The following is a 57,671-nucleotide window of genomic DNA, read 5'->3' as shown; positions in this document are numbered from 1 at the left end:
ACACTGGCAACAATACCGACAATCGAAAGCCCAATCCCGATGACCGGCATCAACCATTTCGGCATATGCCCATCAGGGTCCAGATAATTGACCGGGTCTCCCAGACAATACGCATAAGGATTCAACCCTCCCCGATCAAACGGGCTAAGGCTATCCGGGCTATGAAACCGCATCAGCACCGGGTTGTAGGCGCGATATCCCTGACCGAGCAGGTACCAGCCCGTGGACGGCTCACGCAGTTCGCCGTTGAAGGCGCAGCGGCTGTCCACTGCCGGTGTGTCGCTGCGATGACCATAAGCGCTGTATTCGGCAGACGTGACGCTGCCTGCATCGGCCTCAGCCATTACCGTCTTTTTTGCATCGGTCGCCAGCAGCAAAGTCGCATCCGTTGCTCCGCCCAGACGTTCGGCCAGCAAGGTATCCCTGTTCCCGATAAAGGTTCGCTGCTGCGCACCCTGCAACTGATTGGCCAGTTGCCCTTCCCGGTAGAAACGCTGTTCATGAGCACCCGCTTCGCTGGAGCGGATCAGGCTATCCTGCGCGTCATGGCCATAATCCACCACAGCAGACCCATCGTTGGCAGAAACGGCCAGTAAACGGCTCAACGCATCGTACTCAAGAGAACGCCCGGCTTCGTCGAGCGTCAGGTTGCCGTTGTCATCGTAATCCAGCTCGATATTGGCAGGATAATCGGCATGGCTGTTACGCACGGCACTGAGCTGGGTCGGGTCCTGCCCGGTATATTCGTACTCGGCCATATTGCTGCCACCTGCGAACACCGTCTCGACGCTCAGGATATTATCGAGCGCATCGAACGTGAACGTCTGGCTCTGGATCTGTTTGCCCTGCGGGTCCACCGGCGCATCAGGTCCGGAAGCGGTGTACCGCTCCAGCCGCCCCCTGGCATCGTAAACGAAGGTTTCATCACGCAGCACCGTGCTGCCCTCTTTCAAGGTGCGCTGTTTCAGGTGATCGGCCGCGTCATAGGCCTGAACCAGTTGCTGTTTTGTTCCTCCCGGCAGAGTAAAACTGCGCAAGACCTCACGACCTGCATCGTCGTACTCCAGGCTGACACTCAAGCTCTGGCCGCTGTCCACCGTTGTGATGCTGTCAAGCAGCCCCTGGGCGTTATAGCCAAAAGCCGAGACCAGCGAGCCAGCATCGAGTTGTTCGAGCCGACCGCTTTCGTCATAGCGATAAGTCTGGGTCTGGCCGAGTACATCGGTATATCCGAGCAACAGCCCCTTGAAGCTGTAGCGATACTGCATGGCATAGGCTTCGCCGCCCTGAACCCTGCGCTCCTCCTTGATCTCGCCATTGCCGTAGTAATCGCGCTCCAGTTCCTGATCCTGTTCCTTGCTGCTCAGCAGACGGGCACTCTGCAGGTCATAGGTGTAATCGGCCGTGCTACTCAGCATCTTGCGCTGGGTCGGCTGCTCACCCAATTGAGGCTGGTAGACATAGTCAATTACCTCGCCGCCTGGCGTATAGACCTTGCCGGGCTGTAGCTGACCGCCTGGATACTCGAACCGGCTGACCCGCCCACCAATGGTGGAGCCGGTCATGCGCTTCAAACCATCGAATGTCTGTTCGCCTACTACCACGCCATCGACAGCAATCGATACAGGCAAGTCCTCGCGGCTGTGCAAGGCGTAGGTCCGCTCTACCTGTGCCCTGTCAGGCAGTTGACTGATGCGCAGGCGGTCAAAGGCGTCATACCTGGACTCCCGGTAATTGCGCAACGCATCGAATTGCCCGAAGGTTCGCCCAAGACCATCGTAAGTCGTGGTTTCGAGGCTGATACGCGACTCATCCAGCGCCAGCCGCTCGATAGAATCAGGCTTGTCGAACAGATTGTTCACGGTGACGGTCTTGCCCATCCCGGCCTGCCACTCGCTGGTGGTGCGCTTGATGGGGTCCTGGACCTTGTGCCGCTCGATCCCGTCCGGGCCGGTGATACTGCGCTGTTCACTCCAGTCATCGTATTGATAGGTGTTGGTCAGGGGCAGTTCACGCAATTGCAGCTCCGGCTCATCCTCGACTTCCACCAGCAGCCAGTCACTCTCGGTGTCTTCGATCAACAGCCCGCGCGTGTCGTACAGCGCGCTGTAGGTCTGGAAGAAATCGGCAGGGTTGTTTTCGTCAGCGCCTTGCCGCAACTCCTTCACCACCCGGTTCATGCCATCGAGCAAGGTGCGGGTTTTGACCCCCTTGACGTTGGTGGCTTCCTGCTCGGCCTGCTGACCCTCCACAGCGCTGAGCACATAGCGGTAATGACGCGAGGCTTCGTAGGGTGTACCGGGCGCTGCGGTTTCCTCGATGACCCGGCCCAGTGCATCGTAGCGGTAGGCGATTTCCACGTCGTTGTCGTCGCGGTTGAGCAGTGGCTGGCCGTTGAGCAGCGAGTGTTGCAGGGTATGGGTCTTGCGCACCGTGTCGAAGCTGGTGCTCAGGCTGATGATGGTGTGTTGTACGGTTTCTCCGGCGCGGGCGTTACGGGTTCTCTGGTAGGTGTAGTCGGTGAAGGTCGAGAGGCCATTGAGGGTCTGGGTGTCCTGCAACTTGCGCCCGTGCTGGTAGCGGTCGGTGGGCTGGTTGATGTACGTGAACGCGGTGTGTTGCAGTTCGGTTTCGTCCAGGCCATCCACTTGCAGCAGGCGCTCCTCGGTCACGGCCAGCCAGCCAGGCGTTACGCCGCCACCGACACCGGTTTGCAGCGCGTAGCGATACGCCGTGCGCAGCACCGGGGCCTCGCCGGGCGCGCCGGGGACCGGCGTGACGGTGGTGTCCTGCACGGTCCTGACAAAACCTTGCGGGTCAGGCGGGCAGCCATCGCCCCCGGCGGCCGGGTAATAGCGCCGGGTTTCCAGGGTGCCGTCGGGGTTTTCCTGGGTCAGCAGGTTACCGAAGGTGTCGAAGGTGGTGCGGGTGATTTCTTCATGGGTCTGGCTGGAGGCGCTGGGGTGATACCAGAGCTTCAGCACTTCACGGGGCAACTGGCACTGGGCCGGTTGCTGGTCGAAGGGCAAGCCCGGCGTGCTGTGATAAGTGGTGCGGGTGCTGAGCACATTGTCGCTTTGGGTAACGGTTTCTTCGGTCAGCAGGTGGAAGTTATTGAAGGCACGTACTGTGGTGCGCAGGGCCTGGCCGTCGACCCAGAGCATTTCCGTGCTGGTGTAGGTGTAGCTCTGGTTGGCCTTGTACAGATTGTCCAGACCGTCATCGTCCCAGACCAGCCCGCTGGCGTTGAAGCCCAGAAAGTTGGTGCTGGAATATTGATAACGCACCTCGACCGGCGGCTGGCCGAAGCCGGGGCGCTGTTCATGCCGTAACACGCGGGGCAGCGACGGGTAGCGGTTCTGCGGAAACTCATGACCCTGGGCGTCATAGGTGATGAGTTCATGGCCACCCAACGGGTTATGCACCTGCGCCATGCACAGGTATTCATGGATCAGTTCGTACTGGAAGCGCCAGGCGGCCTGGTTGTCGGTTGGCAGCACGATGCGGGTGACTTCGCCATTGCTGAGCATCAGGCTGAAACGGACCAGGGGTTCGCCGCCACTGCCTTGTCCGGGATGCAAATCGACATTGATCTGCGCGGAGTTGGGGCGTGTAATCTCGAGCAGCAGGCCATAGTCGTCACTGACACTGCGCAGCACGGTTTCACCGGCATAGCTCTCGTAGGTCAGGCTGACCCGATGGCCTTCGGCGGAGTGGATTTCACTGACCCAGGCCAGGGTGTCACCGCCGCGCAGGGTGAGGATTTCCACCAGGCCAGACTTGTGTGTCACCCGATAGCGGCCGGTGGCCTCGACGGCAAAATGAAAGCTGTCGATCTTGCGCTCGGGGACAGTGGGCTGGGTGGGAGAACCTTCGATGCGGAAGGTTTCCCTGGTGGACAACGAGAGGATGCGCGAGACGGTGTCGAAGTGCGACAGGCGCACGCTCCAGCCTTTGCCGAACCCGGTGTTGCGGGGGCTCATGGGGCTGAAGCCGAGGCTGAGGGGCACCGTAGGCCCGCACAGGTGGTTGGCCTTGAGTTCGGGCAAGGTAATGAGGCAGGTGTACTGCCCGGTGCGCGGGTCGACACCGGCCTGAACCGCGCTGAGAAAGTTGAAGGCATTGGAGTGAACGGTAGGCGTAGGCATGGAGAGATCTCCAACATGCAAATCAGGCGTTGTCAGAAACGACTCTTATGGCGATGGAACGGCGGAACGTTCTATTTTGACGCACGAAAGTTTTCCGCCCACCTGACCACTCGTACTGCTGGACATCAACATCACGCCAGGCAAAACAACCGAACCCACTGGCTTTTTCCCGGCTTCCTCAATATCGAAACCTTGTTCCATATGAGTAGGCTGCTTGATGGTTTTGAATCGATAAGAAAAACCGCCGCTTTCCGTACACTCTGGAGAATCATAGAACGAAAAAAATGTCGCCGAGGGAACATTCTCCAGTTTGAAGGCATACGCATCATCATTCTCACACCCCAGTGAGTTATTCTGAAAGTTGAGGGTGGACGTGACAAAAGGAATACTGCAGTTAATCGGGTAAGTGCCATCTGCATTCTTCTTGTTCAAGATAACCAACTGCCCATCGGCGTCAGCAGCCTGCACCGATGAAACAGGGCCGACCATAGAAGTAAATAGGGCCATGACCGAGATCAATGGCAGAAGTTTTAACACGCGCCGCGTCATGACAATGATTCCTGTTATAAGCATTTTATAAAACTGCCTGCATACTTTAAAACCAGAGAGTATCAGGCAGAAAAAATAATACTGTGACTGATGCTAGCAGCCGTTGAATGGCTGGCAACTGGCATTTCTACCAGTAGACAATTGACAGAAGACGGCGGACATTCCTGCTCATGCGCCTTACATGCATTTACAGCAGATGACACTATGAATGGCTACAACATGAATGAGTCCTCAAATGCATAACCAGGATAAAAGGCGATATCCCTCATGATCGGGAGAACATCATGGCTCTTTCAAATGTCACACAGACAACGTCCATAGGCGGCGATTCGCGAGATACACTGCTGAACTGGTTAAAGGAAAACCCCAAGACCCACGGCTGGGATGCTGTCGTGGTTTATAACCGGGGCCGGGCAAATGCGTTATTGATCCAGCAATATATAAAAAAGCTGACTGCCGAAAACTACCTCGCGCCTATAGACGGCCAGATAGAGGGAGCAGGTGAAAAGCTGAAGTTCTTCGGCATCCAGTTAGGCCTGCCCCGGCTTTCATTCGAAAACGCCGATATCGAGCATTCGACAGCCCGGGTGACTCAAGCGATTACCGCGGGGCTGGCCATTCTGCAAAGCGAACCGGCCGGCGGCTACAAGACAGTCCATTCGATCATGCGGCCCAATGGTGCGACAGGACCAACGTTATGGATGGATGTGGACCTGCTGAGCGCGCCGGGTGACGTCACGAAAGCCGGAGAGGTACAGATTGATCTCACAAAAATGACCAGTCTCGATACCGACCTGTTCTCTGACAAGGCAAGCGCCATCCATGCAAAAGATTTTTTCATCAAGCGTTTCAAGGAAAACCCGGAACTACAGGTTTATACCCTGGGCGCCCTGGACAAGAGCGCAGACTCCACTCTGGCCCCGCAAAACTTTGTCGTCCGCACCCAGCCGGCACCTGGCGCCACCAGCAGGGCAGCTCCCAATTATGGCGACGGCGCCGTGGTATTGCTGGTCACTCTGAAAAACGGGACGGACGGTCGAACGCCCACTGTAAATGGGGACTTCAGGTATCTGATCCCCAATGATGAAAACGGCACCCGGTATTCAAGTGCTGTACTGATCTCAAACAACGTCTTGTTCAGCAAGCTCATCACCAATCACTTGAATTCAGTACTGCCCGGGAAAACCCTCACCCCGAAAACGCCGACCGATGGGCAGGGAAAACCGGGGCACATATACCTGGAGTACACACAAGGAGCGATAACAAAGCCTGACTACACATTTGTATGCAATGGTTATTACAGCAACTACATAGTCACCGCCAGCACTCCCCTGATCACCATTCCTCTGGCGGGTGCAACCTTCAAAGCCGGTCACGATGCCATCGACTTCAGCTGGGTTAATAAAACGTTCCCCATCAGCATGCACTATCACAACACCCGAGGTGAACTGAGCGATACACACTCCGATGAAACAGTGACCATTCAGACAAACCTGAACCTGGCTTCAACACTCAGCATCTACCCTGACACCGGCGTCATACACTTTGAACAGGAAGACGTGGTCGATGAGCAAATCGAAATCGATATGCCAAGGAATCATTACGCACAGAACCTTGATCGTTACATGAATGATTTGCGCAACGTCATCAAGGACAATCTTTTTGAATTCACCAAAAGTCTGACGCTTCCCGATATCAACACATTCCTGTTACGCAACCTGCTATTTCCCGACAATAACCTGATGGTCCTGACAGACGCTCACGTCCCCGGTGATCTGGCTGTCTTCGGCAATGTCAGCCCTTCCCTGACCAGTTTCGTGATAGAACCCGAACAGGCCGTCCTGAATCCCGGGAGCACCCGGACATTCAGAGTCGAGCCCGCTGCCACAGTGACCTGGAGCGTGCAAGGCTTGCCGGGGGACAGCCACCCCGTCGGCTCAATCAACGATCAGGGCGTGTACACCGCCCCCACTGCGCAAGAACTTGAAGGCCGGGAGACTCAGCAAGTCATCATTACCGCCACCGGCACAACAACACGGGGTATGGAAGCGTCCTCTTCGACCCTTGTATCGATTATCACCCAGACCATTACCCTGAACCCGGTCTTTTCGGTAACCGAACCTGAAGGCAGCCTCCAGTTCACCGTCGCAATAGCGGATGAAAGACCGCTGCAATGGGCCATGAAAGACCCAGGCCAAGGCGGCAGGCTGGAACCTGAAACAGGCCTGACTACGACCTATACGGCCTCACCGCTTCAGGTTTCAGGCATGTTCACTCTGGAAACCATTCAGGTGACTGACGATCAGGCCAACATGGGGCAGGCCCACGTGCTGGTCCTCAACAGAGCGCTCGGCGGGCAGGTAGACGTGGATTTTGCCCAGGCTGCGAGTGGCAAGGCACAACTGAGATTCCTGAAACAATACGGTGCCGATCTTACCCCTGTTCCGCCAGAGAAACTGACATGGACATTGCTGGCAGGTACAGGCTCCGTGGATGCCTCAGGCCTCTATACCGAACCGCAATATCAGGTCACGGGATTTGCCTTGATTACCTGCGCATTTGCTCGCGAACCCGACTTCGAAGGCGCGCCCATACCCGTCGACTATGGATACACCGCAATAGCACTCCCCTTGCCGCAATATTCCGGCAAGGCAATGAAATACCCATAAACAAGGGAACTTGAAAGGCCACTGGTATTTCTGCCAGTAGACAACTTTCACAAGACCGTAGAGATTCTTTACCGCACAGCGAAGCTTGCACGAACTTATAACAGGCATCGTTTTGTACGACGACAGCAGTCTTTAGTCATTAAATGCATAACCTCCCCGGAAGGCGACACTCTTTATTACATGGAAACCATCATGACTCTTCCAGACGACACACACATAAAGGCTGTAGGCGGTAAATCACGAGACGCTCTGTTGACCTGGCTACAGCAAAACCCCAAGACCCAGGGCTGGGACGCCATTGTGGTTTATAACCGTGGGCGGGCCAATGCGTTACTGTTGCAACAATATATAAAAAAACTGACCTCCGAAAACTACATGTCTCCCATCGACGGGCATATCGAGGGAGAGGAAGGCTCAAAACTTAACTTCTTCGGCATTCAGTTAGGCCTGCCCAGGATTTCTTTCGAAAATGCCGATATCGAGCACTCCAAAGCCAAGATTACTCAACCCATTACCGCAGGACTGGCCATTCTGAAAAGCGAACCGGTCGGCGGTTACAAAGGCATTCATTCCATCATGCGGCCCAATGGAGCCGCAGGGCCAACGTTATGGATGGATGTGGACCTGATCAATGCACCCGGCAACGTAACAGATGCCGGAGTCGTACAGATTGATCTCTCAAAAATGACCGCATTCGATACCGACCTCTTCTCGGACCAGGTAAGCATCATCAATGCAAAAAACTTCTTCCTTGAACGCTTCAAGGAAAAACCGGAGCTGCAGGTTTATACCCTGGGTGCCCTCAACACAAGCATGGACACCACACTCACCCCGAAAAATTTTATCATACGTACCCAGGCGGCACCTGGGGCCAAAAACCGGGCAGCACCCAACTACAGCGACGGCGCCGTAGTGTTGCTGGTGACATTGAAAGGCGGGACTGACGGTGGCGCCCCTACCGAAAACAGCGACTTCGAGTATCTGATTCCCAATGATGAAAACGGAACCAAGTACTCGAGTGCTGTACTGCTTTCAAATAGAGTCCTGTTCAGCAAGCTGATTCTGCCAGTGCTCAATCAACACCCCAATATGACTTACGAACTGAAATCACCCACGGATGAAGATGGCAAAGCTTTACACTTATATGCACAAGCCTTGAAAGAAAACTATGTAAAACCGGCGGGCACAGTATTTACAAGCTCCTCTGACGGACACCATAGCACCTTGAGATTACTGGAAGACGCTGTTATTAAAGTCACGGAGGAAGCCCCCTACTCCGGTGTAGTATTAAAGGCCCAGAATAACACTCTTCACGTAGAGTGGAATGCCCATAACACAAGCGATTGGAACCAGAAAGTTGATGTCAATAACGGCAACGATACGGATGTCAACGGCCAGTTTGAATTCAATCTATATACCAAGACAGACATGACACCTGAAGTAGATCCGATTACCAGCGCCATCCAGTTTTCGACGACCGTAAGTGCTGAAACCGGGAGCAGTATAGGCGACTATGATTGGCTGAATTTTTTCGGTTTCGATCATCGAGCCGTATTTTTTAGAACATGGTACGAAAAGCTGAACGAGCATTTCTTCAACCATATTGCCAACATCAAGATCCCCGACATCGACACATTCCTGTTACGAAATCTCCTGTTTCCCGACAGTAACTCAATGGTCCTGACAGACGCTCATGTACCCGGAGATCTGGCCATTTTCGGCAATGTCGACCCTTCCCTGACCAGCTTCGTGATAGAACCCGAACAAGTCATTCTGAATCCGGGCAGCACCAAGACATTCAGCGTCGCACCGGCAGCTACCGTGACCTGGAGCGTGCAAGGTTTACCAGGGGACACCAGCCCCTTCGGCTCGATCACCAATGAGGGCGTCTATACCGCACCTACAGTGGCGGAACTTCAAGGCAGCGACTCCCAGCAGGCAATCATTACCGCGACAGGCACAACAGCACGAGGTATTGCGGCCTCGTCTTCAACCCTTGTCTCCATTGTCAGCCAGACCATTTCCCTGAATCCGATCTTCTCGGTAACCAAATCCAATGGCGAACTGAGCTTTACCGCTGGAACTCTTGATGACAGGCCACTGAAATGGGCCATGAAGAACCCGGCCCAAGGTGGTCAGTTGAACCCCACTACGGGCAAGAGCACAACCTATAAAGCCTCTGCCGACAACTCGACAGATATGTTCATCCAGGATGTGATTCAAGTGACTGACGATCAGGGCAACATAGGCCAGGCCGAAGTACTGGTGATCAACAAGGTACTGGGCGGACAGGTAGAAGTTGATCTGGCCCAGGCGGCGCAAGGCAAAGCCCAATTGAACTTCATGAAACAATACGACAGCGGGCCTATACCCGTTCCGCACAACAAACTGGTCTGGGCATTGCTGGGGGGCACAGGCTCGGTGAATGAACTGGGTGTCTACACCGAACCACAGGAAAAACTGCCGGGGTTCGCCATCATTACCTGCACATTTGCTCGCGAGCCGGAATTTGAAGGCGCTCCCATACCCATCGATTACGGATACACCGTCATACCACTGCCCTTGTCGCAGTACCCGGATATAGGCAGGGCCTACCATTAAATCAGGAAGCCTGAATGGCCACTGCATTTGGTAGTGGCCTGGGACAAGGAGTCAATCGAGGTGTGACATGGCAAATTCACTGAATTCACTTTTACAGAAAATTAAAGGCAGAACCAATACCCTGGGCTGGGGGGCGATCGTGTCCTTCAACCGTACCAAGGCCAATCATTTACTGGCGCAGCAGCATATCGCACGGTTCAGCACAGACAGCTTCCTGCCCGCGATCCGCGGTACGGTGCAACTGGAAGGGCCAGAAACACTGGAACTGAGCGGGATCATTCTCAGTGCCCCACGTCTCTCGTTTGAAAATGCATCATTGAAGGACTCCAGGGCACGCCTGAATATGGACATCGTGGGAGGCACCGTCACTCACTACAGCAATGCCCCTGGTTCTCCTACGCGAGCGCTCTCCAGTTTCAATATTTCCGAACAGCATGGCTACCGCTTGAATGCCGATATTGAATTGAGAAAAGTAGTGGGAGGCATCAACAAGAGCTCTCACGTCATTCTGGATATCTCGAAAGCCACAGAGTTCACGTCCAACCTGATTGATCTGGGCGCCAGCCCGACGCTGATAGGCGATTTTTTCAAGGCCCGATTCGATGAGTTGCCCGCCGAACAGCAAATCTATTCACTGGGGTTGCTGGACTTCAATGCCGATGACCTGTTGGCACCCAAGGACTTTTATATCCTGACCCAGGCAGCGCCTGAAGGAAAGAATCTCAAGTCGGACAGTTATGGCGATGGCGCCGTGGTGTTATTTGTTCGCACCAAAAACAATTTTTACGATGGAACGTTACCGACAAGCGAGAGCACGTTTCCTTACCTTATTCCCGATGACAAGGTGACGGGTGAGGAGCGTTCAAAATACTCCGGCTCATTGCTCATTTCTCGCCAGGCTGTCATGTACTGGTTCATTATGCCGTATATAAAACAGCATATCGGCAAGGGGTTGAACTTTGAAGTCAAGGACGATGATCAACAGACAGGTGATTATCAACTGGTTGCGGTCGCGGGAGAGTACCCGGCGGAGCCGATCGACATTCAATATCAGCATGCGAATCATCATCTTCACTTTATAAAAGATGATCTGCGCTTTAAGTTCTCACAAAAACTGTCACTTATCGTCAGGTCGGATTTTCGCCTTGAGTTAAAATGGGTCGGAACCAGCAATGAAGTCTTTCATTTCTGGGACGATATCGCAGGATGGTGGGACGAACACAGAGATGCCTTGGTCGGATTCGAGCATGAAGTCTCTATTATTTTCGATAACCAACTGAACGCGAGCAACAACACCATTACTTTTGTGCAGTCGCCCCTCTCCAGTTATAAAGCGACCGTCACCGCTCCGGACGCACTCCATGAAAAACTGAAGATTAAAGTTCAGGAAGTTCTGGAGGGTATCCTCAAGGAGCTTCTAGACCTTTTCAAATCCATCGACATCCCTGAAATAAATTTCTTCGGCATCAACCACCTGCTGTTCCCGGAACACAACGCCCTGATCCTGAAAGAAGCCTACTTGCCCGGCGACCTGGCCCTGTTCGGGGAAGTCGACCCGGCCCTGACTTCATTCAGCCTCAACCCACTCTATGTCACCGTCAAGACCGGTGACACGCTGCAATTTGAAATCGTCGAACTGCGTTATCGGGCCCGTGCGGCCAATATCACCTGGAGCGTTCGTGACATCGACGGGTCCCGCTCCCAGGGTGTCATCACGACGGGAGGGTTGTTTACCGCACCTTCGGTCGGGCAACTTGAAGACACGACCGCCCGCAACGTCGTGACCGCCACCTACACCGACCCGCAAAGCCAGGAAACACGGACGGCTTCTGCGCTGGTGGTGATCGTATCCAGCTCCATGGCCATGACACCTGCACTGCATGCCATAGACCTGCGAGCGCCGCGCAATGTTACCTTCAAAGTCTCGACACTGACCGGCAACACCGTGACCTGGACTGCCCTTCCCCCTGAGCAAGGAACTATCACCGGCAACGGCAAGGAAGCGACTTATACCCCTCCTGCCACCTTACCCTCTGGCAAATTCATGCCGGTGACGGTTGAAGCGATTGACAGCGTTACCAAGGCACGCTGCCCGGGCACGGTACTGCTCGTCAATGGCGTCATGCCCATGGACGTCAAACCGGCTTTTCACCCGGGACTCGCACCGGACGCATCCCTGCATATGTCCCTGCCTGGACAACTGGCTGACGTACTCGCCGTGCAATGGAGCGTGGCCACGGGTGAAGGCAGCATCGATGCCACCGGCAACTTCAAGGCTCCGGCGACGATCACCCAGCCTTATACCGTTATTCAGGGCAGCTATTTCGATGGCGTGGGTACCCAATCAGGCTACGGGGTCATTCATCTGTCCGAAATAGCCCCCCGCGCTAAGTGGGTGCGCCTTGAGGACTTCACCATCAAGGAACAATCCGGGTCGGTAAAACTGTTCGCCAATGGCCTGGAACAAATCAAGGTGAGAGTGGCCGTCAAGCCGTTCGACGATCAAAACACAGAAGTTACCCTCACGCCTTCCGAGCTGAACAGCATGCGCCTGATCGTTGCTGACACACTGAATGAACTGCCTTATATCGGTGAGGAAGGGGTGCCCGCCGATACACCTGAAGGCAAAGAATGGGGCGTCAATGAGTCCAGAAACGCTTATCTGTATTATCCTCCTGACGCCCCCCTGACCCCTGAACCACAGGCTCTGGATGGCAGTGGAAAATCCCTGTATATCCAGACCCGCAGCCCGATACCGTTAAAAATAGCAGTTGCCTTGACCCGCGCCGATCAGGCCGAATTCAATTCCACTGAACAAAATGGTTCCGAAGAAAAACACAACATCATAGAAATCACCCCCCGAACCGTGCCCACTTATGCCATAGAAAGTTATGAGTTCGAGCACATTCGGGTGGTGGGCGGAGCAGACAATGATTACGAACTCAATACCATCGATTATTACTACCTGAGATTCAAACAATCCACCCAGAATATAAAGTTCGTTACGGTCGCATTTGATGGCCCCGCCAGCATGACTCAGTGGGAAAGCCGTCAATATGCGGAACTCATGGGCAGTTACACCGGCTACGCGCTGCCCGGTAGTCGAACACTCTTGTTCGAGCCTTTGTTGATGCAAAGCATTGCACCTGAGTTACGCCCAAGCCTTGATGTCATTGCTGGCCATGAAGCACCTGAGGGCGCCCTCTTGATCAGCCTGCATCGACGTTCAGACTTTCTATTCGACAACGAAAGTGGTTTCGTTCAACCGATGAAGCTGAAATTGATTGATGAATACGGCAACCAGCACAAGATTACCGTGGGATTCAACTCGCCGACTGACCGTAACACATTGAAGATTACGGCCACCAACTGACGTACTCACTAAACACTATAAGAGCCGATAAACAGACTGTTTAACGGCTCTTGTCTGGGGATTGCTCCATGCCCACACCCACTGTTCACTCCAATGCCTTCAACTTTCTCAGCGCGGTTCAGGCCGGTGTCGACCCGCGCACCGGTCAGTACACCTGCCTCATTACCTTGCCCGAACTCAAGGCCAACCACCTGTGCGGACCTACGGTGCCCCTCAGCCTCGGCTTCAGCCCCATGAGCCCCCGCAACACCGGGTTCGGCAAAGGCTGGAGCGTGCGCCTGTCGCACTTCGACACCGTCTCGCGCATCCTCTCGTTGTCCACCGGGGAAACCTTCCGCATCGAAGGTTCTCCCACCCAGCCCACTGTCCCCGAGCGCAAGATCGACAGCTTTCATTTTGCCGTCGAGGCCACCGGCCGCTATCGGGTGACACACAAGTCTGGCCTGGTGGAAATCCTCACCCTGCGCGGCGGTGACACCCTGGCCTGGGTCAGTGAAATCCACTCCGCCGAAGGCCATCGGGTCAGCCTGACCTACGAGAGCTATGCCGGTGAAACCGTGCTGCGCAGTGTCAGTGACGACTATGGCCTGCTGCTTGACATCACACGCCCCAACTCCGCGCAGATCAATGTCGATTTGCATCCCGGACAAGGCAGTGGCGGCGAACCCCTGGTCCGTTTCAGCCTGATGCTCAGCAATGGCGAAGTCACCCGCATCGTGCTGCCAACCGACAACCAGGCCGCCTGGCGCTTCCAGTACGAACTGATCCATGAATACCTGTGCATGGCGCAGGTGCATAACCCGTTGGGTGGCCATGAACTCATCACCTATGACGCCCAGGGTCATGAGTTTCCGCAGAACCGCTACCCGTCGCTGCCCCGCGTGTTACGGCATGAACAGCGCCCCGGCTTCGGCCAGCCGCCGGTCGAGGTGCGTTATCAATATTCCAACACCAATTTTCTGGGTTTCAACGCCAGCGGGCTGATCTGGGACGACGATGGTCTGGACAATCTCTACAAGGCCAACCAGAGCTACACCTACAACAGTACGGAAATGCTCTGGCTCGATGGCAAGGCCTTGCGCACCACAGTGCGGGCCTTCAATAACTTCCACCTGCTGACCGAGGAAACCGTCACCCAAAGCGACAATGTGCTCAGCACCCGCACCACATATCACAGCACGCCGGGCTTGCCCTTCGACCAGCAACCGGCCCAGTGCCAGTTGCCCCGTGAAGTGCTGAAGATCTGGTATCACCCCAGCGCTTCCAGCCAGACCCATGAAGAAACCACCCGCACCACCTTCGACACCTTCGGCAACCTGCTGACCCAGGAAAACCCCGACGGCACCCTGGAAACCCGGCGCTATTACCCGGCCGCCGGTGGCGATGGCTGCCCGCCCGATCCTCAAGGTTTTGTAAGGACCGTGCAGGACACCACCGTCACGCCGGTCCCCGGCGCGCCCGGCGAGGCCCCGGTGTTGCGCACCGCGTATCGCTACGCGCTGCAAACCGGCGTGGGTGGCGGCGCAGCGCCCGGCTGGCTGGCCGTGACCGATGAGCGCCTGCTGCAAGTGGATGGCCTGGACGAAACCGAGCTTCAGCACACCGCGTTCACCTACATCCACCAGCCCACCGATCGTTATCAGCACGGGCGCAAGTTGCAGGACACCCAGACCCTCAATGGCCTCTCGACGATCACCGACTACACCTACCAGAGAACCCGTAATGCCCGCGCCGGGGAAACCGTGCAGCACACCATCATCAGCCTGAGCACCAGCTTCGATACCGTGCGCAAGACCCATACCCTGCAACACTCGCTGTTCAACGGCCAGCCACTGCTCAATCGCGACGACAACGACGTGGAAATCGCCTACCGCTACGATGCACTGGGCCGGGTCATCGAGGAAACCGCAGCGCCCGGTACACCCTACGAAGCCTCGCGTCATTACCGCTATGTGCTCAGCGCTGTGGAGGGTCAGCAGGCCGAGCAGGAAGCCACCAACGTCAAGGGGGTCAAAACCCGCACCTTGCTCGATGGCATGAACCGGGTGGTGAAGGAGTTGCGGCAAGGCGCTGACGAAAACAACCCTGCCGATTTCTTCCAGACCTACAGCGCGCTGTACGACACGCGCGGGCTGTTGATCGAAGACACCGAGAGTGACTGGCTGCTGGTGGAAGTCGAGGATGAGCCGGAGCTGCAATTGCGTGAACTGCCCCTGACCAACACCTACCAATACGATGACTGGGGTGAACAGCGCAGTGCCACCGACCCGGATGGGATTTCCCGGATTGCCGAAACGGATCCGATACGCAAGACCGTGCGCAACTGGGTGCAGAGCAGCGATACGCCACCACAGATCAGCAACCTGACCGAAACCAAAAGCAACCGGTTCGGCAAACCCGAATGGTCCAGAACACTGGACGCTGCTGACAACCTTATAGGCCAGACGGATTATGCCTATGACGGCCTGGGGCGCTGTATCCAGAAAGTCGATGCGCTCAGGCGCAGCACAAGCTTCGGTTACGACGCCCTGTCACGGGTCATCAGCACCACCCTCCCCGACCTGACCGTGATCGAAAAGGATTATGCGTTACACAGCAGCGATGCCTTGCCGACAAGAATCTGCGCCAGGCCAGACAATGCAACAGAATCCATCCTGCTGGGTGAACAACAGTTCGATGGACTGGATCGCGCGACACACGTCAGCGTCGGCCCTCGCACCACCACCCTGGTCTACAAGGGCGGACAGATGCAGGTGGATGAATGCATCACTCCCGCCAGGCACTCCATTCATTATGAATACAGCCTGGGCCTGAGCGATCAGCCAGTGCGCACCATCGCCGAGAGTGAACAGGCGGACTTTACCTATGACTTCAAGACGGCCGCCTTGATGACCTCGCAAAACAGTCGCAGCCGCACCGAGTTCGATTACAACCTGAACGGTGGATTGAAAGCGGAACGCCGCGTGGAAGACGGAGTGACACGGGAAACCCTGCATACGGCTTCCTTTGGCGGACGGGCGTTGAGCCGCCAGGAGCCAGGCGGGCTGACGTCAGTCTATGAGTACGATCAGCTCGGCCGCGCCCGGTCAGTGAAACAGGGACAGTTGCAGACCGGATTCACCTGGTCCAGCCTGGGTCGGTTGCAGAGTACTCTCACGACGGATACAGGCAGTGGCAACACGTTACAGACCAGCCTGCAATACAACGATCAGGGACAGGAAACCGAGCGTACCCTTGAACTGAGCGGCCACGATACCCGCACGATTACCCAGACATGGCGCAAGGACGGCAGGCTGACGTCCAGGCATCTGAAAACCGCCGACCGCTCATTGCTCGATGAAACCTTCGATTACGACGAACGCGGCCGCCTCGTGCTGCATGCCTGTACCGGAGAAACGCTGCCACAGGATCGTTATGGCAACGGGATCAGCGAACAACATTTCGATTTCGATGCGCTGGACAATATCACTGCAGTACTCAGCACCTTTATCGATGGCAGCACCGATCAGGCATTGTTCGGCTTTGCCATTGATGATCCGACGCAACTGGTCAGCATCACCCACACTCACCCGGACTACCCTGCCAGCATCACGCTGGATTACGACGCCGATGGCAATCTGTTGCACGACGAAAATGCTCAGCTACTGGCTTATGACACTCAGAGCCGCTTGCTGGGTGTAACCGCAACAGATGGCACAGCGGCAGCGCAATACCGCTATGACTCGCACAACCAACTGGTTGGCGTCAGTCAAGGCAGTCAAATCGAGGCGCTGCGTTTCTATCAGGGCGAACGCTTGAGCAGCAGTATTCAGGGCAACGAAACCACCTGTTATCTGTATGGCGACAATCAACCGCTGGGGCAGCAGACCCTCGGCGATGGGGCAAAGACCCTGTTATTCATGACCGACGCCAAGCAAAGCCTGCTCGGCGAAAGCCAGCAGGCCGATCTGCGCACGGCGGTGTACAGCGCCTATGGGGAACGCAGCAGTGACGATGGCATGCGTAACCTGCTGGGCTTCAATGGTGAAGTGCGCGATGAGGTCAGCGGCTGGTATCTGCTGGGCCGTGGCTACCGAGCCTATAACCCGATACTGATGCGTTTCCATAGCCCCGACAGCCTCAGCCCGTTCGGCGCTGGCGGGCTCAACCCTTATGTCTATTGCCTGGGCGACCCGATCGGCTTCGTCGACCCCACCGGGCATATGTCCCGTGGTCTGTTTCTGGGGCTCAATATCGCAGGCCTGGTGCTGGGGATCATTGGCACCGTTGCGACCGGTGGAGTGGCTGCGCCGGCATTGACCATGCAGTTCGGCCTGTTCGCGGTTGCCCAGACGGCGGGGGTTGCGGCGGTGGTGACAGGCGGGATCGGCGCTTATACCCCGGATACACAGGCCAAGAAAGCGCTGGGCATAACAAGCACTGTGCTGGGGATCATATCGACTCTGGCGGGTGCGGCTGCATTTTTTACGGGGAGGTCAAAGTGGGATTTCGCTAAGGCGGCAAGTACCGGAACTGATGATCTACCAAAGACTGCGCCTACCAGCTCAATGGATATAGGAAGAGCAATGCCTGTAGAGAACGTAGCGTCTGTAGACATGGCAACGCAGACAACACATGAATCAGGCCGAATACTTACCTTCGATAAACGAGTATGGAGGATATCTGGTGGCGAACTGAACGAATTGCCCAAACCGGGCATGGGCAGGCCTAACACTATACATGCCTCGACTCAAACACCGCCCCCCCCTCCGCCCCGAGTGGCTTTCAAACCACCGCCGCCCCCATCCCCCCGGGCAAGTACTCCAGAAGTCGAGATAGTGCCGCCCCCGTCTGGATCTGAAGCAGCAGTAAAATTAGTCCGTCCAGCCAAGCCCTCCACTGGACAGGAATCTCCCCGCGCTTCCACGGAGCTTATTGACAAGATCAATAGTGCAAGTGGCCTAGTGACATCTAACGGCAAAACACTTCATCCTGGTGATCTAATAGGAAAACTGAGAAAAATATAATCGTAAGCGTAGCCGGCCTGAAGACATCAAAAAACCGCCTCCCCCCTTGCGCCGAGGCGGTTTCACGATTCAAGCCACCAACGTCAACTCCAGCCGTCTGAACACCCTGTACGACAACCCGCCATCGAAACTCACTTCAATATATACCGAGAAGACCGCATTGAGTTTCAACTGTTCCAGAAACGAACGAACCAGCACGGCGTTGACTCTCTCTGCAACGATCTCACTTGAAGTTACCTCACGCGCCTTGAACATGTCGAAGTACAGATCGCCCCCCGTATTCTTGTCCACTCCCTCTGCCCGCATATTCATCTTTTGCTTCTCGGCCATAAACACCCATGCCCGGGTGAAGAAGTCTGCTCCACCGGCGGGTACTGCAGAAAGACGAAGTGTCTCCGGTGTCCCGCTTGCCTGTTCGCATTGTGGCTGGGGAAACCGGGCATCGGGAATCGGCAGGATGGTCAGCAGATACTTCCCGGACTCTTCAACCTTGCCACCCTGATGGGTCAAGGTGTAATACACGTCGACTTCTCTGCCTGAACCTATATTGCCGGGTACTGCGATAGCCGGTATTCCATACTCAAGACCACCCGCCGCGATGGGGGTAGTTGTGACGTGGCTGGCCTCGGGAGTAATACCGGTCCAGTAGACCGTGAGCAGGTCGGAGGGCTGCAGATCGATTTCCGAGGGGATGACCACCACGGCCCCATCCGTGACGAGCATCGGGTCCAGTGTTCCCTTGCCACCGCCTGCTGGCAGCGATTTCCTGACCGAAGGCATCAGCAACGGAATCGGCTGCGCATCCACGGACAGCAGTGCGGCGCGAGACAATACACTGAGGTTTCCGGCCCGGTCCTGAACTTCATAGGTCGCATACCGCTGGCCATCGCCACCGGCAACAATCACATCGCCATCGATTGCGATGTCCAGGCTCATATCGACCAAGCTCAAGGTCTTCTCACCCGCCAGCAGAGAACCAACCGGTGCTTGCTCCCAATACCAACTGATGGTGTCGCCGGGCCGATGGGGGGAATAGGTGGGGACAGTGGCCGGAAGTGTATTGTTGTGCTCCTCCAGATAACGGGCCGTGACCCTGTTACCGATCAGATCGGGAAGAAAAGCCAGCGGGTCTTTATTGCCGGCAAGCGTGGCAGGAGTTCTGTCAATGGTGATGGCAATAGGGTCAGACTCGTTAGTGTTGCCGGTTGAAAGTGTGACCTTGTAAAACAACTGGTGCGTACCTTCAGTCAGTTCAGCCAGAGGAATCTCCGCAAACAGAGTGTCTGGATCAGTGATGGGCGTCGTGAATGTCTTTACAGCCACTTCCCGCCTGTCCCAGTTCAGCACGACCCTTTCATTGCGGCCCGGTACTGGATCGCTTCCGCCCCATAAGGGAAATGTCACTTTCAGGTTTCTTTGCAATGCCGCCAGAGGCAGAAGATTGGTTTCTCCTCCCGGAATGTCCGGCAAAGCCTCTGGCACTGCTGGCGGGCTCAAGTTCGCTAAAAAATCAGTCGCTTCCATATCGCGTTTCTCCCATATAACCTGCCAGGAATATAACCGGCCACCCCCCTTGCGCGCAGACACGCAAATTGTCGGCCTCACACTTCATGGTTTGGGTTCTGGCGGCGGCACTACGCACGTTAGATTAAGACCCGGGATAATAAGCGAGACATACTGCTTCGCAGGCATTGGATTAGCCGGGACAGGCGCACCACCGCCCACGGGTGTTACGGTGTAAGTAACTTCCGCAAACCCTCTTCTGATCGGCAAGATATGATCAACGTAGGGTTCCACAAGAAACAGGAAACCATCGTCCACCTCTTCCTGCGTCAACGGCGGGTGAGTATGGGTAAATCGGGTCGCAGGAATGGCCGTGGTTCCATCATTCTCATAACCTTGCCATACCGCTATCACCACATCACCAACTTTAAGATCCGGATCCCCGGGAACTTCCACCCTGAAACCATACTTTGCAGTCGGATCGTTATAGTCTTCCGAGTACAGGGAAATGCATGAAAGCGTCGTGTTGCCGTTATCATCCTCGAAGACATCTGGAAAGGTGACAGGCTCGAAGCTGACTCTCAGGACATCTACATTGACTAGCGTATCAATGGAGTACTGGGGATTATTGCCGTCAGCACTGTTGATGCCGTAGTACATCGGCAATGCAGGATTATTGGCCTGGGCTTCAATGGCTACCCAGGGAATAGTGAAATTGATCGGATCCCCTGGCTTTTCACCTACCACAGTGAACTCATCCACCGGGAGTTCCTGAGTTCCCCAATACAGACTCAATACCTCAGTGGACAATGCAGGGTTATACAACGCCACGGTTGCAGTAATGTCCTTTCCATCGTCATTGGGGGTGAGGTGATCCTGCCCACCATCGGCCCCGGTCAGATGCACTTGGGCAAGTGTCGGATTAACGGGGTTGGGCTCATCCGGGTTTACCGGACCGATGACTGAAAAGTCGGCCTGGACTTCCACGGTCAAGGGGGCAGGCGGAAACATCAACGTACCCCGACTGACTTGATAGCTGGCCGTTACGGGCTTCTCGCCCGGCCCCAGATATTCCCCCTTCAGAGCCCCCCAGGGTACAGGGACTTCGACATCGCGAGGATCAGACCCAGGTGCCACAGCAAGCATGGAAGTTGCCCCCCATTTCACGTGAATAAGCGTATCTGCAGGATTATCGAACGCTGGAACAAGCACGGTGACCCCGAAATGTGCATCGGCAAGATCCACCAATGGCCCTAATGGAACCTGCGGGTCTTGCAAGTTCTCGGGCAGCGCGCCCAGTTGCACATCCACTTCAGCAGGTCGGGAAATGGAACTCACGTTTCCGGCCTTGTCTGTCAGCCAGTACACGGAGTACGTAGGGCCATTGATCTTGTCTTCGATGAAAGCTTTCGGGATCGGAATTTTCCGGTCCGCTGGAACCGCTATCGGGCCGAAAGCAGGGTTGGGGGCATCAGGATTCTCAGGCGTTGTCGGCCCCCAATACACCACAATCATGTCGCCCTCGGCATAATCCGGATAATCAGGTAGCGTACAGACAAATTCGGTCACGCCACCGGTAAACGTATCGTCAGTAATAACCTTTTCCGGAACCTCCAGCGCAACCGGGAATGCAAGCAAGGGGTCTGCATTATAATAAGGCGCAGTCCTGTCAATCGTAATCGTTAAAGGAATTGAAGAGTTGGTTACACCCTCGTTCGTTGAAACGGTGTACTCAATCCTGAACTCGCCCTCATGGGGCAGATTACCCTTGGCAATATTTTTTGGCAGTGGGAAGTCAGCAGCAACTAGCGGCCCCTGGAATCGCTGTTTATTGGAATAAACAGGTGGATCACTGCCAGCAACAAGATTTAACGTGATATCCACATAACCCACATCGGAAATATCATCATTCCAATAAGGAATCTGCACATCAAGATCAGCCGCCAATACCCGAACAGGGAGCAAGCCCTGTGGCAAACCAGGAAGAATATCCTTGACCAGAGCGGGCTCAAGCTTATCAACCTGCGAGATACCCCTCCCCTTTACCCTGGCGTGTGAACGCATATACTCACGGCGTTTCTCTACGCCTTCCGCAATTTTATCGGAGTTCGACATGTCACTCTCCTTGAGATTAATAAATGACCTATACCTATAAGCGAGCAGGAGCCTTTCGACAAAACGCCATAAAGCCTTTATCCTTGAACTCTCTACCCCGAACACCATTAAACGCCTCCCCTGACAAACTGGATACTGTCAGAACTGCCAGTGCTTACCCCCTCATTAAAAGCTTCGATTATTCGTTTAAACACAAAAAGGGAGGCTTTCGCCCCCCTCCGATTCTAAATAACAACTACCAGTTATAACGCAGCCCTATAGTGGCACCCCATGGCTGCTCAAGTTTCTTGCCATTGCTGTAGTCGAAATCGGCATGCAGTTGCAGCCGGTCCGACATCGAAACGGCAATACCGGCACCCAGTTCACCTCGCGCCCCGGAAAGATCATTATTGAAGTCGTTGCCATTGATCTTTACGCCATTGTCCTCAGAGAACTCATGCACGTATGCGGCACGGATATAAGGCTGGGCAATCCTGCCCTCGCCCAGATCGAAATCACGACCTGCCGTAGCACCCAGCTTGCCGACCAGTGACCGGGTATCATCACCTTCAGCCCGCATGCCATTGTCCAGAGCATAATCCTTGCCCTGAACCATCAAGCCTGCCAGTTGCGTGTAAGGCTCGACGAAATAGCCATCATCGAGTTTGATATGCTTGCCGAACTCGACGGAAGCACCCACACCACTGTTGTCGTAATCGCCCTTCGACTCAGAGCCATCGCTCAGGCTGACATCGGCTTCATTGCGAAAGCGGTTGAACTTGAGAACACCGTCAAAGTAGTAGCCGCTGTCCTGGTCGAGCCAGGTCGTATAAGCGCCGACATAGTAGCTGTTGACCTGCCCGCTGGTGCCGCGACCAAGGCTCAGGTCAGACTTGCTGTAACCACCCAGCAAACCGACCAGCCACTGCCCGTCACCCACTGGCAATGGAGCATCGGCACCAAAAGAGAGCCCTTGTTGTGTCTGCTGGTAGCCGACACCGGACGCGGCCTTGGCGTCAAACTTGTTGCCATAGGCACGAATCCAGCCGCCTGGCTGTCCGCCCTTGAAACGCAACTCACCCATACGGCTGCGCAGGGTGGACAACTCGCCATACCACACAGTAGGCGCCGTATTGAACAATGCCAGCACCGCGCCAGTGCCGGAACTGACCTTGCCGGTATTGACCAGATACCAGTCATTGCCGCCTTGCTGGCTGAGTTCATAGGTGTAGGTGCCCATATCTACCGGCCCGTTGAGCAACGAGAACTGCGCGTCACCACTGGCGGTATGCACCACATGCATGGAGGAGTCGGCAAGCGGATCGGAACCGGTTGCCCCCACCAGCAAGGAGTGATTGCCGGTTGCCGTACCGGTCACATCGAGAAAGTCGACTTTGCCCTGAGAGAAATCGGCATCCATGATAAAGGTGCCATTACCTGACAGATTGCCCACCGACAACCTGTAGAAAGCATCCGGCTCACCCATCTTGATGAAACCGCCATCCATTGCCAGGTTGCTGACCGTGGAGTCTTCAACCATCACCCACTTCGCGGCACTATTGATCGCCAGGCTGCTGAGGTTTTCAAGACGGCCTGTCAGAACGGAGTTATTGGAAAGTGCAACATTTGCAGTACTGCCCTCTTCAGCGATCACGTCGCCCGTGAGGCTGCTCTGATCCAGGCTCAAATCCAGCTTGCCCCTGTCAGTGAGCTGGACATTCCCTGTAAGCGCACTGCCTGATACATCCATTCTGGTCGTGGCACCATTCACTTCAAGAATGTTCCCGTTGCCCCCCACCAGAGTTGAGCCGTTTTTTAAAACGATAGTTGTCGAGTCAGAAGTACCGAAAGGCCTGGCTACAACGATTGCAGCTCCTGTCTGCCCGATGACATGACTGTTGTCGAGTTCAATGGAAGGATTACCGGGGCCTGCGGTGGGTCTGGCTTGAGTGACGCTGATACCCATCACCGTACCGGAAATAACCGTACCGCTATTGGCCTTCAAATCCCCGTTGTACATATGGATACCAATACCATTGGCACCCGTGCCACTTACCTGGCTCCCCGAGAGCGTCAGGCTGGAGCCCGGGTAAATATCAATGCCTGCCTCTGTTCCCTTCACGACAGAGCCAGTCATCGCGACACTGGAAGCCCCCAGGCGCATACCAAATTCTGTATTTGCCCCTCCGATATTGCCACCTTTGAAACTTGCCACACCACTGAGAAGAGAGACTGCAACACCGGAAAGATTACCCTCCGTCACATCCGTATCCGTAAAGTTCAATGTACCGCCGTGATACACATCTATATAAGTGGTTTGAGCGCCATTGGCGTTAAGCACACCTCCATCCCTGACTATCCAGTCAGTCGTAAGGTAAGAGCCATCTATGTACCTGGGACCTCCAATAACAGTCTCAGTCAAGGGGCCAACAACCGCCTCAGCCGAGACAGGCACATGATAGCCAGCCAGCATCAACGGAGTAATCCATAGCGTCCGCAGCATCCTGCCTGAAGGAGCATCCTTCGATGAATTATAAAAAAACATGACTTATTCCTTCGTTTCACAAAAGCGACAACGACAATACGTGCGTCATCAACAGCGCCGAAGAATAACAATACAAAACCTATAATCATGTAGGACCTTTCCTAGAGGAATGTAGCCTCATTCCTACTAACAAAAGATAAATAAACGATGAAGAGTCAATCAATTCACAATAAAAAAAGCAGGCTTATCCTTTTTAAGAATAACTGAATCATTTCATTAACATTCTCTTCCTAGATTCATACAAACTATTCAAATCAGCGATAAAGCACTTGCACATCACGACCAGGGACAATAGGGAACTCGTTGTAAATCTGCCTTTACAGTCCAATGATTATTTCCATCAAAATACTTCTTCAGAACAAAAATCCAGCCCGTTTCCCAAACAGAGTACTAGGAGATACTGGCACTTGAGCCTTAGAATCACCCACCCGATACTGCCGACCGATTTCTGCGAATGCCGACCTGCACCCTTTACCCCTTGCGCTATTCATCTGACCCTGCTGAATACTTCAAACGGGTCCGTCATGCACCGGGCGCCGTGTTGCTGGACAGTGGTCGTCCTGAGGCGGATCGCGGAAGGTTTGATCTGCTCAGCGCATGGCCGCTGGAGCATCTGGTTGTAGAGCCGGGTGAATCCGGTACGGCGTTTCTGCAACGGTTGCGCAACGGCCTTGAGCGTCTGGGCATTGCACAATTGCCCTCTGACAGCGAGCTGCCCTTTGCGGGTGGGTTGATTGGCTATCTGGGCTATGACTTCGGTCGTCGCCTTGAGCCGTTACCAACCCTGGCTATCGATGACCTGCAACTGCCGGATGCTCGCCTGGGCCTGTATGCCTGGGCGGTGATCAGTGATCATCAGGCAGGCACCACGCAACTGGTCTGCCACCCGGCACTGCCGCAAGCAGAATGTTTGCGGTTACTGGAACTGTTCGAGCAACCAGACGAACCGGCAACGAGCGGGTTCAGATTGACCGGCCCATTCCAGGCCGACCTCAGCGCGCTGGATTACCGCACGGCCATTACCCGTATTCAGGACTACATTCAGGCGGGCGATTGTTATCAGGTCAACTTTGCCCAGCGCTTTCAGACTCGTTGCGAAGGCGACTCATGGGCCGCGTACTGCGCTCTGCGCTCGGCGTGCCCAACGCCGTTTTCCGGCTATCAGTCATTACCCGACGGCGATGCCATCCTGAGCCTGTCGCCGGAGCGCTTCGTCAAAGTCAGCAATCGCGAAGTAGAAACCCGCCCGATCAAAGGCACCCGACCACGGGGTTGCGATGCATCGGAAGATGAGGCTTATGCGCAAGAACTGCTTTCCAGCCTCAAGGACCGCGCCGAAAACCTGATGATCGTTGATCTGTTGCGTAACGACCTGGGCCGCAGTTGCACTATCGGCTCGGTGAAAGTCCCGGAGTTGTTCAGCCTGGAAAGCTACCCGAATGTGCATCATCTGGTCAGCAGCGTGACCGGCGAACTGGCGGCAGACAAGGATGCCCTGGACCTGATCGCAGGCAGCTTCCCCGGCGGCTCGATTACCGGCGCCCCGAAAATCCGCGCCATGCAGATCATCGACGAACTTGAGCCCACACGCCGCGCCCTTTACTGCGGCTCGCTGATGTACATGGATGTACGCGGTGAAATGGACAGCTCCATCGCCATCCGCAGCCTGCTGGTGAAAGACGGCAGTATTTCCTGCTGGGGTGGTGGCGGAATCGTCGCGGACTCCGACTGCGAGTCGGAATATCAGGAGTCGTTTACCAAGGTGCGGGTGCTGCTCAAGACACTGGAGAACTTTATTCGCGACTGAAGCCGCTCCTACGGTATGTGTAAGAGCGAATTTATTCGCGAATGGATTTACAACGACAAATCCCGATTCGAGGCCTTGATGAATTCCTTTTTCAGGTCTTCAAAGGTATGCACCGCCGGGAACTGCGGGAATTCGCGAATGACGTTTTCCGGGGCATGGAACAGGATGCCTGCATCGGCCTCGCCCAGCATGGTGGTATCGTTGTAGGAGTCGCCAGCAGCGATGATGCGGTAGTACAGGCTCTTGAAAGCCAGTACCGACTGACGCTTCGGGTCCTTCTGACGCAACTGGTAGCTGACGACACGGTCCGTCTCGTCGGTGATCAGTCGATGGCACAACAAGGTCGGAAAACCCAGTTGGCGCATCAACGGTTGGGAGAACTCGTAGAAAGTATCCGACAGAATCACCACCTGGAAACGCTCGCGCAGCCAGTTGACGAACTCGACAGCGCCGTCCAGCGGCTTGAGGGTGCCGATCACTTCCTGAATATCCGACAGCTTCAGGCCATGCTCATCAAGAATGCGCAGCCGCTGCTTCATCAGCACGTCATAGTCAGGAATGTCCCGGGTGGTCGCCCGCAGCGATTCGATACCGGTTTTCTCGGCAAAGGCAATCCAGATTTCCGGGACCAGTACACCTTCCAGGTCGAGACAGGCAATTTCCACAGAACACTCCTCCAGGGATTTCGAGATCAAGCGAAGCGGCACTCTAGGGTCTGATGTCGTTTCAACGCAAGGCCACAGGCCGGTGGTTTTTGTTACCATTGCCGCCATCACGAGCGCTTAAGCGCCACTCTTGTACCTAGGAAGCCGCCTGATGAGCCAACCTTTCGACGTCGCTGAACTTGCCGCGACGTATGCCAACAAGTCTGCCCAGGACATTCTGAAACTGGCCTTCGCGCATTTCGGTGACGAGCTGTGGATTTCCTTCAGCGGTGCCGAGGATGTGGTGCTGGTGGACATGGCCTGGAAGCTGAACAAGAACGTCAAGGTATTCAGCCTGGATACCGGCCGCCTGCATCCCGAGACCTATCGTTTCATCGAGCAGGTCCGCGAGCAGTATGGTATCGCCATCGAACTGGTCTCTCCCGATCAGCAAAAGCTTGAGCCTTTCGTCAAGGAAAAGGGCCTGTTCAGTTTCTACAAGGATGGTCATGGCGAGTGCTGCGGTATTCGCAAGATCGAACCCCTGCGCCGCAAGCTGTCAGGCGTCAAGGCCTGGGCAACCGGCCAGCGTCGGGACCAGAGCCCTGGCACCCGTAGCGCGGTAGCCGTCCTGGAAGTGGACAGCGCCTTTTCGACACCCGAGCGCACACTGTACAAGTTCAACCCACTGGCACAGATGAGCAGCGAAGAAATCTGGGGCTATATCCGCATGCTGGAGCTGCCTTACAACAGCCTGCATGAGCGCGGTTTCATCAGCATTGGCTGCGAACCCTGCACACGTCCGGTATTACCGAACCAGCACGAACGCGAAGGCCGCTGGTGGTGGGAAGAAGCAACACAGAAAGAATGCGGGTTGCATGCCGGGAATCTGATCACCAAGGGTTGATGACCGTTTTTCGCGGATGAATCCGCTCCCGGCAGGAGCGAATTCATTCGCGATAGACATCAATGCACAGGCAGTTCCACACCTTCAAACAGCTCTTCAAGCTCCTGCTTGTTATGGCACTGAATCGCTTTGGCCATCACTTCGCGAGTCAGGTGCGGAGCAAACTTCTCGATAAAGTCGCACATGAAGCCACGCAGGAACGTCCCACGACGGAAAGCAATCTTGGTGATGCTGGACTCGAACAGGTCGCTGGCATCAAGGATGACCAGGTCGCTGTCCAGTTCTTCATCTACTGCCATCCTGGCAACGATGCCTACCCCCAGATTCAGGCGCACATACGTCTTGATCACGTCCGCATCCGCAGCAGTGAAGACGACCTTGGGCACCAGCCCCCGATGGCTGAATGCTTCATCAAGCTTGGAGCGTCCCGTGAACCCGAATACATACGTCACGATCGGGTATTCGGCCAACAATTCCAGCGTCAGCTTGGGCACCTTGGTCAGGGGATGGCCCTGAGGCACCACTACACAGCGGTTCCAGCGATAGCACGGCATCATGACCAGGTCACCGAACTGCTCGAGTGCTTCGGTGGCGATGGCGAAGTCCACGGTCCCGTCAGCCGCCATTTCTCCGATCTGTACGGGTGAACCCTGATGCATGTGCAATGCAACGTCCGGGTATTGCCTGATGAAATTACTGATTACAGGCGGCAAGGCATAGCGCGCCTGGGTGTGGGTGGTTGCAATCGACAAGGTGCCCTTTTTCTCGTTGGAGAATTCCTGGGCGATTTGCTTGATACTTTCGACCTTGCGCAAGATCTCGCCGGCGGTGGTGATAATACGCTCACCGGCTGGCGTGACTCGCGTCAGGTGCTTGCCGCTGCGGGCAAAAACTTCGACCCCAAGCTCGTCTTCAAGCAAGCGTATCTGCTTGCTGATGCCGGGCTGCGAGGTATAAAGGCTCTGTGCCGTCGCGGAAACGTTGAGGTCGTGGTGCGCCACTTCCCAAATGTAGCGCAATTGTTGAAGCTTCATATGTATCCCTCAAAGCAGATAAACCCTAGGGGTATCAGCGACGGTATATAACTGGATTAATGGTCGAGTAGAGAACGCTAGAACTTTTTATCACCTTTGAGAGGTAATCGCACGCTCGATTTCACTTAAACCATCATTTACACCATCACTCCTGCCCCCGTCCTCTGTTCTGCATCATGGGCACCATGTAAACAGGTACAGCAGAAAGCTGTAAAACCCTGGCGGCCGTACGACCTATCGACGCGCCCTCTCTCGCCATATGGCTATGACTACCTAGCACCAGCAAGTCCACTGCCAGCTCGCGTGTCTGTTCAAGGATCATATTGCAAGGTTCCCCCTGGACAACCCTCACTGCGCGGATGAAAGACAGGTCTTTATGCCCTTCACCTAGTTCTTCACGAAACCCGTCGAGCATCCGTTGCTCTATTCCATCCATGAATGTTCTCACGCCCTTGCCGTGGAGATCCTTCAGCTCATCCTCGCCCAGATAACTCTGCAGCACCGATTCGGCGAACAGCCCCATGGGTTCGACAACATGGATGACATAAAGACCGGCATTGAAAGTTCGAGCCATCGCCAGCGCATGCTGCACTACATAGGGCGCATACAGACCGAGGTCTGTGGCACACAGGATCGAACGAATCATATAACCTCCCAAACAACTGGAATGGCGGAGATTGATTCAGCTTAGCAGCGCACCAAAGACTACGAAGGCGGCTTATTGCGTCTTGTACCTTCAGAGCTTGACTTCATTGCTGATGCCGTGCGGGACATGGCCGGTAGCTACAACCTCACGGGCCTTCTCGCAGTGTCCGGGCTGATCATCGAAGAACACGTCTGCAGCGAACGCCTCAAGAAAGGCAGACTTCTGCAAACCGCCCAGAAACAGCGACTCATCAAGCCGGATGTCCCACTCGCGCAAGGTGCGAATCACTCGCTCATGGGCGGGCGCAGAACGGGCAGTGACCAGGGCCGTGCGAATCGGGCAGCTTTCTTCGGGAAACTCCCGCTGCAACAGGTTGAGGGCCGCCAGAAACGGCTTGAAAGGTCCACCTCGCAGAGGTTCACGGGCCGATTCGCGTTCACTGGCCTGAAAGGCAGCCAGCCCGCCGGTCTGGTAGATGCGCTCGGATTCGTCGGAAAACAGCACCGCATCACCGTCAAACGCGATTCGCAACTCGGCACTGGCCGCCCGACGTGCGCCCCCCGAGAGGATGGTTGCTGCGGCAAATCCGGCGTCCAGAGCGCTGCGCACGTCTTCGGCATGGGTGGAAAGAAACAGGTGGCAGCCAAACGCCGCCAGATAAGGATAAGGACTGCGCCCGCCGACAAACGCCGCACGGGTGATGTCCAGCCCGTAATGCTGGATGGAATTGAAAACCCGCAACCCGGTGTCGGCACTGTTGCGCGAAACCAGGATGACTTCGACCCGCGCCTTGCTGAGGCTGGCGTTGAGGCTCAGCAGCTTCTCCACCAGCAGATAGGCGTCGCCCGGTTCCAGAACCTCGTCTTCATGGTCGATCTGATACTGGCGATAGGCTTCAACCCCATCCGCCATATACACCGCATGGCTTTCGCGCAGATCGAACAATGCCCGCGACGAAATCGCCAGCACCAGTTTTTGCTCATCACGCTCTGCCATGATCGCCTCCTCGCTTGACCACTATTTATTGCGCCGCTCAATGAACGCCAGAGCCTGATAAAGCACCCGGACCCGCGCCATGTCATAGCCTGCGGCCAGCGCTGCAGCCAGTGGCCTGGCGTAGATGGCTTCCAGCTCCAGCGGCCGCCCTTCGATGAAGTCGTGGTGCATGCTGGGTTTGTAATCGGGCATCTTGCCGGTTATCTCGAACAGGTGATGAGCATACCCTTCAGGCAGGATATAGCCACACGCCTCGGCGCCCTGCACCACTTCATCCATCAATCCCTTGATCAGCTCACGACTGCAAGGGTCGACCATCAGCGGCGTGGTGCTGGTCTGCAACAGCGCGGACAACCCGTTATAGGGCACATTCCACACCAGTTTCTGCCAGCGCGCCTGCTGCAGGTCCGCCATCGCATGGGATTCGACGCCTGCCACCTGGAACAGGGTCGAGCATTCTTCGATGGCAGCCTGACGACTTTCCTGATCGCCAGCCGGGCCGCTGTGATAGCCGATACTCACGGCGCCAAAAGCCTGATGAGCCACAACGCCGGGCTCGACACGGTGTACGCAAATGAAACACAAACCGCCCAGAAGATGCAGGCTATCGGGCAACAGGAGCCGCAACTGATCTTCGACTCCCAGGCCATTCTGCAAGAGCAGGACTTTTGCTCCCGGCGCAGCAGCACGTGCAATGACAGGTGCCAGTCCGGCATTGCCGGTGCTTTTGGTACCTACCAGCAACACGTCACAAGGCGGCATATCGGCAACGGAGCAATAGGCCTGAACTGAATCGAGCTTCAGGTTGCCATGCACGGCACTGTTCACCTGCAGGCCATGAGTAACCACTGCATTGAATTCACTGCGCAACAGGAAGTGCACGTCAAAACCGGCACGCGCCAGCATCAGCCCATAAAAACCACCGATAGCACCGGTACCGATAATACCGATCCTCGGTTTGCTCGTATCACGGGTCATCATCTTCCCTCTCAAGATCGTCTGCCTCATGGCAATTCTGGTTGTCCGCACACACTATCCGACGCATGCAGCCAGGTTGCAAATTCGCCGCGGAACCGGGCGGCTATCCTTGCTTGAGGTACTGCATTTATTACAGCACGGACAGCTCAAAGCCACGTTTACCCATTGTCGAGGGACGGGGTAACGCGCTAAGGTTCGGCTCCCCGATACGCTCAACCATGCTGGACACCGTCGCAAGAAACACAGCAGGCGGCCAGCACCCGTGACCTGATGAGTAACACGATGGCTGATTTACCGATTGACGACCTCAACGTTGCATCCAACGAGACTCTGATCACGCCGGATCAACTCAAGCGCGATATCCCTCTTACCGGCACTGCCCTGCACACGGTAAGCCAGGGCCGCGAAGTGATCCGCAACATTCTCGACGGCAAGGATCATCGCCTGTTCATCGTGATCGGGCCATGCTCGATCCACGACCTGAAGGCAGCAAAGGAATACGCCGAACGTCTCAAGACCCTGGCAGCCGAACTGTCGGACACCCTGTACCTGGTCATGCGCGTGTACTTCGAGAAGCCACGCACCACGGTCGGCTGGAAAGGCCTGATCAACGACCCGTACCTGGATGACTCCTTCAAGATCCAGGATGGCCTGCACATTGGTCGCCAGTTGCTGCTGGATCTCGCGGAAATGGGCCTGCCGACCGCTACCGAAGCGCTGGACCCGATCTCCCCGCAATACCTGCAGGATCTGATCAGTTGGTCGGCCATCGGCGCGCGCACCACCGAATCCCAGACACACCGTGAAATGGCTTCCGGCCTGTCCTCGGCCGTAGGCTTCAAGAACGGCACCGATGGCGGCCTGACCGTTGCCATCAACGCCCTGCAATCGGTTTCCAGCCCGCACCGCTTCCTGGGTATCAACCAGGAAGGTGGCGTGTCCATCGTGACCACCAAGGGCAATGCCTACGGCCACGTGGTACTGCGCGGCGGCAACGGCAAGCCGAACTATGATTCGGTCAGCGTCGCGCTCTGCGAACAGGCCCTGAACAAGGCCGGTATCCGCCCGAACATCATGGTCGACTGCAGCCATGCCAACTCCAACAAGGACCCTGCCCTGCAGCCACTGGTCATGGAGAACGTCGCCAACCAGATCCTGGAAGGCAACGAGTCGATCATCGGCCTGATGGTTGAGAGCCACCTGAACTGGGGTTGTCAGGCCATTCCCAAAGACCTGTCGGAACTGCAATACGGCGTATCGATCACCGATGCCTGTATCGACTGGGAAAGCACCGAAAAAACCCTGCGCAGCATGCACGCCAAACTCAAGGACGTGTTGCCTAAACGCAACCGGGGTTGATGGCTGTACTGCAATGAAAAACGCCGGGCATATGCCCGGCGTTTTTCATGGTGCGCTGTGCCCTCAGATCTTGGCAGCCTGACGGTGATGGCGCTCCATGTAGCGCTCCACATAGGAGCAGGACGGGATCACGGTATATCCCATGCTGTCGGCATAGTTGAGCGCCTGTTCGGTCAGGGCTGCGGCAATCCCCCTGCCACGAAGCTCGTCCGGGACGAAGGTCCGGTAGAAATCCAGTGTCTGTTTCCCCAGGTCCATGTAGGTCAGGTAGGCACGGTGGCCGTCAATATTGACTTCAAATTGATGACCGGTCTTATCATGGTGGATGGACAACGCCTCGCTCATCACTACTCCTCGCGGGTCTTGGAATTGACCCCTACCTTACCGATGTTTTTCCGGCGAAGGAATATCTACGCCACCCCGTGCCTGCCTGGACACCGAGAAGAGAATTGCGATCTTCAGCAAACAGCACCTTCAGATAGTAGGCACCCTTGTAGAAAATGCTCAAGCATATCGATCATAAAAAAGCATGTTCGACCTGCTATTTACAGGCCTGGTTGAACCAGTCCTTGCCGGATGCTGTCGATTGAGACGTCCATGAACATTGAAAGTCACCGCAGTCCTTTTCAGATGACCTGCCCTTCGGGAGCAAGGTGCTGCATTGGACACGAAATGGCCGATATGAAGCCGCAGCACCCGGATTCCGGGGCATGACCGTACGTGTCTTCTCGAACCATGCGGTCGTCAGACGCACTGTCACAAGATGACACGGCAAAGTGGATAGTTTTTATACAATTTGCTTGAGAAGTAGTGCGGAACACTTTCAAAGCCAAGATTTTTATCCCTTCTTGCGCTTCGTCAGTTTACTTACTACAAACAATGGGTACTATGTACGCCGGTCATTTTCTCACTTTCGAGAGATGACTAATTTAAAGAAAAGTCCTTAAGGGGAACACGATGAACAACGTTCTGAAATTCTCTGCTCTGGCTCTGGCCGCAGTTCTGGCCACCGGTTGCAGCAGCGTCTCCAAAGAAACCGAAGCTCGTCTGACAGCTACCGAAGACGCAGCAGCTCGTTCGCAAGCACGTGCCGACGAAGCCTATCGCAAGGCTGACGAAGCTCTGGCTGCTGCTCAAAAAGCTCAGCAAACTGCTGACGAAGCCAACGAGCGCGCTCTGCGCATGTTGGACAAGGCAAGCCGCAAGTAATAATCCCTCGGGGTTATTGAAAAGGCCGACCCGTTCGCACGGGTCGGCCTTTTTATTGCCTGCGATTCAGTGCGCAGGCCCTGGCCAGCCCGCTCAGGCTGACCATGACTCAAGACAGCTTATTGAAAGATCACAGGCGCTTCGGAGGCCGCAGGCGCAGTGCCCGGAACCGCGATTTCCACCGGCATGCCATCTTCGGCAGCCACCACATCACGCACCAGATCCCAGTTCATGCGCAGGTTGTTGGCCAGATCCTCACGCTTGAGCAAGGCATTGATGACACCAGTGTGCTTGTCGACCACCGACGGATTGCCCTGATCGTCCAGCGGGGTATGAGCTTCCAGATACACCTTGCCGCCGCTGATACCGAACTTGTACGGCTCGCTGATGATGCGCACGGTTGTGCCAACCGGCGCCATGTCTGCCAGTTCCAGCACGTTGTTGTTGTACATGCGGAAGCAGCCATGGCTGGTGCGCATGCCGATGCCGAACTTCTTGTTGGAACCATGAATCAGGTAACCGGACATGCCCAGTCCGAACTTGAACGGACCCAGCGGGTTATCGGGACCGGCAGGAACGACGCTGGGCAGGATGTCGCCATCAGCGGCATGCTCGGCGCGGATCGACGCTGGCGGTGTCCAGGTAGGGTTCGGGGTCTTGGCGATCACCTTGGTCACGCCAATCGGCGAACCCCAGCCTTCGCGCCCCACACCCAGAGGATAGGTGTGCACCACGTTCTGGCCTTTGGGGTAGTAGTACATCCGGTATTCGGCCAGATTGATGACGATACCTTCACGCGGACCCGGCGGCAGAATGAAGCGGGTCGGCAACACGATATCGGTACCGGCACCCGGCAACCACGGATCGACGCCAGGGTTGGCCGCGATCATCTCCAGATAGCCCAGGTCGTACTTGGTGCCGATGTCGGCAAAGGTATCTTCGTAACGGGCCTTGATCACCTGAACCTGCCCGATGATGTCCTCTCCAGGCGCAGGCAATGGAAACTCCAGTGCATTGACAGAGCAGGCCACAAAAAGAGCGGCAAGCGACAGACAGCGGGTAACGGCTGGAATGCGCGACAACATCCGGGAAGATCCTTCGGCTAAACGGCAAATGGGGGAAATTGATGAAGTGTACACCGGCGCTTACAGAACCGGGAGACGGGCTCTGAAGAGAGACAGCTAGAGTTCAGGCCAGATCGGGTGCATACCGCGCCGCTGAGCGTCGAGAATGGCCTTGCACAGCGGGCACAGCCGCTCATCGATCAAGGCTTGCTGCTCGACCCCCGACCAGCGTGGCTGCGCCGGGAGCAAGGTACCGCACAAGGTACGATCAATCGGGCCACCCAGTTCCAGTTGCCGTGCGATCAGATGCACCCTGGCTTCCTGGCACGCGAACAGATCGAGCTGCTCATCGGGCTCGATCATTTGATAGGCATATAGGGACCAGGCGGGACGCGGCATGGGGGGCTCCAGATAGGGGGCGCCACATTAGCCGAAAGACACCGCCCAGAAAAGCCTCAAAGCAGCGGTTTCAGGCTTGGCCAGACATTTTCCAGCAACTTGCCCTGAGCACTCGGTGCCGGGTGCAGACCATCGTCTTGCATCAGCCCCGGAACGCCCGCCACACCCTCGAGGAAAAAGGGCATCAGAGGGACTTTTTTCTCTTCGGCAAGGGTGCTGTAGACGTCCTCGAAGGCCTTGGTGTAGCGCGGGCCATAGTTGGGTGGAATCCGCATACCCAATAAAAGCACCTTGGCACCCGCTTCGCGAGAGCGATCTATCATTGATGCAAGATTTTGTTGCTTCTTGGCGTCCTCACTGCAAGCTGAAGGGTCCCTTTGGCTTACGCTCGGGCAATCATAAAACATTGATCCTCCGGACCTACGGTTCTGCAACCCCAGTACGGAAGCTCGCTGAGGAATTGACCAAAGTGCTCAAATCTTCGTATCAGGGGTGAGCCTGCCAGATGCTGATAGATGCACCGTTCTTTCCAGAATATCTTCTCAGCTTGTAACCTATTGCTTTAACCGGTCAAAAACTGAGAAGAGTGTCGTCCGTCGGATTACAAATTAGCAAAAGGCCACCACAAGATTCCACATTGACATCACGGATGTACTTCAGCGACACTCGCCGCAAAACCTCAAAATCGATATGGATATCCCTGATGAAAAAACGCTCCTTCCTCGTACCGATGGCCACTCTCGTTGCAGCAGTAGCTACCGAACAAGCTTCAGCGGTAGTCACCCATGAAGTTATCGAGCCCGCCGCAGACACTACTCACACATTCCGAGCTGAAGCCCAGAGCGAAAGCCTGTCGGTTCGCAGTGGCAATGATTTGTTCGCCTTTGTGCTCAAGCGTGGAGACCAAGGACAGATGATGGCTTACCACAGCTCCCATAGCTCCCACGCTTCGCACAGTTCCCATAGCTCCCACTACTCTGGTCGATAATGGCTTTCTCTCATACGCTGGTTTTTGATGAGCGACTTTATGACGCGCAGGTTTTGCAGAAAGCTGCTTATCGATCGATCAATGCCCTGACGGTGGAAATCACAACCGATGGGATACATTTTATCTGTGATTTGTTATCGAATATCGGCGTTGACGAGTCGTCCTTTCTGTCTGCCGTCCAAGAGTTCAAGAAGGATGTGCTTGACTATCAGCTGCGCCACCGATTGGCAGTTGAGACACAGCCAATCAAGAACCTGATACTCGGACTGGCCTTTTCTAAAACCGGGCTGATCAGTGAGTAAATTCCAAAAGCTGGAGTTCTACGCGCAGCAACGGCCTTACGAGTTGCTGCCCTTTAAGTTCGACCGCCTGAATGATGATGAATACATAATCACCAACATGGCAGGTGAGTTTCACGTCATACCGATGCCTATGCTTGAGCAACTCATAAGCAGGACGCTTACCCTCTCATCAGAGCTGATCCCAACGCTCCGCTCCAAGCAGTTCATTCGCTTTACCAATGAGCAAGCGCCGCTTCAGCTGCTTGCACTCAAGATTCGCACGCGATTGTCCAGGCTGGCCGAGTTCACCAATCTGCATATCTTTGTAGTGACTCTTCGATGCGACCACAGCTGTCCGTATTGCCAAGTATCAAGGCAGTCGGAAAGCAAAGGCGAATTCGACATGACCACAGAGATGGCCGATAAGTCGCTTGATTTCGTCTTTAGGTCTCCCAATCCAGCCATCAAAATCGAATTCCAGGGTGGCGAGCCGCTGCTGAACTTCGAGATGGTTAGGTACGTTGTTCTTGAGGCTAAAAAACGTAACGTCAAGGAAGGACGTGACCTACAGTTCGTCATTGCGACCACGCTTTCGCTTCTGACCAATGACGTGCTCGACTTCTGTAAGCAGCACAAGATCGTGCTTTCATCTTCACTCGACGGGCCAATGGATCTGCACAATGCAAATCGCCCACGACCAGGCCGAGATAGCCATCAGCGTTTCGAGGAAGGCTTGAAGAAAGCCCGTGCAGCCCTCGGTTATGACCAAGTGTCAGCCTTGATGACAACCACAGATAAGAGCCTGCCACGAGCACGCGACATCATTGATGAATACTTGCGCCTAGGCTTTGATGGCATCTTCCTCCGCACACTCTCCCCATACGGTTTTGCGATCAAGACCAAAAAATTCATGTCGTATGACACGGAGCGCTGGCTAGAATTTTACAAGGAGGGTCTTGAGTACATCATTGAGCTAAACAAATCCGGCATACGATTTGTAGAGCAATATTCTTCGCTCGTACTAACAAAAATGCTGACATCAGGGGACCCTGGGTTCGTTGATTTGATGAACCCTGCCGGTGCTGGTATCGCAGCCATCGTGTTCAACTACGACGGATCTGTCTACGCCTCAGATGAAAGCCGTATGCTTGCCGAAATGGGGGATCATACGTTCCGTCTGGGCAGCATTCTTGAGCACTCATACGAGGAGATTATCCTCTCTGATCAGCTTCTTGATGCACTGGAAAACTCTTTTACCTTAAGCGCTCCAATGTGCTCTGACTGTGCATTTGAACCTTACTGTGGAGCGGAGCCCGTCTACCATCACGCCATTCACAAGGACGTGGTAGCAAGAAAACCTGAGTCCTCTTTCTGCAAGCGAAATATGGCGATCTTCAAACATCTCATTGAGCTAATGAGAAGTGATGAGCAAACAAAACGGATTTTTATAGGCTGGGCCAACCGATGCTGAAACTCGGCGGAAAAATTATCCGTATTCATGCGGTTGATGTTCACAGGGACCTTACCTTGCTTAAGGTGTCGACCAGCCGGAATCTGCCTGAGGTCTTGCGACGGGAAATGGCCTATCTGGTTTCCGATCAGCAGATTCCCAGAGGATTCGCGCACTATCTTTTGCTTGAGAAGCATCGGCAGCTTGTTGAGATACTGCCTTGCGACTCTGATTACTCGATCTTACCGAATGACTACAGCTACATCGGTGATGGTGATGTCATACGCCTTTCAGCAGATCGTCAGAGCATTAACGTCTTGTTTCGAGCATCTTCGCCGCATAACAGCATTCTGATCACCGAGCAGTGCAATCATTACTGTCTTATGTGCTCACAACCGCCTAAGGCAGCTGATGATTCGTGGATACTTGACGAAATCGAAAGCCTGATTCCGCTGATTCCAAAAGATACCAGCGAGCTGGGATTTACTGGAGGCGAGCCAACGACCAATCGAGAACGCTTCCTTAAAATCATCAGCCTGACAAAAAGTTATCTGCCGAGAACCGCAATCCACATTCTCTCGAACGGGCGCAGCTTCAAAGACCCAGCATTCGCTGAGAAGTACGCGCAGATTGAATTATCCGACGCGATGATCGGAATCCCTGTCTACTCAGACGATCCGACGCTGCATGATTACATCGTCCAGGCCAAAGGCGCATTCGATGAAACCATTCAGGGCATTCTCAACCTGAAGCGCTTAGGCCAAAAGGTTGAAATCCGAGTCGTCATTCACAAGCTATCAGTACAGCGCCTGCCTGAACTGTGTGAGTTCATCGCACGCAATCTGCTATTTGTTGACCATGTGGCGCTGATGGGCCTTGAGATGATGGGTTTCACGAGGGCCAATCTCGATGAGCTGTGGATCGACCCAATCGAGTACAAAGATACACTCAGCAAATCGGTGGGCATTCTGGCCAAATACGGTATGAATATCTCGGTCTACAACCATCAGTTGTGCTTAGTGAATCCAGACATTCAGCCCTACTACCGCAAATCAATCAGCGACTGGAAGAATGAGTACGCTCCTGAATGCCGGAGCTGTACAAAACAACGCGAATGCGGAGGCTTTTTCGCATCTGGTGTTAAGTTCGGCTACAGCAAACACCTGACCCCATTCTGACTACAGCATAAGCGTCCGGCAAGCTCATCTCAGCTAAACCTTATATCTCCGACAATATCCTTTGACGCAATTAACGGCATCTCTGGGGCAACTGGAGAAACCTTCGATACCGAACTTGCGACTGCCCCGAGCTTTTGCATACAGAGGTGTGCATACTCTAAAGAATCACGAGAGTCCGGGGTATTTTCTATAATATTTTTTAAACGTGCAAAACCCAAATCTGGATCTTGAAAATATCTACCAGTGACGCGTTCTTTTGTTAAATCAGCAGGATTACTCGGCAATGGCAATTTGATAGCCGGCAATGATTCTCCATGCGGCATCTCGATAGTGCGAGTAACGGCAAATAGTGTTCGTCCTGCATTTGCCAAGGGAGCTACATGGACAACTAAATCCCTGTATGCTCCAAGCTCAAAAAGCCATTGACCTAGCTGAGCAGAGGCTCGGAGCTCTTTACCTGCTGGATCGGTGGGTGGGTGTTGCTTCCACCTTTTCAAAAGTCTGTTCAGAGTGGTTATCTTACTGGCATCCGCATCCACCACCTTTACTATGGCTTCATAATAAAATTCAGACAAATAATCTCTAAGCACACAAGCATCCACGAGAAAAGACTGTAGTGCCAAATAACACAAAGAGGTGTAACCATCGAGAAATTGTTTGCCAGCTAAAAATGGGGCTTCTCGTAAGCGGCTTTTTAATTGCTGCTCATAAACCTCCGAGAGCTGTCGAAGTCTCCATTCACAGACTCTAAGCTGGTGATCAATTCGAGAGGCTATGTCGTAAAGCAGCCCCTTACTTTGCTTAAATGCAGAATGAGCAATAAATGACCACTCGTTACATTGATCATTACATAGCCATAATGGCTTCGCAGCGATATTCATGGATCGCCACTGCGGCGGATCGAGTCCATTAACCTCATCATCATTAGTATAAAAATCGCAACCCACTATGCTAAGACCTAAGCTTTTAACATCTGAGTACAAGCTTCCAAAACTTCTTAGTGTAATTACAAGACTTCGATTGCTAACCATGTTGGGTCGGCAAGTAGTCTTGGGACCACCGCCACTGAGAATCCTACCACCTCCATGCAAGTGAAGCTCACGCAGCACCATTGGCCATTCCATTGATTCTCCTTTTACTCGCGAACAGTTAGTGACAGGAGCTTTACACCTACGCCTATCGGTGTACCGCCTTCTCGGCCTTCTCCTTGTCACACTCGGGATTAGCCACGGAGTGCCTCTGCTCGAAAGCCTTGGAGATTTGGCTTGCCTGCTACTGGGTGGATGTAATGGGTGCCCCACGATACCGTCATGACCGAAAAGGGTCTGGCTGATAGGGACACTGTTTCAGGTGGGCAATAACCTCAGGGTCTGTTTTAGCGGTGTCGATCCTACCGCTGCCATCAAGGTAAATATCCAACGTGCCCCACCGTTTGGGCGTGATGTTGATGCATCGAGGTGGCGTGTTATCGCCCCACCAATCAAACATCATAAAGAAATCATCATCAGGGAAAATATGACCGACGTCACCGGTTGTCTCACCAGGCATTAAGTCCCGTCGATAGATTGAATGCTGGGTATTGAATACGTAATGGAGCCCTTTTGAGCCGTCGTTTGAGTAGTAAATGACGACTCTTGGTAAAGCTAAATACCAGCTTGCAATCAGGACACAAACGAAGCCTGTAACCCATCGTCCTAAGTAGAGCTTTTTCTCACTGACAGACATGTGGTCGGACCCCTTTTGCCCAGTCGCTTATAGGCACTGCCAGCACTTTATCCATAATGACCTTCCCAGTAAGGCCACCATTTGGATATTCCTTGTACAGGTTCATTCCGATAATGATCGAAACCCTGTCGGGGATATCGTCCCACGCACGCATACCATCAACTCCCTCAGTCCTTCGCGGGCCAGCAAATCTATTAGGGTCTTTGATGAAGCGCCAAGTGTCTGACCCAATCTGCTCAACCCCTGCACCGTCCAGCAAGACGCTCTCAGAAAGCCCACCAGCCACGCCCACATATCCGTAGTGGACGTTCGACCAGATATCATAGAAATAGTCGTACTCTCCCTGCTTGTGCCATATCCCACCGAAGAGTTTCGACAATATCGGCTTATGGTCCCATGGCCTGTCCTGCCCGACGCGCTCAGTCCAAATGGCAAACGCCTTGGCCTTTTTCCCCAATCCCATACTGTAAAAATCCGGTCCTTGCCCGAGTCTCAGGTAAAACGGCAGTGCCGCGTATTTACGTGTTTCCTCTTCAGGATCAAAGCTATTCAGCTCTTTCATCTGTCGAACCGAAAGACTATTGATGTTGACGTTCATCTCGCCCGCTATGTAGCTCGCCAGTTCCTCCATCCTATCAGGGTCTTTGCACACTACAGGTTTCGCTTTCTCTTCAGGGTTTCCCTCCCGCTCCTTACCGGCAGCCTTAGGGTGTAATAAAGCCTTTGCAGCGGTTGCCTTCTCAATCAACCTCGGGTCGGCCAACAAGGTCGCCATCTTCTCGTCGTCGATAGAGCCATCTGGGCGGAATACTCCCAGCACTGCAAAATTAATGATTGCAGCATCGGGAGCCGCCCCCATGACAAACCCGCCAAAGGTATCGCTTGAGCCCGTGATAATTGTCCCACCATGACTGGTAGGGCTTCCTAAATGAGCCATGGGACGGTGATTAACCAGAATAGAGGGGAACCCTGTCGTGATAACAGCACCGCACCCGCACGTATCACCAACTCGGGCTGCACCGGCGAAGCTGATATTCACATCAGTCGATGCACTGGCAATAGGAGTAGTACCGTGGCCGAGCAGTGGGCATACGTGTTTATCACCCAGTCGAGCAGAGGCAAGCATCGAATCATCCTTGTGTGTCGTCCATGAACATAAAGCCAGGCTCATTCCGGCGATCGGGAGGCTACCGGAAACGCAAGAGGGGTCTGTAGGAAAAAACAGACACCATCAAGCGGCTTAAAGATCCTTGAGAACCGGACAGAAAAATCTGAATGGCCATCTCACTACGGGTCTGCGCGCATCCCCCCGTGGGTGCCCTCGCGTGAGCCTTATCGCGCCTGTGTGGGTCCTTACCGTGGGCTGTGTGTGCCTCTGGATGAGGGCCGTGGGACTGTCACAACGACGGGACAAAGCTGTAACAAGACACTACATTACAAGCCCTCTGAGGCACCCTCAGGACTGCCCTTCCTGACCTCATCAGGGATCGCAGTTAGAGCAGCGGTTTCAGGCTCGGCCAGACATTATCAAGCAGCATGGGTTGTGCCTTGGCGTTGGGGTGAAGCCCATCGTCCTGCATCAACGCAGCCACGCCACCGACGCCTTCCAGCATGAATGGCACCAACGGAATGCCGGTCTCCTGGGCCACTTTTGGGTACACCTCGGCAAAGGCTGTGGTGTAACGAGGACCATAATTGGGCGGTATCCTCATCCCCAGAAGCAGCACCTTGGCACCTGCACTTTTAGACTGCTGAGCCATGCTCGTAAGGTTTTGTTGCAATTGTGCTGGCAGTTGCCCGCGCAGCCCGTCATTGCCCCCCAATTCGAGAATAACCAGCTCGGGCTTATGCTCTGCAAGCAGCGTGGGCAGCCGCGCCAGGCCTCCGGCACTGGTGTCGCCACTGATGGACGCATTGACGACTTTATCGGTGTATCCCTCGTTGCGCATGCGCTGCTCGAGCAGGCTGACCCAGCCAACACGGGTATCCATGCCGAAAGCCGCGCTGATACTATCTCCAACGATCAATACCGTGCCCGCCACTGCCCCTTGTGACAGCAGCAATAACCCCAGGCCAGCACTTAAAAACCACGCACGCATCGGATTCTCCATGAGTGAAAGTATTCTCAGTGCCCAAAGCCTCAGTAAAGTGGTCCCCAGCACCGAAGGTGACCTGACTATCCTGCACGAACTCTCTCTGGAACTAAACAAGGGAGATACGCTGGCCATCGTGGGTTCCTCCGGATCCGGCAAATCCACCCTGCTGGGTCTGCTGGCCGGGCTCGACCTGCCGAGCGCAGGTGCAGTGACCCTTTCGGGACGCAACCTGAGCCAGCTGGATGAAGACCAGCGCGCCAGGGTTCGCGCCGAACATGTCGGTTTTGTCTTCCAGTCGTTCCAGTTGCTCGACAGCCTCAATGCCCTGGAAAACGTCATGCTGCCCATGGAGCTTGAAGGCCGCAAAGACGCCCGGGAAAAGGCCCGTAGCCTGCTGGAGCGTGTCGGACTGGGCAAACGCCTGACCCATACGCCGCGCCAGCTATCCGGTGGCGAGCAGCAACGGGTTGCGATTGCCCGCGCCTTTGCCGTCGATCCGGATGTGCTGTTCGCCGATGAACCGACCGGCAACCTGGACAGCCACACCGGCGAGCGCATCAGCGATCTGTTGTTCGAGTTGAACAAGGAGCGCAATACGACGCTGGTGCTGGTCACCCATGATGAGCGTCTGGCCCATCGCTGCCGACGCCTGATCCGTCTTGAAGGTGGGCGACTGGTCGCCCCTCTGGAGCCTTGATGGCACGCCTGCCCTTTATGCGTCTGCTCAGCCTTGCCGCCCGCCAACTGCTGCGCGATGCCCGCGCTGGCGAGTTGCGGGTGTTGTTCTTCGCGCTGTTGGTCGCTGTCGCCGCCAGTACCGCCATCGGTTACTTCGGCGCACGTCTCAATGGCGCCATGATGCTGCGGGCTACCGAGTTTCTCGGCGCAGACCTGATCCTTGAAGGCTCAAGCCCTGCCCGGCCCGAACAGATAGAGGCTGGCGAAAAGCTCCAGCTCGACCACGCGAAAATCGTGCTGTTCTCCAGCGTAATCGCTACCGATAGCGGTATTCAGCTCTCCAGCATCAAGGCAGTGGATGACGTCTATCCGCTGCGTGGCGACCTGAAAAGCGCTCCCGACCTCTACCAGCCTGAACAGATCGGTAACGGTCCCGAGCCGGGAGAAGCCTGGGCCGAGGCACGACTGCTGCCGGCGGTAAACCTGAAGATCGGCGACAACATCGATGTCGGCTCCAAGACCTTGAAGCTGACCCGCATCCTCACCTACGAGCCTGATCGCGCCGGCAACTTCTATAGCCTGACGCCACGGGTGATGATCAACCTGCAAGACCTTGCTGCCACAGGTGTCGTGCAGCCAGGCAGCCGGGTCGAGTACCGGGAAATGTGGAGCGGGCCGCCTGAAATACTCGCGGCTTATCGCAAAGCCATAGAACCCGGCCTTGAGCCTCATCAGGAAATCAAGGACGCACGGGACGGCAGCCAGCAGATCGGTGGCGCACTGGGCAAGGCCGAGCGTTATCTGAATATGGCGAGTCTGGTCGCGGTATTGCTGGCTGGTGTCGCCGTCGCCCTCTCGGCCTCACGCTTCGCTGCCAGACGTTTCGATTCCAGTGCGCTGTTGCGCTGCCTGGGCTTGTCCCGTAGCGAAACCATGACCCTGTTCAGCCTGCAACTGGCAATCATCGGCCTTCTGGCCAGTATCAGCGGTGCCTTTCTGGGCTGGCTGGCACAACTGGGTCTGTTTGCCCTGCTGCAAAATCTCTTGCCGACCACCGTGCCTGCTGGCGGCCTGCTGCCTGCCTTCGCCGGGATAGGTACCGGGCTGATTGCACTGGCCGGCTTCGCCCTGCCGCCACTGGCTGCCTTGGGCCGCGTGCCGCCATTGCGCGTACTGCGTCGGGACATGCTGCCGATTCCGGCCAGCTCCTGGCTGGTCTACGGCGCCGCCTTGCTGGCACTGGGTCTGATCATGTGGCGTCTGAGCCTGGATCTGGTCCTGACCTTCGCCCTGCTGGGTGGCGGCATCGTGGCCGCGCTGGTGCTGGGCAGTCTGTTGCTGCTGGCACTCAAGAGCCTGCGTCGCCTCCTGTCCGGCGCTTCCCTGCCATGGCGGCTGGGGCTGGGTCAGTTGTTGCGCTATCCATTGGCCGCAGCGGGTCAGTCGCTGGCTTTCGGGCTGATTCTGTTGTCCATGGGGCTGATCGCCCTGTTGCGCGGCGAATTGCTCGACACCTGGCAGAACCAGTTGCCCAAGGACGCGCCGAACTACTTCGTGCTCAACGTGCTGCCATCGGAGAAAGAAAACTTTGCCCAGACCCTGAGCCGCCTGTCGACCCACTCCGCCCCGCTCTACCCCGTGGTGCCGGGCCGTCTGGTGAATATCAACGGCGAACCGGTCGGCAACTTCGTGACCAAGGACTCACGCGGCGAAAATGCAACCCGTCGCGACCTGAGCCTGACCTGGGCAGCCGACCTGCCCGAAGGCAACAGGCTGACGGCCGGTAACTGGTGGGCACCTGCCACCGCTGCCGACGCCAAGCCTGGCGTCTCGGTGGAAGCCAAGCTGGCAGACAGCCTGGGGATCAAGCTGGGAGACAACCTGAGTTTCATCGTCGGCGGCCTGACTCGCGAAGCGGTGGTCACCAGCCTGCGGGACGTGAACTGGGATACCTTCCAGCCTAACTTCTTCATGATCTTCCAGCCCGGCACACTGACCGACCTGCCGACCACTTACCTGACCAGCTTCTATCTGCCGCCCGGGCAGGACAAGCAGATCGTCGAGCTTTCCCGTGCCTACCCGGCAATCAGCATCCTGGGCGTGGAAGCCCTGCTGGCTCAGGTGCGCAGCATCCTCGATCAAGTGACCCTGGCGGTGCAGTTCGTGCTGCTGTTCGTGCTGGCGGCCGGCATTGCCGTGCTGTTCTCGGGCTTGCAGGCGACTCTGGATGAGCGCATTCGCCAAGGTGCCCTGCTGCGTGCCCTGGGTGCCGAACGCAAGCTGCTGATCAAGTCGCGCCGGATAGAGTTCGGTCTGCTGGGCGCAGCCAGTGGCCTGCTGGCCGCGCTGGGCTGTGAACTGGTCAGTCTGGTCCTGTACCGCTACGCCTTCGATCTGGCCTGGCAACCGCATCCATGGCTGTTACTGCTGCCATTGATTGGTGCCCTGCTGGTGGGCGGTGCCGGTGTGTTTGGCACAAGGCGCGCCTTGAATGCCAGCCCGCTGGCGGTGTTGCGCGAGGGTTAAGTGAGGCTTTCGCGCCTGAAGTCGCTCCTGCACAGCCTGCGTGGGAGCGAATTCAGGCGCGAACATTATTGGCCGTAGGTAATCTCATTGATCCACCACAACACCTCTCCGCCAGGTGTCTGCACCACCGCCTCATCGCCCACTTCCTTTTTCAGCAGCGCACGGGCCATGGGTGAGTCGATGGAGATGTAGTCGTTGCGACCGTAGATCTCGTCATACCCCACGACCCTGAATTTCTTGATCTCTCCCGCCTCGTTTTCAATCTCGACCCAGGCCCCGAAAAAGACTTTGCCTTCCTGCTCGGGGGAATAGGCGACGACGCGCACATCCTCAAGCCGCTTGCGAAGGTAGCGAACCCTGCGATCAATCTCGCGAAGCAGCTTCTTGTTGTACTGATAGTCGGCATTTTCACTACGATCCCCCAGCGATGCCGCCCAGGTGACCTTGCGGGTGGTATCGGGACGCTTTTCCCGCCACAGGTAATCCAGTTCCTTTTTCAGGGCCTCATGACCTTCCGTTGTAATGATGTTTGTAGGCAAAAGAGGATTCTCACTAGCGAATGTCGGCAGCGGGGTCGAAAAACAGAGGGGGAGATAGTAGAAGTTGCAAGCGGCAAGCTGCAAGCAGAAGGAGCAGGCCTTTCAGTCAGGCGACTGAAAGGCCTTTGGAGCTTATCGGGATAACTGGAAGCGGCTGACCACGGTGCGCAGTTCGCTGGCCAGTGATGACAGTTCGTCTGCGGTTGCAGCGTTGTCATTCACGCCATCCATGACCACCAGGCTGCTGTTGCGGATGCCCATGACGTTACGGTTGATGTCTTCCGATACAGAGTGCTGTTGCACGGCTGCGCTGGCGATCTGGGTGTTCATTCCCACGATTCCGTCCACGGCTTCGTTGATCTGTTGCAGGGTTCCCGAAGCTTGTTCGGAAGCATCCAGGCACGCATGGGCACGGTCCTGCCCGGCTTTCATCTGTTGTACGGCTTCGTCCGTCGCATCTTGCAGTTGCTGAATGATGCGACGAATTTCCTCGGTGGACTTCTGGGTACGCGACGCCAGGGTGCGCACTTCGTCTGCGACCACCGCGAAGCCTCTGCCTTGCTCCCCAGCCCGTGCCGCTTCAATGGCCGCGTTCAGGGCCAGCAGGTTGGTCTGGTCGGCGATGGTGCGAATCACCTCGATCACGCCACCGATTTCCTGGCTGTGAGTCGCCAGGGCTTCGACTTTCTGGCCACTGAGCTGAACTTCGTTGACCAGCGCTTCGATGGTTGCCCGGGTTTCACCCATGACCTGCAGGCCTTTGGCCGAAGCATTGCTGGCCGCTTCGGCAGCGCGTGCAGCACCTTCGGTGTTCTGCGCCACATCGGCAACGCTGGTGGTCATTTCGTTGATGGCGGTGGCGACCTGCTCGGTCTCGGCCTGCTGGGCATTCATGGATTGCTTGGCCTGACTGATCGAGCGCTCCAGACGTTGCGCCGACTCGGAGACAGAATGTGAACTGCTCTCGACCTGGCTCAAGGAATGGGAAAACGCTTCGACCATGCTGTTGAGGCCAGTACCGACATCACCGATCTCGTCACGACTGCCTACTTTTACACGGGCAGTGAGGTCGCCCTGAGCGATGCGGGCAGTCACGCTCAGCAGTTCTTCCACTGCGCTTCGCAGAGCACTATAAATGCCTGCAAAGGCGTACAGCAGCAAGACGCCGAGAACGACAAACAGGCCGATAAAGAACATGCGTTCATTGTTACGATCCTGCAGGCGTGTAGCGAGCTGGTTCTGCAGCGAAGCCTGCATCTGCTCCTGAGCCTTGTAGAACTGCGCGACCACGGCATTGCCGCGCTCGCCCAGGGTGTTGGCGTTTACGTTCGAGCGCTTGCCCGGGTCCAGATAGTCCATCAGGTCACGACTCAGGTTTTCAAGGTCGTTGATGGCCACGATAACGGGTTGCTCAACCACATCCGTAAGCTCCGGCTCTTCGCGACGCAGCAGGCGCAGACTCTGCTGCAATTCCTGGCGAACCTGGGCTTCCTGCTTCATCAGGTTCAAGGCAAAGGCGCGGGTGGTCTCGTCAATCTGGCGATCCGCACTGAAACCGTTGGCCAGGCCGCGGACTTGTCCGATCACGTTGATCTGTCTGGGCAACCGCAGGGTACTCAGGTCGATCAGAAACAATGAGCCATAGTCTTCGTCCAGAATCATTCCGGAAGTGGCAGAAATGTAATAGATAAAGCCCAGCACCCTGGTCAACTGATCGTTCCAGGCGCTGAAAATGGTCAATGGATCCCCACCGTTCTTGGCTCGTTCGATCAGTTCGCGGGTATCGGCACGCAGTCTCTGCACACGGTCTGCGGTTTCCAGGTATTGACCGACCTTGCCATCCAGAACCGCCAGTTCATTGAAAGCCTGCTCAAGCTTCTCGGCATTGCGAGCAACATCAGCCCTGGCACCTTCATTGCCGCTGAGCATGCTGTGGGTCAAGGCCCGTTGCATCATGGACAGGCGCAGTACAGGAGTAACGTCCACCAGGTATTTCTGGCCTACCTGCTCATGACTCAGCGTATCGATGCTGGCGTTGAGCGTCTGCATGACCCGGATACCGAGAAACAGCAGAGGGATGAGGACAATCACGCCAAGAATAAAAAACTTTATGGGGAAGCGGACACGGTTTGTAACGTAAACGGCAGGGCTCAATATGTTCATCAGATTCTCATTCACTAATTTTTTAGCGACAGCCGTTCAGGGCCTTTTTTGAGACGATCCCTTTCTCGTTTGTGTTGGTGTATTTATTCGAAAAATCGGTGCGTCAGGCTTTGTACGAAAAGTCGGTGAGATACGATCAGACATGGCAAGGACAGGCGATGAGTGGTCGAAGTCACGCACCGGTTCCAGCGTTGTAAAACGCTGTCGGGGATTTGCACTACACGACAGGCTATCGACTCAAACCCGGAATTTTTTAGGTCAACCGAGTATCCAGGGTACGAAAGGTCACGGATTGCACAATCGCAACCCGTTCCAGGAAGGCTTGAAGCGCTTGATAAAACGAGGAATAACGCGAGTTTCCGGTGCCTGTCAGCCGAGGGTTATCAGCCCCTGACGGGCAATGCGCGTCAGGTCGCGGATGACCTGCTCGACGTTATCGGCATCCGGTGTCTGGATCACCGCCAGGTCGAACTGGTCATTGGCGTAATGAGCCAGCGATTGAGTCGTATCGGCAAACTGAATGAGAAAGGCGCAGGAGCCGCCGCGACGTCGAGGCCAGCCATCCAGATAACGCAACAGCGTCGGCTGATGGGAACCGCCCAACAGGATTTTCGGATTCTTGCGCGACAGCACAGTGGTGATCGGGGACAGGCGAGCGAGGGGGCGCAGGTTGTTCATGGTGTCTTTTCTCAGCCTCGGATGGTCCGCTGGGCAGCGGTGGGAGGCAACACCGAACCAACGTTTTAGCGGTATTTCGACAAGGTCCGAGCCTTGCCTGGCGCCCCGCAAGTAGTTGTTAAATCGGCGCCTGATCAGCATCCTAGAGAAGCCGCTGGTTAATTGTCAAATGCCATCAACCAGAAAGGCCCGCCTTTCACAAGACGAGCCTTTCCTGATGCCCATGCCGCTTTATTAGTTGGCGATGGCGCGGTCCACCGAGAGTTTGCCTGCACCTTCGATCAGAATCGCGATGGCGCCACCCAGCAAGGCCAGGGCGAACTCATAGCCGTTGTTGGCCATGAACAGCCCGTTGCCGATGTGCACCGAGAAAATCGCCACCAGCAACAATACCGCCAGGCCCAAGGCAGCCGGGCGAGCCAGCAGGCCGATCAGCACGGCCAGACCACCAAAGAACTCGACACTGCCCGACAGCAGCGCCATCAGGTAACCCGGATTCAGGCCCTGACTGGCCATGAACTGCGCCGTACCTTCCAGGCCATAACCGCCAAACGCACCGAACAGCTTCTGGCTGCCGTGAGCGATGAAGATGATGCCGACGATGATGCGCAATACAGTCAGGCCATAGCCAGCGCGAGTGGAGAGTACCGATTTGATGGTTGCGTTCATGGTGAGTTGTTCCGTTACTGATTAAGTGGGAGTGGCGCCATCATAATCAAATCAACCAATATGAAAACCGCAAAAACCTCAGCATAACAATCGAATAATTCGATTTATCTTCTGATGACAGACTTTTCAGACGTCTCCTTCTCCAGCGCACCACGCTCGCGATCAAACGCCAGGTAGTACTTGTTCACGCTGTTCACGAAGCTGACGACGTTGGCACTGCCCTGCTCCATGGCAATACGTTCGGTCTGGAAGAACCACTGATTGGGGTTGAGGCCGCGACGGCGTGCCTCGTCGCGCATACCTTGTACCCGCTCCGGCCCGAGGTTGTAGGCCGCCAGCACAAAAGCCATGCGCTCGCGCTCGTTGACCCTGGGGCTGGCGAAGTACTTGCTGCGGATCAGCGCCATGTAACGGGCACCGGCCTGCACATTCTTGTCGGCAGTCTGGATATCGGAAACACCAACCCGCTTTGCCGCCGACGGCGTGATCTGCAGCAAGCCCGTCGCCCCGCCGCTGCCCTTGGCCGTCGGGTCCAGTTTCGATTCCTTGAACGCCAGTGCTGCCAGATCCAGCCAGTCCATGTCCTGGGCGTCGGCATGGCGTTGCAGCATAGGCCGCAGTTTTTCCAGGCGCTGAAGGTTGGTGCGCACCAGAGGGTTGTTGACCCGATAGGTGTTCTTGTAGGCCTTTTCGAAAGCCAGGTCCTGATTGGCGGGAGGCTTATAGGCCTTGAGGAAGTCATCGATACTGGCGCGCAAGCGGGTGGCGTCCTGGCGCACGAACCAACTGATGTCGTCGTGGGTGCGCAACGTGAGGCTGCGGTCCAGACGCAGCTTGGGCATGACTCTGGCCCAGCGCTCGGCAATGGGTTGCTCCACCAGCGTCAGGGGATAGATGCCCGCCTGAACCATTTCCAGCACGTCTTCCACGGCAAGGCTGGGGTCGACCCACTCGATCCGTACCGGTGCCAGTTTGCGCAATGCCAGTTGCTGATTGACCTGATGCAGCGCTTCATCCGCCATGCTGCCAGCGGGCAGGCTCAGGGTGCGCCCTGAAAGCTGATCGACATTCTTGAAGCTGCGCCCGCCCCTGACACCCACCAGAATCAGCGGCACGTCACGGATGATCGGCTCGCCTGCATTGATCCCCTTGGCGTTGGCGGTATCGAGCAACTCACCGGGCGCCACCAGATCACCCTCGCCGCGCTGCAGGGCGGCAAGCAACTGATTCTTGGCTTTGGGGATGATCTTGAAGGTCACTTTCTGGCCGTTGCGGGCATGACCATTGAGGTATTGTTCGAAGGCTTGCAGGCGCTGATATTCGATGCCGATTTCCTGCCCCTTGACGTCACCGGAGCTGTTGCGGCTCTGATTGACCAGCACCCGCAACACCTTGCTGCTGCGAATAGCTTCCAGGTCCCGGACCTGAGTCTTGTGCTGCGCAGCCTCCGGCCCCACCTGACGGGCAGCCGCGGGCAAAGGCGACAGCGCCACAAGGCAAGCGATGGGCAAAAGCAGGGCTCGAACGGTCATTCACGCTCCGGGGAAACGTCAGAAAAGACAGAAAAAAGGATTACTCAGGGACGCGTCACACACAAAACCGTTAAATCTTCAGGTTTAACCTGCTGAATACATTGCATTTTCTTGTTATTACCGAAGCTCTGATATCCTCGGCAGCCTTCGGCTGGAGGTAGCACCATGCAACTCATCGACATCGGCGTCAATCTCACCAACGCAAGCTTCGACTCGCAGCGACAGGCGGTACTCGACCGGGCCTATGCCGCCGGCGTGTCACAACTGGTCGTCACCGGCACCAGTGTCGAGGGCAGCGAACAGGCTCTGGAGCTCTGCCATGAACTGGATGAAAGCGCTCTGCGACTGTTCTCCACGGCAGGTATTCACCCCCATTCAGCAAGCGATTGGACACAGGACACCGAACAAAAGTTGCGGGCTCTGCTCAGGGAATCCCGCGTGCGGGCAGTCGGTGAATGCGGGCTGGATTTCAACCGGGATTTCTCGCCCCGTCCCCAGCAGGAAAAGGTGCTTGAAGCTCATCTGGCACTGGCTGTGGAGTTGCAACTGCCGGTATTCCTGCATGAGCGCGATGCCAGCCAGCGCCTGCTGGACATCCTGCGCGACTACCGCGATCGCCTGCCAGCCGCCGTGGTGCACTGCTTTACCGGGGAGCAGAAGGCACTGTTCAGTTACCTGGATATAGACCTGCATATCGGCATTACTGGCTGGATCTGCGACGAACGTCGGGGCACCCATTTGCACCCGCTGGTCCACAACATCCCTCGTGGCCGCCTGATGCTGGAAAGCGATGCGCCTTATCTCCTGCCGCGCAGCCTGCGGCCCAAGCCGAAAAACGGTCGCAACGAACCGGCGTATCTGCCCGAGGTCCTGCGTGAAGTGGCCTTGCATCGCAACGAAAGCCAGGCCGACCTTGCCAGCCATACCACAGCCTGCGCCCGTGTTTTCTTTGGTTTGCCGGATTTCGTGGAGCCAGCCGGGGAAATGTGACGTTACCTTGACCCGTATCAACTGTTTGTTTAATGGCTGAGGCATCGTGATGGCACCTTGCTGCACATCTCTAACGATCAACCAAAAGAAGACCACTCATGGGCTCATTGCTTAGCAACCTCTCACTGAAGTACAAGTTCTGGGCCGTCAACGCGGTCGCATTCATCACGACCCTGCTGCTGGTGGTTTACGCCGTGGAGCTGGAGCAACAGGCCCGCCAGGAAACCGCACGAGACGCCGCCCAGGCACAGGCGCGCCTGATCGCCGCATGGCCCGCCACGCAACCCTTGCCCGCCTCGGCCAATATCCTGACCTACGCACAGGGCCAGACGCCGAGCCTGAACAGCCAGCCTCTGCCACAACTGAGCAATGCCACGGACTGGGTTGCCCTGGATAAACAGGCGGGTGATCAGTCTCTGGTCGGCGCGCAGGTCGTCAGCCGCACCGATGGACAGCGCGTTGCCGTACTGGCCCTGGCCCCCTCATCCTTGCAGGTGCTTGAGGATCGCTTCGCCAATTACGCCGTAGCCGTATTCGTGCTGATGATCGCGATGCTCTGCGCCTCGCAATTGCTGATCCGCTTCATCCTCACCCAGCTCAACGCCCTCAAGGATGTGATGCTGCATGTCGAGAAAAGCGGCGATCTGTCTGCCCGGGTTCCCAACGGCAGCGATGATGAAGTCGGGCAGATGGCCAAGGCGTTCAATGCCATGCAGGCGGGCTACCAGCGGGTGGTCAACACCGTATCGCAAACCGCTACCCGCCTGGATGAAGGCGCAGCTCACCTGGCCTCGGGCATGAAGGATGTACGCCACGGCATGCTCGGCCAGCAAAGCGAAACCGATCAGGTCGCTACGGCAATCAACGAAATGACAGCCACTGTCCACCATATTGCCCAGCACGCCAGCACCACACGGGATCAGTCCCAGACTGCTGACAATCTTGCAGGCAGCGGCAAGACCGTGGTCGACCGGGTACAGGTTTCCATTGCCGGGCTTTCCAGCGGCGTGCAGCAGACTGCGCAGATGATCCAGCGCCTTGCCGAAGACAGTCAGAAGATTAACGGCGTGGTCAACGTGATCCACAGCATTGCCGAACAGACCAACCTGCTGGCCCTCAACGCAGCCATCGAAGCGGCACGCGCCGGGGAAATGGGTCGTGGTTTCGCCGTAGTTGCCGACGAAGTCCGCAATCTGGCCAAACGGGTGCAGACGTCCACCGATGAAATCACCGGGATGGTGTCAGCACTGCAAGCCGGAACCCGCGATGCCGTGGACTTCATGCAGGACAGCTCCTACAAGGCCGATGAGTGCGTGCAACAGGCCCAGGAAGCCGGTGAAGCGCTGGCGGCCATTGCCGGTGCCGTGGCGCAGATGCGTGAAAGCAATACCCAGATCGCCGTGGCAGCCCAGCAACAAAGTCAGGTGGCCGAAGAAATGAACCGCGCCGTGGTCAGCATTCGCGATGTCACCGAGCGCACCGTAACCCAGACCGTGGACTCGGCTTCCACCAGTGATGATCTGGCCACGCTGGCCGGCGAACTGAGCAAAGCCATCGGCCAACTCAAGCTGTAAAGGCCTATCGCACCGATAGTCAGGCTTGGCTCGCGGACAAACGGAGCCAGGCCTATTCTTCAGGACATTGAAACAGGTTTTGAAGAGGACAGCAGTATGGGCAAGCGACTTCCCAATCTCCCCACTTGGCAATGGCGCGGCTATGCCGACAACCATCAGCACCCGGCCAATCTTGTCCTGCACCTGATTGCCGTGCCGCTGTTTATCCTTGCTGCTCTGCTGTTGCTCGACGGGATCTTCTCCCTGAGCTTTTCCTCGATTGCGATTGGCATCATCGGCCTGATCGCCGCCCTGGGTTTTCAGCGGCACGGCCACTCTCTGGAAGCACAGACACCAGAGCCCTTCAGCGACAGGAGCGATGCGGTAAAACGTCTGCTGACCGAGCAGTTCGTGACCTTTCCACGCTTTCTGTTAAGTGGCGCGTGGTGGCGGGCCTGGAAGCAGAGGCATCACCAGAGGCATCACCGATGATAAAGAGACACTGCCGATAAGACGGCTTAACCGAAAACCGTGACCGTCTGCCTGCTGATCGCCACCAGTTGTCCATCAGGTGCCCACAGCATGGCAGCGGTATGCCCATAACCATCGCGGGCATGTTCGATCACGGCGCGGTAGCTGCACCAGTCAAGCGTATTCAAGGCGGGTTGCGGCTGCACGAACTCGATGGTCCAGGTCAATGAACTGCCGGGAGTGGGTTTGCTCAAATGTGGCAAAAGCGCAGGTGGCCAGGTATCGACCATCGCCAGAATATGCGCTTCAGTGAGTGACTGAGGCTCTACCTCATCGCGAAAACGCACATAACCGCCAATGGCAAGTGACGGGGTATTGCTGAACGGCAGACCACCCAGCGCCCAGCGCATTTCCATGAAACGCATGTATTCGGGCATCACGCCGCTGATAAAAGGCAATGCCGGGCAATGTTCCAGCGCTTTGAGCTCGGGAGCCGTATCAGCCGCGACCGCAACTACCGACTCACGCGCCGCGCCAAAACTGCCCTGCATCAGGGTCATCACCTGCCCGTTCTGTATCGCTCGCCCCAGCACCTGACTGACCGCCTTGCCCTCGCGCAGGATGTCGACCTCAAAGGAGATCGGCACGCCTGGCTCGGCTGGCCCGACAAAGGTGATCGCCAGGGAACGCACCGGTCTGTCCTGGGGCACACGAGCGCGCATGGCCTCGTATTGCAAGGCCGCCATCAGGCCGCCAAAGCAGGCGCGCCCCTGTGACCACAGAGCCGGGATGGTGACAGACTGGGGGTTGTCGCGCACCGCGTTGAGCAGATCGGAAAAAGTCATGGGAACCTTGGCGTAGGAAAAAGCTGACAGCCGTCATATTAACGACCCCGCCACCTACTGACAGACGCCGTATCGGCCATATTTGCGGCCTGAATGACTTGAGCCCCCGTAATCAGAAACAATCCCTGGCCAATCGCTCCAGTGCAATTTCGGCCTTGCGCTCGGCCCGCACGATACCAATCTGCCAGCCCGCAATGCAGGGCGCCAGATCCGCTTCCTTGCCAGCCTGCGCCAACCACTGCAAATGATCGTGCCAGTTGCCCAGTTCGCTCTGGGCGGCCTTGAGCCTGGCCTGAAGCTTTTTAGGCTGATGACTGAGTTGCGGGTAAGCCTCGGCGGCATAGCGCACACGCTTGATAAGCAAACGCAGGTCGTGTCGATCATGACCCGGATCAGCCATGGCCACCCGCAGCTTCTGCCACTGTTTGTCCATGCGCTTTTCAATGACCTTGCGCAGATCACCCAACCCGCCCTGGCGTTCCTGCATGCGCAGCATGGCCGGAAACTGATCGAGCAAGGCGAGTAACTTGAGCAACTCAGCAGACCTCGCCACTTTCGGGCAGGCCTTGTCCAGGTACTCGTGACGCTTGTCCGCCGCTTCGTGCAGGCCTTTTTTGGCGAGAAACCCGGCAAGTACCTGCATGTCTCGCAAAGGCGTCGTCAACTGGCCAAGGGCCTTGGCGGCGTCTTCCAGCGGCCCGGCGCCCGGCAGCTCGCGCAATGGACGCAACACGCTGCGCAGACGACGAACCGTGGTGCGCAAGTCATGCAGCGCTTCACTGTCGGTGGATACCGCCACACGTGCCTGACAGGCAATCAACTTGACGTCCAGCGCAATGATTTCGGCGATCAGATGGTTCACCATCGACGACATGCACACATCCTCTGAAAAAACGGTTTATGAATGACTGTCCTTCAAGGGCGCCAGGCGCCATGGCAAACGACGGCGCAACGCTTTGAGGCAGCGGCGCAACTCGCTCACCGAAGCGCCACTTGCGCCATAGCGCTGAGCCTGAAACTCCTGAACAAAGGCTTCGATGACATCGGCATGGCGCGGAAAAAAAAGCACGGCGCGACTGCAAAAGGCTTCGGCACCCTCACCCGGCACGCGCCGCAGCCCATGCCGCGCCAGCAGACGCTCGAAGGCCATGAACAGGCGAAGCTGCGAATCACTTTCCCGCTGCCAGGGTTTGAACAGCCACAAGGCTATCAGTGCCAGAACGCTCAGGACACCCCCCACGAAAACCGGCACCTGAAAACCCGAGAACCAGCGGCCCAGCACCTGCAACTGCTGCTGGCCCTGATAGCCCAGCACCCAGCGTTGCCAGCCGTAGTTGAGGCTGTCCCAGCTCAGGCGCAGCGAATTGAGCCAGGCAACGTCCCGGTAACGCAACGCCGACATGGGTGAGTCCTGGAGGAATGCTTCATCGGCAGCCAATGCCTGCTCCAGGCCCTGCTCGATACGCTCGGGCGCCACGGCAGCAGTCGGGTCGACACTGCGCCAGCCAACGTCCGGCTGCCAGTATTCGACCCAGGCGTGGGCATCGAACTGGCGCACGGTCAGGTACTGGCCGTCCGGATTCAACTCACCGCCCTGATAACCCGCCACCACACGCGCCGGAATCCCTGCCGCCCGCAACACAAACGTCATGGCTCCGGCGTAATGGCCACAGAAACCCTGCCTGCTGACAAACAGGAAATCATCGATGCTGTCGATCCCGAGCGTCGTGGGCTTGAGGGTGTAATGAAACGGCTGCTCACGAAAATACCGCTGCATG

At 56.0% G+C, this 57,671-nt stretch carries 42 protein-coding genes and 1 pseudogene (2 of these 43 running past the window's edge); 17 read left to right on the top strand and 26 right to left on the bottom strand.

Annotation, left to right across the window (positions count from 1 at the left end; all coding sequences use genetic code 11):
* Positions 1–4,148, bottom strand: partial view of an RHS repeat domain-containing protein gene (locus CKW23_RS02250; RefSeq protein WP_095066956.1) — the 5' portion only. The gene continues 514 nt to the left of window position 1, outside the view; only the first 4,148 of its 4,662 coding nucleotides appear in the window; it begins with the start codon at positions 4,146–4,148; its stop codon lies off the left edge, out of view.
* A 45-nt stretch (positions 4,149–4,193) separates the two neighbouring features.
* Positions 4,194–4,697, bottom strand: a complete 504-nt coding sequence (locus CKW23_RS02245) for a hypothetical protein (RefSeq protein ID WP_025260565.1) — start codon at positions 4,695–4,697, stop codon at positions 4,194–4,196.
* Positions 4,698–4,981: 284 nt separating this feature from the next.
* On the opposite strand from CKW23_RS02245, the gene CKW23_RS02240 reads away from it, so the two are divergent.
* The 4 genes from CKW23_RS02240 (at position 4,982) to CKW23_RS02225 (ending at position 18,346) form a co-directional block, all read left to right on the top strand.
* Complete coding sequence (locus tag CKW23_RS02240; RefSeq protein ID WP_095066955.1) at positions 4,982–7,366, top strand: hypothetical protein; 2,385 nt, start codon at positions 4,982–4,984, stop codon at positions 7,364–7,366.
* Between the two features lie 192 nt (positions 7,367–7,558).
* Positions 7,559–9,967 (top strand): hypothetical protein, encoded by a 2,409-nt coding sequence (locus CKW23_RS02235; protein WP_143498871.1) that lies wholly within the window; start codon positions 7,559–7,561, stop codon positions 9,965–9,967.
* Positions 9,968–10,034: 67 nt separating this feature from the next.
* Positions 10,035–13,340 carry a hypothetical protein gene (locus tag CKW23_RS02230; protein ID WP_095066953.1) on the top strand — a complete coding sequence of 1,102 codons (3,306 nt, stop codon included), beginning with the start codon at positions 10,035–10,037 and terminating at the stop codon, positions 13,338–13,340.
* A 68-nt stretch (positions 13,341–13,408) separates the two neighbouring features.
* On the top strand, positions 13,409–18,346 hold the full coding sequence (locus CKW23_RS02225) for an RHS repeat-associated core domain-containing protein (RefSeq protein ID WP_095066952.1): 4,938 nt from the start codon (positions 13,409–13,411) through the stop codon (positions 18,344–18,346).
* Positions 18,347–18,415: 69 nt separating this feature from the next.
* Here the strand turns inward: CKW23_RS02225 and CKW23_RS02220 are convergent, their stop codons facing one another.
* The 3 genes from CKW23_RS02220 to CKW23_RS02210 form a co-directional block, all read right to left on the bottom strand.
* A complete protein-coding gene (locus tag CKW23_RS02220) occupies positions 18,416–19,870 on the bottom strand; it encodes a hypothetical protein (protein WP_143498868.1) in 1,455 nt (484 codons plus the stop codon).
* An 84-nt stretch (positions 19,871–19,954) separates the two neighbouring features.
* Positions 19,955–21,964 carry a hypothetical protein gene (locus CKW23_RS02215; RefSeq protein ID WP_143008706.1) on the bottom strand — a complete coding sequence of 670 codons (2,010 nt, stop codon included), beginning with the start codon at positions 21,962–21,964 and terminating at the stop codon, positions 19,955–19,957.
* Positions 21,965–22,199: 235 nt separating this feature from the next.
* Positions 22,200–24,107, bottom strand: a complete 1,908-nt coding sequence (locus tag CKW23_RS02210; RefSeq protein ID WP_236249361.1) for an autotransporter outer membrane beta-barrel domain-containing protein — start codon at positions 24,105–24,107, stop codon at positions 22,200–22,202.
* A gap of 835 nt (positions 24,108–24,942) precedes the next feature.
* On the opposite strand from CKW23_RS02210, the gene pabB reads away from it, so the two are divergent.
* Entirely contained in the window at positions 24,943–26,295 is a 1,353-nt protein-coding gene (gene pabB, locus CKW23_RS02205) for an aminodeoxychorismate synthase component I (RefSeq protein ID WP_025260573.1), read from the top strand.
* Positions 26,296–26,342: 47 nt separating this feature from the next.
* Here the strand turns inward: pabB and thrH are convergent, their stop codons facing one another.
* Positions 26,343–26,960: a bifunctional phosphoserine phosphatase/homoserine phosphotransferase ThrH gene (gene thrH / locus CKW23_RS02200; RefSeq protein ID WP_025260574.1), complete on the bottom strand. Its 618-nt coding sequence runs from the start codon at positions 26,958–26,960 to the stop codon at positions 26,343–26,345.
* A 151-nt stretch (positions 26,961–27,111) separates the two neighbouring features.
* Here thrH and CKW23_RS02195 point away from each other — a divergent pair, with 151 nt between their 5' ends.
* Complete coding sequence (locus tag CKW23_RS02195) at positions 27,112–27,846, top strand: phosphoadenylyl-sulfate reductase (RefSeq protein ID WP_025260575.1); 735 nt, start codon at positions 27,112–27,114, stop codon at positions 27,844–27,846.
* 59 nt (positions 27,847–27,905) lie between these two features.
* On the opposite strand, the gene cysB is transcribed toward CKW23_RS02195, so the two are convergent.
* From cysB to CKW23_RS02175, 4 genes are all read right to left on the bottom strand, one after another.
* Positions 27,906–28,880 (bottom strand): HTH-type transcriptional regulator CysB, encoded by a 975-nt coding sequence (gene cysB, locus CKW23_RS02190; protein ID WP_025260576.1) that lies wholly within the window; start codon positions 28,878–28,880, stop codon positions 27,906–27,908.
* A gap of 145 nt (positions 28,881–29,025) precedes the next feature.
* Complete coding sequence (locus CKW23_RS02185; protein ID WP_025260577.1) at positions 29,026–29,526, bottom strand: universal stress protein; 501 nt, start codon at positions 29,524–29,526, stop codon at positions 29,026–29,028.
* A 90-nt stretch (positions 29,527–29,616) separates the two neighbouring features.
* Complete coding sequence (locus CKW23_RS02180; protein ID WP_025260578.1) at positions 29,617–30,522, bottom strand: 5'-nucleotidase; 906 nt, start codon at positions 30,520–30,522, stop codon at positions 29,617–29,619.
* A gap of 21 nt (positions 30,523–30,543) precedes the next feature.
* The gene (locus CKW23_RS02175) at positions 30,544–31,500 is read right to left on the bottom strand and encodes a putative 2-dehydropantoate 2-reductase (protein WP_025260579.1); all 957 of its coding nucleotides are present in this window, start codon (positions 31,498–31,500) and stop codon (positions 30,544–30,546) included.
* 282 nt (positions 31,501–31,782) lie between these two features.
* On the opposite strand from CKW23_RS02175, the gene CKW23_RS02170 reads away from it, so the two are divergent.
* Positions 31,783–32,859 (top strand): 3-deoxy-7-phosphoheptulonate synthase, encoded by a 1,077-nt coding sequence (locus CKW23_RS02170; RefSeq protein ID WP_025260580.1) that lies wholly within the window; start codon positions 31,783–31,785, stop codon positions 32,857–32,859.
* 63 nt (positions 32,860–32,922) lie between these two features.
* Here CKW23_RS02170 and CKW23_RS02165 read toward each other — a convergent pair whose 3' ends face one another.
* Complete coding sequence (locus CKW23_RS02165) at positions 32,923–33,204, bottom strand: GNAT family N-acetyltransferase (protein WP_025260581.1); 282 nt, start codon at positions 33,202–33,204, stop codon at positions 32,923–32,925.
* A gap of 612 nt (positions 33,205–33,816) precedes the next feature.
* Between CKW23_RS02165 and oprI the strand changes: the two genes are divergently transcribed.
* Complete coding sequence (gene oprI / locus CKW23_RS02160) at positions 33,817–34,068, top strand: outer membrane lipoprotei OprI (RefSeq protein ID WP_002553018.1); 252 nt, start codon at positions 33,817–33,819, stop codon at positions 34,066–34,068.
* 119 nt (positions 34,069–34,187) lie between these two features.
* On the opposite strand, the gene CKW23_RS02155 is transcribed toward oprI, so the two are convergent.
* From CKW23_RS02155 to CKW23_RS02145, 3 genes and pseudogenes are all read right to left on the bottom strand, one after another.
* On the bottom strand, positions 34,188–35,153 hold the full coding sequence (locus tag CKW23_RS02155; RefSeq protein WP_095066950.1) for a L,D-transpeptidase family protein: 966 nt from the start codon (positions 35,151–35,153) through the stop codon (positions 34,188–34,190).
* A gap of 96 nt (positions 35,154–35,249) precedes the next feature.
* Complete coding sequence (locus tag CKW23_RS02150; protein ID WP_095066949.1) at positions 35,250–35,531, bottom strand: hypothetical protein; 282 nt, start codon at positions 35,529–35,531, stop codon at positions 35,250–35,252.
* 56 nt (positions 35,532–35,587) lie between these two features.
* Positions 35,588–35,887: pseudogene (locus CKW23_RS02145) on the bottom strand (arylesterase); the annotation flags it as partial.
* 293 nt (positions 35,888–36,180) lie between these two features.
* On the opposite strand from CKW23_RS02145, the gene hxsA2 reads away from it, so the two are divergent.
* Genes hxsA2 through hxsC form a run of 4 tightly spaced genes read left to right on the top strand, consistent with a single transcriptional unit; the run spans position 36,181 to position 39,428 of the window.
* Positions 36,181–36,519, top strand: a complete 339-nt coding sequence (gene hxsA2, locus CKW23_RS27120) for a His-Xaa-Ser repeat protein HxsA2 (RefSeq protein ID WP_371856539.1) — start codon at positions 36,181–36,183, stop codon at positions 36,517–36,519.
* Positions 36,519–36,821 (top strand): His-Xaa-Ser system protein HxsD, encoded by a 303-nt coding sequence (hxsD, locus tag CKW23_RS02135; protein WP_095066947.1) that lies wholly within the window; start codon positions 36,519–36,521, stop codon positions 36,819–36,821. The genes hxsA2 and hxsD overlap by 1 nt, the downstream gene beginning before the upstream one ends.
* Positions 36,814–38,271, top strand: coding sequence for a His-Xaa-Ser system radical SAM maturase HxsB (hxsB, locus tag CKW23_RS02130; RefSeq protein WP_095066946.1), 1,458 nt, complete (start codon positions 36,814–36,816; stop codon positions 38,269–38,271). The genes hxsD and hxsB overlap by 8 nt, the downstream gene beginning before the upstream one ends.
* The gene (hxsC, locus tag CKW23_RS02125) at positions 38,265–39,428 is read left to right on the top strand and encodes a His-Xaa-Ser system radical SAM maturase HxsC (RefSeq protein WP_095066945.1); all 1,164 of its coding nucleotides are present in this window, start codon (positions 38,265–38,267) and stop codon (positions 39,426–39,428) included. The genes hxsB and hxsC overlap by 7 nt, the downstream gene beginning before the upstream one ends.
* Before the next feature lie 29 nt (positions 39,429–39,457).
* Here hxsC and CKW23_RS26115 read toward each other — a convergent pair whose 3' ends face one another.
* The 4 genes from CKW23_RS26115 to CKW23_RS02110 all read right to left on the bottom strand — a co-directional run bounded on the left by CKW23_RS26115 (position 39,458) and on the right by CKW23_RS02110 (position 43,252).
* Positions 39,458–40,552: a hypothetical protein gene (locus CKW23_RS26115; protein WP_143498865.1), complete on the bottom strand. Its 1,095-nt coding sequence runs from the start codon at positions 40,550–40,552 to the stop codon at positions 39,458–39,460.
* A gap of 184 nt (positions 40,553–40,736) precedes the next feature.
* The gene (locus CKW23_RS02120) at positions 40,737–41,153 is read right to left on the bottom strand and encodes a hypothetical protein (RefSeq protein ID WP_095066944.1); all 417 of its coding nucleotides are present in this window, start codon (positions 41,151–41,153) and stop codon (positions 40,737–40,739) included.
* Positions 41,140–42,279: a polymorphic toxin type 44 domain-containing protein gene (locus tag CKW23_RS02115; protein WP_095066943.1), complete on the bottom strand. Its 1,140-nt coding sequence runs from the start codon at positions 42,277–42,279 to the stop codon at positions 41,140–41,142. Before CKW23_RS02115 ends, CKW23_RS02120 begins: the two co-directional genes overlap by 14 nt.
* A gap of 367 nt (positions 42,280–42,646) precedes the next feature.
* Positions 42,647–43,252, bottom strand: a complete 606-nt coding sequence (locus CKW23_RS02110; RefSeq protein WP_025260585.1) for an arylesterase — start codon at positions 43,250–43,252, stop codon at positions 42,647–42,649.
* 10 nt (positions 43,253–43,262) lie between these two features.
* On the opposite strand from CKW23_RS02110, the gene CKW23_RS02105 reads away from it, so the two are divergent.
* Together CKW23_RS02105 and CKW23_RS02100 are read left to right on the top strand one after the other, a co-directional pair.
* Positions 43,263–43,946, top strand: a complete 684-nt coding sequence (locus tag CKW23_RS02105; protein WP_025260586.1) for an ABC transporter ATP-binding protein — start codon at positions 43,263–43,265, stop codon at positions 43,944–43,946.
* Positions 43,946–46,453, top strand: coding sequence for an ABC transporter permease (locus CKW23_RS02100; RefSeq protein ID WP_095066942.1), 2,508 nt, complete (start codon positions 43,946–43,948; stop codon positions 46,451–46,453). Before CKW23_RS02105 ends, CKW23_RS02100 begins: the two co-directional genes overlap by 1 nt.
* Before the next feature lie 65 nt (positions 46,454–46,518).
* Here CKW23_RS02100 and greB read toward each other — a convergent pair whose 3' ends face one another.
* From greB to CKW23_RS02075, 5 genes are all read right to left on the bottom strand, one after another.
* On the bottom strand, positions 46,519–46,992 hold the full coding sequence (gene greB / locus CKW23_RS02095) for a transcription elongation factor GreB (RefSeq protein ID WP_025260588.1): 474 nt from the start codon (positions 46,990–46,992) through the stop codon (positions 46,519–46,521).
* A 132-nt stretch (positions 46,993–47,124) separates the two neighbouring features.
* Positions 47,125–49,155 carry a methyl-accepting chemotaxis protein gene (locus CKW23_RS02090; RefSeq protein ID WP_025260589.1) on the bottom strand — a complete coding sequence of 677 codons (2,031 nt, stop codon included), beginning with the start codon at positions 49,153–49,155 and terminating at the stop codon, positions 47,125–47,127.
* A 369-nt stretch (positions 49,156–49,524) separates the two neighbouring features.
* Positions 49,525–49,833 (bottom strand): hypothetical protein, encoded by a 309-nt coding sequence (locus tag CKW23_RS02085; RefSeq protein WP_025260590.1) that lies wholly within the window; start codon positions 49,831–49,833, stop codon positions 49,525–49,527.
* Positions 49,834–50,067: 234 nt separating this feature from the next.
* A complete protein-coding gene (locus CKW23_RS02080) occupies positions 50,068–50,502 on the bottom strand; it encodes a DoxX family protein (RefSeq protein ID WP_025260591.1) in 435 nt (144 codons plus the stop codon).
* A gap of 104 nt (positions 50,503–50,606) precedes the next feature.
* Positions 50,607–52,034 (bottom strand): transglycosylase SLT domain-containing protein, encoded by a 1,428-nt coding sequence (locus CKW23_RS02075; RefSeq protein ID WP_025260592.1) that lies wholly within the window; start codon positions 52,032–52,034, stop codon positions 50,607–50,609.
* A 165-nt stretch (positions 52,035–52,199) separates the two neighbouring features.
* Between CKW23_RS02075 and CKW23_RS02070 the strand changes: the two genes are divergently transcribed.
* From CKW23_RS02070 to CKW23_RS02060, 3 genes are all read left to right on the top strand, one after another.
* A complete protein-coding gene (locus CKW23_RS02070; RefSeq protein WP_025260593.1) occupies positions 52,200–53,024 on the top strand; it encodes a TatD family hydrolase in 825 nt (274 codons plus the stop codon).
* 98 nt (positions 53,025–53,122) lie between these two features.
* Positions 53,123–54,598 carry a methyl-accepting chemotaxis protein gene (locus tag CKW23_RS02065; protein WP_025260594.1) on the top strand — a complete coding sequence of 492 codons (1,476 nt, stop codon included), beginning with the start codon at positions 53,123–53,125 and terminating at the stop codon, positions 54,596–54,598.
* 96 nt (positions 54,599–54,694) lie between these two features.
* Positions 54,695–55,069 carry an Mpo1-like protein gene (locus tag CKW23_RS02060; protein WP_025260595.1) on the top strand — a complete coding sequence of 125 codons (375 nt, stop codon included), beginning with the start codon at positions 54,695–54,697 and terminating at the stop codon, positions 55,067–55,069.
* 26 nt (positions 55,070–55,095) lie between these two features.
* On the opposite strand, the gene CKW23_RS02055 is transcribed toward CKW23_RS02060, so the two are convergent.
* The 3 genes from CKW23_RS02055 to CKW23_RS02045 all read right to left on the bottom strand — a co-directional run.
* On the bottom strand, positions 55,096–55,893 hold the full coding sequence (locus tag CKW23_RS02055) for an acyl-CoA thioesterase II (protein ID WP_025260596.1): 798 nt from the start codon (positions 55,891–55,893) through the stop codon (positions 55,096–55,098).
* 112 nt (positions 55,894–56,005) lie between these two features.
* Entirely contained in the window at positions 56,006–56,758 is a 753-nt protein-coding gene (locus CKW23_RS02050) for a CHAD domain-containing protein (protein ID WP_176767547.1), read from the bottom strand.
* A gap of 33 nt (positions 56,759–56,791) precedes the next feature.
* Positions 56,792–57,671 carry the 3' end of a DUF3488 and transglutaminase-like domain-containing protein gene (locus CKW23_RS02045; protein ID WP_025260598.1) on the bottom strand. Its footprint extends 1,121 nt past the window's final position, so the window shows 880 of its 2,001 coding nt (coding positions 1,122–2,001); its start codon lies beyond the right edge, outside the window; the stop codon is at positions 56,792–56,794.

Origin of the sequence: Pseudomonas sp. Irchel 3A18 (assembly GCF_900187465.1) — a bacterium.
GTDB classification, from domain to species: domain Bacteria; phylum Pseudomonadota; class Gammaproteobacteria; order Pseudomonadales; family Pseudomonadaceae; genus Aquipseudomonas; species Aquipseudomonas cichorii.
This window is presented reverse-complemented; position numbering and strand designations above follow the sequence as displayed.

Bases quoted from the DNA above. Each gene is read 5' to 3' on its own strand.
- CKW23_RS02055 (WP_025260596.1), bottom strand. From the start codon at position 55,893: ATGACTTTTTCCGATCTGCTCAACGCGGTGCGCGACAACCCCCAGTCT.
- CKW23_RS02080 (WP_025260591.1), bottom strand. From the start codon at position 50,502: ATGAACGCAACCATCAAATCGGTACTCTCCACTCGCGCTGGCTATGGC.
- oprI (WP_002553018.1), top strand. From the start codon at position 33,817: ATGAACAACGTTCTGAAATTCTCTGCTCTGGCTCTGGCCGCAGTTCTG.
- pabB (WP_025260573.1), top strand. From the start codon at position 24,943: ATGCCGACCTGCACCCTTTACCCCTTGCGCTATTCATCTGACCCTGCT.
- CKW23_RS02170 (WP_025260580.1), top strand. From the start codon at position 31,783: ATGGCTGATTTACCGATTGACGACCTCAACGTTGCATCCAACGAGACT.
- CKW23_RS02185 (WP_025260577.1), bottom strand. From the start codon at position 29,526: ATGATTCGTTCGATCCTGTGTGCCACAGACCTCGGTCTGTATGCGCCC.
- cysB (WP_025260576.1), bottom strand. From the start codon at position 28,880: ATGAAGCTTCAACAATTGCGCTACATTTGGGAAGTGGCGCACCACGAC.
- CKW23_RS02165 (WP_025260581.1), bottom strand. From the start codon at position 33,204: ATGAGCGAGGCGTTGTCCATCCACCATGATAAGACCGGTCATCAATTT.
- CKW23_RS02180 (WP_025260578.1), bottom strand. From the start codon at position 30,522: ATGGCAGAGCGTGATGAGCAAAAACTGGTGCTGGCGATTTCGTCGCGG.
- CKW23_RS02245 (WP_025260565.1), bottom strand. From the start codon at position 4,697: ATGACGCGGCGCGTGTTAAAACTTCTGCCATTGATCTCGGTCATGGCC.
- CKW23_RS02065 (WP_025260594.1), top strand. From the start codon at position 53,123: ATGGGCTCATTGCTTAGCAACCTCTCACTGAAGTACAAGTTCTGGGCC.
- CKW23_RS02090 (WP_025260589.1), bottom strand. From the start codon at position 49,155: ATGAACATATTGAGCCCTGCCGTTTACGTTACAAACCGTGTCCGCTTC.
- CKW23_RS02225 (WP_095066952.1), top strand. From the start codon at position 13,409: ATGCCCACACCCACTGTTCACTCCAATGCCTTCAACTTTCTCAGCGCG.
- CKW23_RS02050 (WP_176767547.1), bottom strand. From the start codon at position 56,758: ATGGTGAACCATCTGATCGCCGAAATCATTGCGCTGGACGTCAAGTTG.
- CKW23_RS02155 (WP_095066950.1), bottom strand. From the start codon at position 35,153: ATGTTGTCGCGCATTCCAGCCGTTACCCGCTGTCTGTCGCTTGCCGCT.
- CKW23_RS02060 (WP_025260595.1), top strand. From the start codon at position 54,695: ATGGGCAAGCGACTTCCCAATCTCCCCACTTGGCAATGGCGCGGCTAT.
- CKW23_RS02195 (WP_025260575.1), top strand. From the start codon at position 27,112: ATGAGCCAACCTTTCGACGTCGCTGAACTTGCCGCGACGTATGCCAAC.
- CKW23_RS02085 (WP_025260590.1), bottom strand. From the start codon at position 49,833: ATGAACAACCTGCGCCCCCTCGCTCGCCTGTCCCCGATCACCACTGTG.
- CKW23_RS02220 (WP_143498868.1), bottom strand. From the start codon at position 19,870: ATGGAAGCGACTGATTTTTTAGCGAACTTGAGCCCGCCAGCAGTGCCA.
- CKW23_RS26115 (WP_143498865.1), bottom strand. From the start codon at position 40,552: ATGGAATGGCCAATGGTGCTGCGTGAGCTTCACTTGCATGGAGGTGGT.
- CKW23_RS02175 (WP_025260579.1), bottom strand. From the start codon at position 31,500: ATGACCCGTGATACGAGCAAACCGAGGATCGGTATTATCGGTACCGGT.
- CKW23_RS02105 (WP_025260586.1), top strand. From the start codon at position 43,263: ATGAGTGAAAGTATTCTCAGTGCCCAAAGCCTCAGTAAAGTGGTCCCC.
- CKW23_RS02100 (WP_095066942.1), top strand. From the start codon at position 43,946: ATGGCACGCCTGCCCTTTATGCGTCTGCTCAGCCTTGCCGCCCGCCAA.
- hxsA2 (WP_371856539.1), top strand. From the start codon at position 36,181: ATGTACTTCAGCGACACTCGCCGCAAAACCTCAAAATCGATATGGATA.
- CKW23_RS02110 (WP_025260585.1), bottom strand. From the start codon at position 43,252: ATGCGTGCGTGGTTTTTAAGTGCTGGCCTGGGGTTATTGCTGCTGTCA.
- CKW23_RS02115 (WP_095066943.1), bottom strand. From the start codon at position 42,279: ATGCTTGCCTCTGCTCGACTGGGTGATAAACACGTATGCCCACTGCTC.
- CKW23_RS02070 (WP_025260593.1), top strand. From the start codon at position 52,200: ATGCAACTCATCGACATCGGCGTCAATCTCACCAACGCAAGCTTCGAC.
- CKW23_RS02075 (WP_025260592.1), bottom strand. From the start codon at position 52,034: ATGACCGTTCGAGCCCTGCTTTTGCCCATCGCTTGCCTTGTGGCGCTG.
- CKW23_RS02240 (WP_095066955.1), top strand. From the start codon at position 4,982: ATGGCTCTTTCAAATGTCACACAGACAACGTCCATAGGCGGCGATTCG.
- hxsC (WP_095066945.1), top strand. From the start codon at position 38,265: ATGCTGAAACTCGGCGGAAAAATTATCCGTATTCATGCGGTTGATGTT.
- CKW23_RS02120 (WP_095066944.1), bottom strand. From the start codon at position 41,153: ATGTCTGTCAGTGAGAAAAAGCTCTACTTAGGACGATGGGTTACAGGC.
- CKW23_RS02235 (WP_143498871.1), top strand. From the start codon at position 7,559: ATGACTCTTCCAGACGACACACACATAAAGGCTGTAGGCGGTAAATCA.
- CKW23_RS02210 (WP_236249361.1), bottom strand. From the start codon at position 24,107: ATGCGCCTGGGGGCTTCCAGTGTCGCGATGACTGGCTCTGTCGTGAAG.
- hxsD (WP_095066947.1), top strand. From the start codon at position 36,519: ATGGCTTTCTCTCATACGCTGGTTTTTGATGAGCGACTTTATGACGCG.
- CKW23_RS02215 (WP_143008706.1), bottom strand. From the start codon at position 21,964: ATGTCGAACTCCGATAAAATTGCGGAAGGCGTAGAGAAACGCCGTGAG.
- CKW23_RS02150 (WP_095066949.1), bottom strand. From the start codon at position 35,531: ATGCCGCGTCCCGCCTGGTCCCTATATGCCTATCAAATGATCGAGCCC.
- CKW23_RS02230 (WP_095066953.1), top strand. From the start codon at position 10,035: ATGGCAAATTCACTGAATTCACTTTTACAGAAAATTAAAGGCAGAACC.